This window comes from Devosia sp. T2-14 (assembly GCF_055397495.1).
Genome location: NZ_AP027921.1, coordinates 965,549 through 1,020,795, shown reverse-complemented (window position 1 = coordinate 1,020,795; position 55,247 = coordinate 965,549). Strand labels below are relative to the sequence as shown.

The following is a 55,247-nucleotide window of genomic DNA, read 5'->3' as shown; positions in this document are numbered from 1 at the left end:
GCCGCATCGAGGCGCTGCGACAGGGCATCATCTATCCCGGCAAAGGCGCACGAATGGGTGACCATGGCCTCAAGCGCGCGGCCCTGGATCCAGCCATAGATGTAGCCGGGACCGCGCAGGCCATCCTGCGGCCCATAGTCGGCCATGGTAATGCTGTTGACCTTGGTGTTGATCCAGCGCCCATCCAACAGCGGCCGATCGAGCATCCAGCGCAGGCCCAGCGCATTGGCCGCGATGTAGCGTTCGCGGGCCCCTTTGATCCATTCCATGCTCATGCGGTTTTCCGCTTCATCTGGTCAAGCAGTCCGATGGCGGCTTGCGCCAGCTGCTCCGCGCTGCCGGGGGCAAAGCTGGCTGGCATGCCGTAGTAGCGATGGGCCTCTTCGACCTCGTAGCCGCCAAAGCCGTATTCTTCGCCGGGGGGCAGATAGCCCGGATTGTCATCGGCAAAGCCAAGCACGAATGCCTGCCCGCCCGGCCAATGGCCGCGCAGCGTCACGCCGGTGGAGGCAAAGATCTCGCCGGGCAGGCCAATGATGGGCAGACCGCCCCAGTTAAGCGCGCTGACGCGGGCGGAGAGCGGCGCCAAGGGTTCCCCCTGCGCCTTGTCGGCCCAATCGGCCCAGCAGGTCAGCAGCGACTGCCGCACCGGGTCGGAGTCGATGGCCTGTTGCCGCCACTGTGTCGCCAACTCGGGCAGCAGATCGCTCTCGCGCCGCTGTAGGGAGAGGCTCACCTGCTGATTGAGGGCGGCAATGGTGCCGGTCAGTGGGTGTTCTGGTGCGGCAAGGGCCGCCTGTGCGATGGCGTGTCCAATCCGCTCGGCGGTAGCAAAACTGCGATCGGGATTGGCCGCTAGTGTCACCGAAGCCTGCGCGGAGTGACCGGTATTAGCGTCGCCGGCGCAGCCCATGGCAAAAACGGCAATGGCGCCGGGGTGGGCTCCCTCAAGGGCGCTGCGGGTGAAATGGGGGTAGTCGGCCGTCCAGAGCCGATTGTCGGCAGCCAGCACCACCGGGTGGCAGGCATAGGCCATGAGCATGGCGATCATGCTGCCGTCTTCACTGCGAATACGCAGCACTGGCAGCGCCTTGTCGGTAATCCCCTGCGGATGGCGCCGGTTGCGGGCGACATCGGGATCAGACCCCATGCCGATGCTGAGGCGGGCGGGTGCGGCGCTTGCGACGGCGCGGTCGATAGCGGCGACGCAGCCATCTTCGAGCTGGCGCAGATAGCCGGGATCGGCGTGGCCAGACAGGCGGTTGTTCATCGATACCGGTCCGCCATGGGTGTGCGAGGCCGCGATCATGACGTGGCCATCCGGCAGGCAACAGCGCGCGCGAATGCGGGCGCTCATCGCGGCATCAATGCCGATGACATCGGCCACCAGCAGGGCCGTGTCGTTGATGGCAATCGCCCGCGCGGTCAAGGGGTCATGGGCGCCGGTGGCCGGCTCGGTGCGGGCGACAAAGCCCGACATGGCCAGCCCGGCGGGCGGGGTGATGTCGACCACGGCAGCTCCGGCACGAATCATCGGGCAAACACCCTCTCACCGCCGACATAGGTTTCCCGGATCGCCAGCTTGTCGTCGCCTGGCTGCCAGTCAAAGCAGATGAGATCGGCAGCGGCTCCAACCTCGAGCTGTCCCCTTCCGCCGCAGAAGCGGCCGGGATTGCGCGACGCCAGCATCAGTGCATCGGCCAGCGACAGGCCTGCGAGGCGGGTGGCAATGGCGACATTGGCGATGAGCGGCAATCCGGCACCCGCCAGATAGGGCGTATCGGCGACGCCGATGCGGCCATCGGCGCGCACGTCAACGAGGCCCCCGATCGGGTTGGCATAGCGTCCCGCCGGCATGCCGCCCAGTGCCACGACGTCCGAGACCAGCACGCTTCGCTCCAGCCCCTTGGCCCGCAGCATGGTGGTGAGGGCATCGGCGGGCAGGTGAAAACCGTCGGCAATGAAGGTCGCAGTCAGATCGTCGGCCGCCAGTTGCGCCCAGAGGAAATTGGGATGGCGCGGAATCTGCGCCGCCGAGCCATTGCCCAGATGGGTGGACAGCACAGCCCCTGCCGCGACGGCGGCGCGGACCTGGTCGGCGGTGGCGCCGGTATGGCCCAGGGCGACATGCACCCCCTGCTCGGTGAGCGCCGTGATGTAATCCGTCACGTTCGGATAGTCCGGCGACAGGGTCACCATGCCAACCAGCCCGCCGCAGGCGGCCTGCCAGCGGGCAAATTCTACGAGGCTGGGCGCCCGGACATGCTCGAGCGGATGGGCGCCGCGCGGCCCGTCCTCGCGGCCGATGGAGGGCCCTTCCACATGCGCATAGGGGATCATCGCCGCTGCAACCGGATTGCTGCGGCGTGCCTCTGCGATGGCGGCCAGAGCCGCAATGATGGCAGCTTCCGACGCGGTGATTACCGTGGGCAGATATGTGGTGACGCCGAGGGCCAGCAGCGTCTCGCACAGAGCGGCGACGGTTTCGGGGGTCACCTTGCCATCGTTGAGGTCATGGCCGGCATAGCCGTTGACCTGCAGGTCGATCAGGCCCGGCGCGATGTAATGCTGCACCGGCGCTTCCGCCGGCGCAATGTCTACGATCACCCCGCCCGAGACGGTTATGGCGACGGTTTCGCCTGATTCCGGCAGGCGGCCGGTGATCGTTGTCGTCATAGCCAGCGGACCCGGTTCCGGAACTTGGCGATGAACCGCCCGTTGAGCGCGTCGCCATCGGGGGCGTTGCCGCTGCGCCAGACCGGCGGTTCGATGCCCTGATCGACCAACTTGGCCACGGTGCGGATGACCAGCGAGTTGAGCGCATAGGCATTGGCGAAAGTCGAGATGGCGGCAATGTCCTGGCTCATGCCGTCGAGGCGCAGCACGGCATCGCCGATAGGCACCTTGCAGTCGATGGCGATATCGACGAGGTCGTGCAGGTTGGCGCGCGTGGGGTGGCGTGCCGGATGCTCTGCCCGTGTCGATTCCGCATGCTCGCGCGAGCTGACACCGATCAGGAATACGCCGTTGCGCCGGGCTTCGATGGCAGCGTCGATCAGCGCGGCATTGATGCCGTAGGCGTTGACGAGGATCAGCAGGTCCCCTTCGCCCAGCGTCTGGTCGGCAATCACCGCCTTGGCATAGCCGGGCGTGCGCTCGATGGCCATGGAGCGCAGCGCCCCATTGGACAGCAGCGTGCCCTCGTCGAGAATGGCGCTCACATGCATCAGGCCACCGGCACGGAAGAATATCTCCTGCGCGGCCAGGTTCGAGTGTCCCCCCGGACCATAGACATGTACCAGCCGGTCGGCGGTGATCTGCTCTGCCACGCGCTGAGCGGCGCGATCGAGGCTGTCGCGCTCCTCCGCGAGAATGCGGCGCATCAGGGCCATGGTCGTGTCCAGATACTGGGCGCAGAGGGCATCGGCGTCGAGGGCTTGGGTCATGGTGCGGACTCGTTGTCGAGATAAAGGGTACAGTCGGAATGGGTGCGCAGGATACTGGCCGGGCAGGCGGTTTCGATCGGGCCCGTCAGGGTGCGGATCACCGCGTCGCGTTTTTGCGCGCCGGGCACCACGCAGAAGAGACCCTTCGCGCGCATCAGGCGGGGAACGGTGAGAGTGAGTGCCTGGCGCGGCACGGCATCAAGATCGGGGAAACACCCATCGCTCACCTGCTGCTGGCGGCACACCTGATCGAGCGTCACGATCTTGACGTCGAGGGGGTCGGCGAAATCGGCCACCGGCGGGTCATTGAAGGCGATATGGCCGTTGATCCCGATGCCGAGGCAAACCATGTCGATGGGGGCCTCAGCCAGCAGGGCCGCGTAGCGCGCAGCGGCGGCTGCCGGCTCGGGTTCAGGTGTGAGGGCATGGACCGCCCGGAAGGGCAGGCGGCCGAAAATATGGGCCTCCAGCCAGCTGGCAAAGCGCTGCTGATGGCCAGTCGGCAGGCCGATATACTCGTCCATGTGAAAGGCTGTGACGCGCGACCAGTCGATCCCCGAGGCGGCAATGAGCCGCTCGAGCATGTCGGCCTGGCTGGGTGCGGCGGCAAAAATCATCCGCACCTGCTCCTGCGCGCCGAGCAAAGCGCGAAGGCGCGCCGCGATATCCTGTGCCGCAGCCGATCCCATTGCCGCGCGGGTGGCGGCGCGGTGCACCGCGATGCCGCCGGCAGGAGCTGTGATGTCGGCCCGATCTTGGTTGGTAGTCATAGTGCGTCGGAATTCCCCAGTGGTCGCGAGAGTGGTGCCAGCATTTAACGCAACCGGTTGCGCGTCAAGTCAGATTGGCCGATTGTAGTGGGATAATAGTGTTCCCTCTGCCGGCCTCGCTTGGCAAAACCTGCAGCCGAAGGCACAAAGTTCGTCATGGTTCAAAAACCGCCCTCGCGCTCCGCGCCAACGATCAGCCAGGTGGCCGCCGCAGCAGGCGTTTCCCGGTCCACGGTGTCGCGTGCTTTTTCCCGGCCGGAAGCCATTGGGCAGGCCACTGCCGACCGCATTCGCGAGCTGGCCCGGGAGATGGGCTATGCGCCAAACCACACCGCGCGCGCCCTCAGCACCGGCCGTCACGGCAATATCGGGCTCATCGTACCCGATGTGTCCAACCCCTTCTTTCCTCCGCTGATCCGCGGCGCGCAGGTCGAGGCCGATCGCGCCGATTTCTGCGTGTTCCTGGGCAATTCGGACGAGAATCCCAACCAGGAGGCCAAGCTTCTGGAGCGGTTTTCCGGGCAGGTGGAAGGGGTCGTCCTGGTGTCGAGCCGTCTTTCCGACGAGCAGATCATCGAAGCGGGGCAGTTGCGCCCGATCGTGTTGGTCAACCGCGACGTCGAGGGCATTCCCCGCGTGCTGATCGACAGCAGCATTGGTGTGTCCGAGGCGGTGGCGCATCTGGTGGCGCTGGGCCATCGCAACATCGTCTATGTCAGCGGCCCCAGCAAATCCTGGTCGAACCGGCAGCGGCGCAATGCCTTCAAGCGGGCGGTGAAGCTGGCCGGTATCGAGGCCAGCATCGTTTATGCCGATATGGCCAACTACGAATCGGGCCGCGCCCAGGTGCCGAAAATTCTCGCGGCTGGCGCAAGCGCGGCCATCTGCTTCGACGATCTGATGGCGCAGGGCGTCATGGGCGGGCTTGCCGAGCGCGATGTGCCGGTGCCCGCGCGCTTCAGCGTCATCGGCTGCGACGATGTTATCGGCGCCACCACCTATCCCGCCCTGACCAGCGTGTCGAGCCCGACCCTGCAGGCCGGCCGCACGGCCGTTTCAATCCTGCTCGACCGGCTGGAAGACAATACGTCCCAGGACATTCGCTACACGCTCGACACCCGCCTCGTCACCCGCCAGACCACCGGCCCGGTCTGACCAGCGGGTCTATTCGGCCACGGCGTTTTCGATGAGGCGCAGGCGGTGAGCGAGGCGCGCGGTGGGAGAGACGATCTTGCGGGGCCCAAGGCCTGGCCCGAATAGTGCTTCGCGCTCTTCCTCGGTCGACATGAAGAAGGGGAAGCGGTCGGCAACGCGGTTGCGGATCACGGGCACTTCGGCGGCATAGAGGCAGACCGGAAAGCGCAATTCTCCCCAATAGCGCTCATCGCCCAGCCGTTCCGAGCCGAACACGCGGCGATAGAAGGCGGCATGTTCCGGGCGCACCGAAGAGATGCAGTAGCGGACGGAAAAGTGCTCGCTCGCCATGGCGACGATGCGCAGTGTCAGATAGGGCAAAGCCGGCAGGGCCAGCGAGGCATCGTGGTCGGCGGTGAAGCGGCTGGGGTCGATATAGCCGTCGCCCCGATCCAGCATAGGCTCGAGAATCTCAGGCCAGATGGTGCGGCTGGGGGAGATGCGATTCTGTTTGGTCACATGATGGAAGCGCAGCGAGCTGACCAGCGTGCCGTCGATATAGACCCCGAAGCAGTAGCAATTATCCGCGTTGTCATAGTCGTCGCGGGTGATTTCCTGAGAGTTCACCGGGATGAAGTCTTCGCGGCGATACGCTTCATAGCGCAGGCGGTAGACGGGATCGAATTGCTCGTCGATCGAGACCCGGCGATACTCGACCCGGTCGAGCAGATCTATCAATGTGACAGCAAAACGAGACGCGCTCGATTGTGGCTGGGACGCCGCACTCATTACCAATTGCCCCCAATGAACGCGCGGACCTTAACTGTTTATTCACCATACTGACACGGGGAAAAACGCGGGCTGTGGACCGGTCCGGCTGTTTACCGGGGCAAATATTTGGCTTAACGCAAAGGGTTAACGGGCATTAACCATCGTAGCGATTTGCTTGGGCGCGGCATTCAACCGGCCGATCAGTTCGCCGATATCGCGCTCGGGCAGGGGGCGGCTGAAGAAATAGCCCTGCACCTGCTGTATCTGGGTATGCTCCAGCATGGCGTTCAGCTGCTCTTCGGTTTCCACGCCCTCGGCGATCACCGTCAGGTCGAGGTCGCGGCCAAGGCGCGCGACATTGGCCAGCAGGCGCAGCGAGCGGGAGTTGGTAGCGATGTCATCGACAAAGGAGCGGTCGATCTTGAGCTTGGTGAAGGGCAGCGCGTTGAGATAGCTCAGCGAGGAATAGCCCGTGCCGAAGTCATCGAGCGCAATGGCAATGCCCTTGCCTGCCAGCTCGGTCAGCACGCGGTGGGCAATCTCGCGCTCCTCGATGACGGCGGTTTCGGTCACTTCGATTTCCAGTCGTGACGGAGCGAGCCCGGAACGGCTCAGCACGCCATTGACCAAAGCGCCGAGGTCGCTGCCGCGGAAGTCGCGGGCCGAAATGTTGACCGCCACGCCCACGTCGCCCGGCCACTGCGCGCATTGCGCCGCGGCGCGCTCGATCACCCAGTTGGTGATGTCGGAAATGAGGCCCATTTCCTCGGCTAGCGGAATGAAGGTCGACGGCGGAATGGACCCCAGCTCGGGGTGGTCCCAGCGGGCCAGCGCTTCGCAGGTCACCACCTTGCGGGTAGTGATATCGAGCAGGGGCTGGAAGGCCAGCGAAAGCGCGCCAATGTGAACGGCCTCACGCAGGTCGGTCTTGAGGCGCTGGCGGTAGTGATAGTCGATATCCATCTGGGCGTGGAACACCTGGCTGCGCGCCTTGCCGTCGCCCTTGGCCGAATAGAGGGCCAGGTCAGCCTTGGTCATCAACCCTTCCAGCGGGTCGAGTGGATTTGCGCTGGTGGCCAGGCCCACGCTGACCGTCACGGTCAGGGTCAGGCCTTCGAGAACGAAGGGCGGAACAAAGGCGGCCAGAATGGCGTCGGCATCTGCCTGCGCCAGACCCTCCTCGGGCGTTCCGATCTCGGCGCGGTACATGACAAATTCGTCGCCGCCCAGACGAGCCAGCATGGCTTCGCGCGGCAGTGCATTGCGCAGGCGGCGGGCCACCTGCATCAGCAGCTCGTCGCCCACGATGTGGCCGAACGTGTCGTTGACATGCTTGAAGTCGTCGATGTCGATGAGCATCAGCGAAACGGTACGCGGACGGGCGCCGTTGAAGCGCCGTGCTTCCATGTCCTCGGTGGCGAGTTCGCCGAAATAGGTGCGGTTGGGCAGGGCGGTCAACGTATCGTGGCGCGCCATGAAGTTGATGCGCTCTTCGGAGGCCACGCGGTCGCTGATGTCCTCGAACAGCAGCACGCAGCGCTCGTTGCGCGAGCTGACGGTGACTTCGAAATAGCGATTGGCCGGAAGGCTGAGCAGCACTTTACCCGACGTGCGGGCGCGGATCAGGTCGGCCAGGCGGTCAATGGTAGTGTGTGGCAGAGTCTTGTTTTCGTTGAGGTCATCGAGCATGACGCCAAAATGGCGTCCAACAGGATTGGGCAGGCCGACCAAGGCGAACAGCCGGATGGCGCGTTCATTGGCCACCGAGATGACGCCGCGCTCGTCCAGCATGCACAGGCCGTGTTCGAGCGTGGTCATGGCCATGTCCAGTTCCGCGGCCAGGCGCGAGGCTTCGACGCGCCCATGCACGGCGCTGAGCAGGATGGACCGGATGTCGCCCGCCAGCTTGCGGAAGCTGGTGAGCATGACGAAGAGCAGGATGGCCAGGACGGGGTGGTAGCCATCGCCGCGCAGCAACAGGCCTACCGAAAGCGGCACGATGACCAGCAGCATCTGCAGGAAGACCAGCCGGTCGAGGCCGAAATTGCGGGCGCAGATGCCCACCATGGCGGCGATGGTCAGCGTGGCGCTGACCAGTTCGGCATAGGGATCCTGGACGACAAGCATGGCGACGAGGCACCACAGCCCATAGACGGCCCCTAGCGCCGAGCCGAGCCAGACGGCGCGGTCTTCCCACTGCTCGGCGGCGTCGGCATCGTCATTGTCGATGGCAGCGCGCCAGAAGGCGGTCATGTTGAGGTAGCGGGCAATGCCGATGACCACGAACAGCAGGGCAACGAGATAGAGGGCGATCGACTGCGTGCGATAGGCCGAGAGGCCAGCCGCAAACGCGCTGGCAAAAGCGCCAGCCAGCATCGCCCGACGGTCCCCATAGACCGAGCGGATGATCGACACATAGTCGATGGCCGGCATTGTCTTGCGCGAGGACGTAAACACCCTGTTCCCCTTTCAAGCCATTACAACGCCGCAGGGATTAAGATCGCCTTGCCGCGCCGCAACGGCGAGGCCCTCAAGACAATTTCCCTCTGGCAGGGTGAACAGCAATTTAATGATATAACTGAAGTTTTTCCACAATGGGGCGGAAGCTCATGCCCGTTCATTGCCACGGAAGCGTCGTTTTGCGCTCCTATCCATAAGGACCATACACCCGGCAGAGGAGATGACAGCATGGTCGAGAAGTTGACCGTCAAAGAACGCGAAGAAGGCCTGCGTGGCCTCAATGGCTGGGTCTATGATGCGGCGGACGATGCGATCGAGCACGTCTTCAAGTTCAAGGATTTCTCCGAGGCCTTCGCCTTCATGAGCCGGGTGGCGCTGGCGGCCGAAAAGGCGGGCCACCATCCCGATTGGACAAACCGCTACAACAGCGTCACCATTCGCCTGTCGACCCATGATGCGGGCGGGCTCAGCGCCAAGGATATCGCACTGGGTCGGGCCATCGACCGGATCATCGACTGACCCATCAGTGGAAGTTGCGCCCGCCGGGCAGCGCCGCATAGGCCGCGCGGCGGGCCCGCTCGATTTCGAGCATGGCGTGGCGGTCGCGGCTGGGATGCGGGCCGCTCCGGCCCTCGTCGCCGTGAGCCAGAATGCGCTCACCGATATCGAGGCCATTGGCCAGGTCGAGCAGGTGCCCGGTCATGTCGGTCAGCTGTTCGGCAATGATGTGGACCACGAGGCCCTCGCATTGCAGCTGGCCACGCACCGCCAGCATGCGCGATCCCAGCACCGTCTTGCGATTGGCCTCGAACACCTTCGGCCAGATGACGATATTGGCAATGCCGGTTTCGTCTTCGAGCGTGGCGAAGATCACCCCGCTCGCCGTGCCGGGGCGCTGACGCACCAGCACCAGCCCGGCCACTTCGATGCGATGCCCCGCAGTGACCTTGAGCAGATTGTCCGACCGCGTCGTCCCCCGCGCCTCCAGCATGGGCCGCAGGAACTGCACCGGATGCCCCTTGAGCGAAAATGAGAGGGTGGAATAGTCGTGGATCACCTCCTCGCCGGGCAGCATTTTGGGCAGGCCTGTTTCCGTATCGGCTGCGGTTTGGACCCGGCCAGAGGCCTCGAATAGCGGCAGGGTATCGGCGCCATGGGTGCCGACCAGGCCCTTGACCGCCCAGAGCGCTTCGCGGCGGCTGAGGCCGAGCGAGGTAAAGCCATCGGCGCGGGCCAGCTTTTCGAGGCTGGCAATGGACACGCCGGTGCGCAGCCACAGGTCGCGCACAGAATCGTAGCCGGTGCCGCGGCGCGCCACGATGATATTGGCATCCGCCTCAGGCATACCAATGGCCTGGGAAAAGCCGAGCCGGATGGCCTTGTTGGAATGAATGTCCTGAGCCATCGAGGCATGTTGCGGCCAGAGGTGCCGGCTGGCCCAGCGAATCTCCCCATCCGGCTCATGGCTGTCCTCAAGCACGCATTCCAGATCGGACAGGTTGACATCGACGGGCCGGACGTCGACGCCATGCTCAATGGCATCACGGATGATTTGTGATGGCGCGTAAAAGCCCATGGGCTGGCTGTTGAGCAGGGCACAGGCGAACACGTCGGGGTAATGGCATTTGAGCCAGCATGAGGCATAGACCAGCAGTGCGAAGCTCGCCGCATGGCTTTCGGGGAAGCCATATTCGGCAAAGCCCTGAATCTGGGCAAAGCTCTGTTTGGCGAATTCGGGCGTGTAGCCATTGTTGATCATGCCGCCGATGAATTCCTCGCCAAATTCGGCGATCCTGCCGGTGCGGCGCCACGCGGCCATGGCGCGGCGCAATTGATCGGCCTTGCCGGCCGAAAAGCCCGCGCCGACAATGGCGATCTGCATGGCCTGTTCCTGAAACAGCGGCACGCCCAGGGTCCGCTTCAGCACCGCGTGCAAGGCGGGGCTAGGATAATTGACTGGCTCGATACCCTGCCGGCGTCGGAGATAGGGATGGACCATGCCGCCCTGGATCGGGCCGGGACGGACGATGGCGACCTCGATGACCAGATCATAGAATTCCACGGGCTTGAGGCGCGGCAGCATCGACATCTGCGCGCGGCTCTCGATCTGGAACACCCCGATCGTATCGGCGCGGTGGGTCATGGCGTAGACCCGCTCTCTGGCGAAGGGGCCTTTGCCGTTTTCTTCGGCCAGCAACTCGGTCAGCGCCGGCTTTTTCCCGTAATGCACCTGCATCAGTTCGAAGCCGCGCCGCAGGCAGCTCAGCATGCCCAGCGCCAGAATATCGACCTTGAGGATGGCCAGCGCGTCGATGTCATCCTTGTTCCACTCGATGATCATGCGGCTATCCATGGCCGTCTTGCCGATCGGCACCAGGCTCTCCAGCGAATCGCGGGTGATGACGAAGCCGCCCACATGCTGGCTGAGATGGCGGGGGAAACCGCGCAGTACTTTGACGACCTCGAACATCTGCGCCAGCAGCGGATCATCCGGATTGAGACCGATGGCGGTCACGCCGGCCAGATCGAGCCTTGAGCCCCAGCCCCAGTGCAACTGGTTGAAAGCATTGATGGTGTCGTCTGAAACGCCAAACACCTTGGCCGTCTCGCGGATGGCGCTCTTGGAGCGGTAGGAGATGACATTGGCGGTCAGGCCAGTGCGCTTGCCGCCATATTTCTTGTAGACATACTGCATCACCTCCTCGCGCCGCTCGTGCTCGAAATCGACATCGATATCGGGTGGCTCGTCGCGTTCGGTCGAGATGAAGCGGCCAAATACCAGATTGGCATTTTCCGGATCCACCTCGGTGATTTCGAGACAGAAGCAGACCGTGGAATTGGCCGCCGATCCCCGGCCCTGGCACATGATCTTGCGATCATTGCGCGCAAACATGACGATGTCATGCACGGTCAGGAAATAGGCCGCGTAGCCCTTGTAGGCGATGAGGCAGAGCTCGGACCACAGGCTCCGCTTGAGCTTGTCGGAAAGACCATTGGGGTAACGCTTTGCCGCGCCCGCCCAGGTCAGGCGTTCCAGGGTTTGCTGTGCGGTCTCGCCATTACCCACGGTCTCTTCGGGATAATTGTATTTGAGCTGGTCGAGCGAGAAGGCGATGCGGGCAATCAGCCGCCCGGTTTCGGCGATGGCATCGGGATGTTCACGGAACAGGCGCGCCATTTCATCGGCGGGCTTGAGATGGCGCTCCGCATTGGCGGCGAGCCGCCAGCCGGCCGTCTCCAGCGTCAGATGTTCGCGGATACAGGTCACCACGTCCTGCACCATGCGGCGACGGGGCTCATGATAGAGCACGTCATTGTTGGCGATCATCCTGGCGCGGTGGACCCTGGCCAGCTCGTTTATCCGGTTGAGACGGGTCCGGTCCTGTCCGTCAAAACGGGGCGTGCCGGCGACCCAGACGCAGCCGGGCGCCAGTCGCGACAGCGTATCGAGGGTCTGCGCCGTCAGCGGCCAGTTCGTCTCCTCGGGCATGAGAATGAACAGCTGGCCCTGTGCGTAATTCTCCGGCGGTCCCTGCTCGCTGGTCGAAGCGGGGTGGCCCGAACCGAAGAGATCGGTGAAGTAGAGGACGGGATTACCCTTTTCGCCACGCTGGTTGCCGACGGTCAGCAGCTTGCACAGCCGCCCATAGGCCACCCGGCTGGTGGGATAGGCGATGATATCGGGCGTACCGTCGGCAAAGCAGAGGCGCACACCGACCAGATAGCGGAAATCGGGAAAAAGCTGCTTGTCCCGGTCGCGTGCGCTCACATAGCCGCGCACCACCCCGGCAAAGCTGTTGCGGTCGGTGACGCCAAAGGCGCTGAGCCCCATATGCATGGCGGCCACCACCATTTCCTCCGGGGATGAACCACTGCGCAGGAACGAGAAATTGGTGGTGGAGACCAGCTCGGCATAAGCTGTCGTGGCCTGCGGCGCCTGGGCCCGCTTCCCAATGGGCTGGTTGAGGGTGACGACCTGGTTCATGCGAAAAATCCGTGCAGGTACCAGACCGCTGGCTCGTCTTCCTGGTGAAAGCCCTGCCGGTAAATCCAGAAGCGGCGGCCCGAGGCGTCCTCAACGACATAATAGTCGCGGGTCCCGGCGTCCGGATCGAAAACCGCCAGCTTGGGGACATAAGGCGGTGCCTCGCCTTTCTCCGGCGGTCTTGGTGGCACCAGTTGCAGCCTTTGGCCGGTGCGCCACCATTCGGCGCCCAGTCGTTCCGGGCCCGAGGCCTTTTCGATCTTGTAGCTGTCGCGCCGCCAGATCATCGAGGCGGGCAGGCCATCGGGCACTTCGGCATTGATCGCCACCCGTTCGGGCACCGGCAGCAGGCGCAGGGGGCGGGACGGGGCGGGCCAGGCAGCATCGCGCGGCGGTTCGCTGCTGGCGACCAAGGCCGGCCTGAGGCGGGCAGCCCGCTCGGGAATGTGACTGGCGACCAGCTGCGTTTTCAGCACCGCCATGGTGCCGAGCCGGCTGCTCATGCGGTCATTGAGCTGGTCGAGATCCTCGGCCATGCCCTGGTGCGAAAAGGCGCCAAGTTGGGCCGCATCAAGTCCGTCCACCGAACTGACCGCCAGCCGGATCATGTCGATGCCGAAGCCGGCATCATATTCGCCGGCCAGGCGCTCGGCGCGGTTGGAAAAGAGCGCGGTGATGTGCTTGGGGTCGCGGGTCAGCCGGACTGAATTGACCGACAGCGTCATGACCTTGTGGTCGACCCTATAGAGCATGAGGTGGAAGCTCTGGGCGCCCAGGCCCTCGGCCTCGAGGCGGATGCCGAGCTGGATGGCCAGGTCGTGGCAGGTCATCAGGGCATCGTCCAAAAGCCCGATCGGGTCGGCAAACCGCCGCTCGGCATAGCGCTCGGCCACCGGCAGACGAGGGGTCATGCGCTCCTGCACGCGGCCATAGGCCTGGTCGAGCCGGGCCAGCAGTGAGGCGCCGAACCGCGCCTGCAGCGGCTTGCGTTCGCGCGAGCGGAGCTGTCCGATCGACTTGAGACCCATCTGGTTCAATCCGGCAATCTGCGCCTCGGTCAGTCGCAGGGCATTGATAGGCAGGCTCTCAAGCACGGTTTCCAGATCGCCGGTTTCCACCACCTGGCTGCGGGCGAAATGGCTGACGGCCCAGGCCGCGCCGATGGTGGGGGCGACGGCGCCTGAAACGGTGTAACCTAGCTCGCGCAGCCGACTCAGCAGCAGGCGCAGCATGGCGCGCTCACCGCCGAACAGATGCACCACCCCGGTAATGTCGAGCACCAGATCGCCAAAGGCCGCGGCATCGGTCATCACCGCCACCAGCGGGCTGGCATTGGAATGCCAGTCGGCAAAGTCGGCAAAGGCGGCTTCGAGCAGCGGCCGGTCGATCTCGCGGACGGTGATGCTAGGGGCGATGGCGCGGGCATCGGCCAGGTTCTGGCCCACGCTCAGGCCAAGCTGCAATGCCTGAGCGTCCAGCGCCGCCAGACGCAAACCGCCCTTGATGTGCTCATAGAGCACCAGAGGCGCCTCAAGGGTGCGGTCACGCCGTTTGAGGTAGTCCGTCGGCCAGGTGGGCAGGAACAGCACGAGGAAGCGACGTTCCTTGGCGGAGCCCGTCCCGGTTGCGGCGGTGAGGAGTGAATGTTGCGAATCCATTTTCTGTCCAGCCCAGCAGCCATTCGGCCTGATTGTTGATGAGCGTTCCCTTTTCGAGTTCGGCCTGCCAGCGCAGGGGGCCAGGCGCGGCGGCATCAAAGCGCTGCGCCGCGCTGCGGACCGGGCTGAGACGCCAGCGCAGGTGGGCAGCGCTGGCTTCCCGCCTCGGTCCGTAGCGCAGCAGAAACATCGAGGTGCCCGTATCCGCCGAACGCAGGCTCAGCCGGCGGCTGGCGGTGAAGTCGAGCAGCTTGGAATGGCTGCCGATATCGGCGACCACGGCGGCAACGGCCCGGCAGGCGATGGCTTCCTCGGCGGCCCACAGCAGCTCGGCCATATTGGCCGGCCGCACCAGGATCAGCGCCTGCGGATCAAGGCCGAAACTCGACAGGCCCGGGCCATAGGGCATGCCCAGCTTCTGGGCCTCATCGGCCAGCTGCAGGTAGATGACGGCGATCCGCTGCGCGGTCAGCAGGCTCCGTGCCTGGGCCAGGGTGAAGCCGAGCAGGGCGCCGGCATTGCGGCGCTCATCGGTGAAAACCTCCTGCAGGAGCCCGCCAGCCAGCACCGGAAATTGCCCCTGCCGATGCTCGGCCTGCACCCGTGCTTCCGCCAGCGCCGGCTTGCGCTCGATATCGGCAATAGTGTCCCGCAGCGCGGCGATGCGCTGTTGGCGGGTGGAGGTCTCCATGGAGCACCTGTGTGAACAAAGAGAGAACATTTAGACTCGGAATCTCTTCGGAGTCGAGTCATTTCATTGAGCGGTCTGCCGTCCGGCACTGTGGCGCATCGGCATCAGCCGGCCCCAGAGCGTCACTCAAGCCGCGCAGGCCATTTGAGGAAACGGGTGGGGCTGCTAGGTCTGGGCCTGCCCCTCCGCGGCACGCCACATTGTCAGACCTCTGCCAACCCCGAAGGACGCTTGCGCCATGTTCGAGGCCATTACCCGACTGTTCTCCAAGCCGGAAGCGGCGCTTGACCTGCATGACCCCAAGCTCGCCACCGCAGCGTTGCTGGTGCACCTAGCGGCGGTGGACGGGCAGATGAAGGACGCCGAACGCAAGGCCATCAAGGAGGCCCTGCAGGATCACTATGACATGGACGAAGCGTCCGTGGATAAGCTGGTGCAGCAGGCTGCCTTGCGCGACGCCGAGGCGGTGGACTTCTACAAGTTCACCTCGACCCTGACCCAGCTGTCGATGGACGACCGCATCGAGATCGTGCGGATGATGTGGACGGTGGTGTTTGCCGACAGCAAGAACCACGAACTTGAAGACAACATGGTCTGGCGCATTGCCGAACTGCTGGGCGTTTCCAGCCGCGACCGCACCATTCTGCGCAGCCAGGTCAGCAAGGCCCGCAAATCCGCCGAATAGCAGCCGCCTACCAGGCCGTGAACTCGCCGATGATTTCGACCTCGTCGGTGGCGCAGTTGAACTGCCCGGAGGCATCGGCGGCGGCGCGCGCCAGGTCATTGGCATTCGCATTGGCCCGCGCATCGATATAGGCAATGTGGCAGCTATTGCCCTCGACCAGCTGGGTCACCACTAGCACCTGGCCGGTCTCCTCGACGGTTTCAGGGTCTGCGGTAAAATAGCGCACGATGGTGGCCACCGGCAGCCAGCGCGCCAGCTTGTTGGAGAGCCGCCACTCCATTTTGGGGCCGAGATGGTTGAAGGGCGGCAGGCTCTGCCAGCGCGGTTCCCTGTCGACATTGAAGCCATAGGCCAGCGAAAAGCGCAGATCGCCTTCCATGACCTTGAGCGGATAGCCCTTGTAGCCCGGACAGGCCCAGCTGGCGCCGAAATCGTCGGCATCGAGCACCAGGCACTCATCGAGATTGATATCGGTATAGGCGCTGTTGAAGGCGGCCTGGGCGGGGCTGGCCAGCCCGGCGAGCCCCAGAATGCCGATGAGGATGAGGGAAAGGCGCTGCTTCAAGACAATTCCTCCGCGATCATGGTCTTGCCACGCCGGCCCGGCATAAGCTCGTCACCCAAACTGGCTTGCGTTTGCGGCCTGTTGTGGGCACAACGCAGCCACTTTATCGCCTCCCCCGATGAACGAGAGCTGAAGCCATGAACATCGACGCCATCCCAACCGGCAAGAACCCGCCCGACGACCTCAACGTTATCATTGAAGTGCCGATGGGCGGCGAGCCGATCAAGTACGAAATCGACAAGGACTCCGGCGCGCTGTTCGTCGACCGGTTCCTCTATACGCCGATGCGTTACCCGGGCAATTACGGCTTCGTGCCCCACACCCTGTGCGGCGACGGCGACCCGCTCGACGTCATCGTGATGAACTCGCGCCCGCTGGTGCCCGGCGCCGTGGTGCGCTGCCGCCCAATCGGCGTGCTGTTCATGGAAGACGATGGCGGCCAGGATGAAAAGATCCTCGCGCTGCCCGTGCCCAAGCTCACCCGCATGTATGACGAGATCAAGGATATCGGCGACATGCAGCCGATCCAGATCGAGCGCGTGAAGCACTTCTTCACCCACTACAAGGACCTCGAGCCCGGCAAGTGGGCCAAGATCAGCCATGTCGGTGGTTATGAGGACGCCAAGAAGGTGATCCTGGATTCCATCGAAATGGCCAACAAGGCGAAATAAACCGCGCCTCATCCTTGCCCTGCCGGGCGTGCAAACCCTAAATCGGTTTGCACCCCGGAGGCTCCGACGATGAAATTCGCCATCGCTGCCCTGGCCAGCATCGCCCTGGCCGCCACCCCTGCGGTGGCCGAAATGCCCGGCGACGCGGCCATTCGACAAATTCTCGCCGATCGTATCGATCGCGACGCGGCCAATGTCGGGATCGCGGTGGCGGTGATCGAAGATGGCGTCGCCCGCTTCGTCTCGCATGGCACGCTGGCCGGTGCAGGCAGCGCCGCCGTCGACGCCCATACGGTTTTTGAAGCCGGTTCGATCACCAAGGTGATGACCAACCTGCTGCTGGCCCAGATGGTGGCCGACGGCCAGATTGACCTCGATGCGCCGCTGACCGATTACCTGCCTGCGGGCACCGTGCTGCCCGAGCGGGCTGGCAAGGCCATCACCGCCTTTGATCTTGCCACCCACAGCGCCGGATTTTCCGGCCTGCCCGAAGCCCTGCTGGCGCGGGGCGGGGACAATCCCTATTCCGGCTTTGATGCAGCGGCGCTGTTCGACTGGATCGGCAGCTATCAGCTGACGCGGGGCATTGGCGAGCAGTTCGAATATTCCAATGTGGGCACGGCGCTCCTGGCGCAGGCCATCACGCATGTGAGCGGGCAGGATTTCGCGACGCTGCTGCAAAGCCGGATTCTCGATCCGCTCGACATGGACGAAACGAGCCTTGCTTTGGCGTCCGGCCCCGTGCCGCAACTGGCGACCGGCCATGATGCCGGGGGCACGGCGGTGCCGCATTGGGACTTCGATGCCTTTGCGCCGGCGGGAGCTCTGCGGACGACGGCGAGCGACCTCGCCAAGTTCATCGCCGCCGCCAGTGGCACTGCCGATGGCGACTTTGGCCGTGCCGCGTTCGATCTGATGCTGGCGCGCACGCGGCCGGCCGGGGGCGGCGACGAGAAAATCGGCCTTGGCTGGTTCATCCTGCCGACCGCTGACAGCGACATCGTCTGGCACAATCGCATTACGGGGGGCTTCCGCAGCTTTGCCGGCTTCGAGCGCGGCAGCGGCGATGGCGTGGTGGTGCTGTCCAACATGGTCACCACGGCCGGGATCGAGGATATCGGCCTGCATCTGCTCGACGAAGCCATTCCGCTCCGCGCGCAGCCGGAACGGCGCGCTGTCGCCGCCATCGATCCGGCCATCCTGCCGGCCTATGCGGGGGATTACCTGCTGGCGCCGGGGGTGACCATTTCCGTCACCACGGAAGGCGCGCGCACCTATGTGCAATTGACCGGCCAGCAGAAGTTCGAGATCTTCCCGGAAAGCGAGCGGCGGTTCTTCTTCAGGGTGGTGGATGCCCAGATCACCTTCAGTGACCCGCTGGAAGGGGCAGCGCCGGCGCTGATCCTGCATCAGAATGGACAGAACATGACGGCGATCCGCCTGCCATGACGGGACGTATCATCATTCTCAATGGCGCACCCCGTTCGGGAAAGTCCTCCATTGCGACCGCCATACAGAGCCACCTCCCCGGACACTGGATCAACCTGGGTGTGGATGCCCAGAACCGCATGCTGCCACAGGATCTGCTGCCGGGGATAGGTTTGCGGCCCGGTGGGGAACGGCCCGATCTAGAGCCCATGGTGACAAGGCTTTATGCGTCGCTTTACGGCGCCATCGCCGCCCATGCCGAGCAGGGGCTGGATGTGGTGGCGGACCTCGGGCATCACGATTTCTATTCGCGGCCGCTCGGCATCCTGGCGGCCAGCGCCCGGCGCATGGCGGGCTTCGATGTGCTGTTCGTCGGGGTGCGCTGCCCGATCGAGGTGATCATGGCGCGCCGCAATGCCGACCCGCAGGGCGGGTTCTATGCCAGTGGCCCCGGCATTCCCGAACCGGTGCAGCGCTGGCAGGATGCGGTGCATGATCCCGGCATCTATGACCTTGAGGTCGATACCGGCAGCATGACGCCCGAGCAATGTGCTGATGCCATCGGCGCCGCGCTGGCCGTGCCATCGCGCCCCTCGGCTTTCGAACGGCTGGCCGCCGCTTCGTGATTTGCCGCCGGTCGCTTCCGGGCGCATCGTGTGGCGATGGAGGCCGCCATGACCTGGATCGGGACCATTGTCGCAGTCGTGCTGATGCTTATCGGGCTCGTCTGGATTTTGCAGGGTGCCAATATCCTGGGCGGCAGCGTCATGTCAGGCCAGAGCCAGTGGCTCTATATCGGGCTGGTCCTCGTGGCCGCGGGCGCGGGGCTGTTATATCTGATGCGGCGGCGCCGGCCGCGATAAGCCCTCCCCAACCACCATCACCACTGCTTCCCGGCACGAGGCCATAATAGAAGAGCGGTGGAGCCCGGGGATAAGCTGGCTAGCCGGCCAGGGCCATGCATTCGTCGTAGGAAAAGCCGATATTGCCGTCGCCATCGGGGGAGAGGGCCTGGCTGATGGTCATCGTATAGCCCTGCGAAATGGCAAAGCTGCTCAGCTCATCGACGCCCTGCTCGGCCAGATGGCCATAGGCGGCCTCGATCAGTTCGACGCCGGTATTCAGCAGGTCGGCCGGATCCATCTCGTCTTCGGTGCCCAGCATTTCGGAGCCGAGAATGAAGGCGGTGCCGCAGCTGAACTGCTGGTGCAGCAGGGGCTCGGCGGCAAAGGCCGCGCCAATGGCCGGACGCTGCGCGCTGAAAATGCCGGGGCAGCGATCAAGCGGCACATCGGGATCGACGCCTCCGGCCAGCGCATCGGCAATCGGGGCGGCGTAAAAGGCGCCGATATCGGAGCGCTGCGCCGCCGAGCGGCCCTCGGCGGCAAGCGCCTTGTCGACGGAATCGAGGAAGCTGTCGGCAAAGGCCTTCATCAGCTGGCTGATGGAAGGATCGGCCATGTCCGAGAGCAGGGAGTAGAAGATGCCGCATTGCAGCTGCAGCGCCTGGTCCGGCGCGATCTCGTTCTGCGCATGAGCCGAGGGAGCCAGGAGGGCAGTGAGCAGCAGCGGCAGCGCGCGCCTGACAGCAACAGAACTGGCGATACCCTTCATGGCGCTGCACCCCCGGCGGTCCCACGGAGCAGTCATGAGCGTATTTGCCGGGCCTGTCAAAGCGCGCGCGGCCGCAGCCGGTCTATTCGGCGCGCTTGCGATAGGTCTGCACGATATTGCCCTTGGCGGTCTGCTGGCTGCCGATCAGCTCGAGGCGGGTCGTCGGATCACCCGGCTCGAACAGGTGGCGGCCTTCGCCGGCGATCACCGGGTGGGTGATCAGCATCAATTCGTCCATCAGGCCGGCAAACAGCAGCTGGCGCACCAGCGAAATGCCGCCCATGGCGGCGATGTCGCGGCCGGGCTGCTGCTTGAGGTCGCGCACGAAATCGAGCAGATCGCCCTCGATCAGGGTGGAATTCTGCCAGCTCAGCGGCCCGCTCAGCGTGTCAGAGGCGACGTGCTTGGGCGTGGTATTGATGAAGGTGGCGAAATCGCCATCCTGGGTGGCGGTGGGCCAGTAGCCCGCCCATTCCTCATAGCCGATGCGGCCCATCAGGACGGTATCGACGCGCTCCTGGATGGCGGTGAGCGAGGCGGCAAGGTCTTCGTCAAAGCTGTCGAACTGGAACTTGTAGGGTGCTTCGACCACGCCATCGATGGAGTGGAACAGGCCGGCGATCAGTTTACGCATGTGGTTCTCCCGGAAGTGACTGGCGATCCCCTCGGCCGCCATCTGACATGACGACGGTTGGCGGGGGAAGACTTCGACAGGCCCCGCCAGGAAGATTTCGGCCGAAAGCGCCGGCCGGCCGATTTGGCTCCCGGTTTGCGCAGCGGAGATGGTGCCCCGAGGCGGGTTTCGCCCCTGGTTTGGTAGTTTAGTGAGGCGCAACTCGCCCCGGGGCGCCGGGATTTCTGGTGGGCGGACTCTCTGGTGGCATTGCCACCTTCCGCGGACCCAGGCCGGGTAACGATCCCCAGCCCTCCCGACAGTCGCCGTGCAGTTGATCGTTGCAACCCCATCGCCAGCACGGCTGATGGGAGGAGTATGGCGCGAGGGCGGTGGACGGGGATAAGTTTTTTGGGGCGTGTTGCCGCGAACGCGATGTCATCCCGGCCTTGAGCCGGGATCCATCCTGAGGTGTGCGTGCCAACCACCTTGCGGCTGTGGGGCGATCTCGGGATGGGCCCCGGCTCAAGGCCGGGGTGACCCGGTGGGTTGGGCGGGTTTATGGCAGTTCAAACACGCGGTGTCATTCCGGCGGAGGCCGGAATCCATGCGCCGAGGTATCCCGACGCTGGACGGTACGGCGCGCCACGGACGTGGATCCCGGCCTTCGCCGGGATGAAATCATTGTAAACCAGTTTTTGGGTGGCTAACTACCTCCCATGACAATACTTGTATTTGATGCTACTGCCACAAAAGCATCGTTCATTTCGGCCGATATTTCTGGGAAGCTGCGACCCCTCTTCAAAGACGAGTTGAATGTCTCGAACAGCAATTCCTGCATTCTGCCGTAAGTCGATCATATCGAGGAGGTACACGCGATCCGCTTCCTCGAAGCCCGAGTACAATGCTGATGGGATTGATACAGGCGCATCTTGTGCCGGAGCTTGAAGTATCGCCCTCATGACGTTCTTGCCCACGGTGTTCCCGGTGTGTGGGTGGTCCGCCAGAGTTCGGATCAACTGGACTGCTTTCTGGCCGGTACCTTGAGCTGGCGCGTTTGTCAGCACCAACCTATTCAGTTCAGCCAGTTCAGCGAGATATTCACCTTGATTGTACCCATTCACCATTACACCACTTAACGATCCCGGCTTCTCCGCAGGTGAGATCATGATGCGAGTAACAAAATCCCTTGATGGACGCTCTAGGAATGAGCCATCGGCATTTTCTAGGTTGCTTACCGCCCCCATGAACTGACCGACGTGAGATGAGAAGCCGGCTACGGCTAAGGTCAATCCATGCCCTCGGTAAGTCAGGTTCCCAAACTTTCGCCCAGCGACCTCAGCGAACTTGTGTAGGGTTTCATTCAGCGTTGATGAGGCAGAATCGATCAGAGCCGACTGAATCCACTCACGAGCGTCGAAGCGTCCTAGCCGGGCCAAGCCGGTATAAGCGTAAAGCGCCGTGCCATCTGCTGCTTGGATAAATCCGGCCTTACCCGCATCTTCGCTTATGACGTCCTTGTCTCTGGAAAGCCGTCGATCGCTCGCCATCATGACGTAACTTGGCGTAACGGCAGTGATAATCAGCGTCAAAACGAGCTCCAGAAAATGGGCCCGGAGCTTGCCCCGGGCCTGCTTCAGTTTCGGTTGAGGCGGATGCCTCAGCCCAGATGCGCCAGCACGGCCAACAGCAAGAGCGCCACGATGTTGGTGATCTTGATCATCGGGTTCACGGCCGGACCGGCCGTGTCCTTGTAGGGGTCGCCGACGGTGTCGCCGGTGACGGAGGCCTTGTGGGCGTCCGAACCCTTGAGGTGCTTGATGCCGTGGCTGTCGGTGAAGCCATCTTCAAAGCTCTTCTTGGCATTGTCCCAGGCGCCGCCACCGGCGGTCATGGAAATGGCGACGAAGAGCCCGGTGACGATGACACCCATCAGCATGGCGCCGAGGGCCGAGAAGCCGGCGGCGGGGCCGGCGATCCAGTAGATGACGAAGAAGACGACGATTGGGCTGAGCACCGGCAGCAGCGAGGGCACGATCATTTCGCGGATCGCGGCCTTGGTCAGCATGTCGACGGCGCGGCCATAGTCGGGCTTTTCGGTGCCGGCCATGATGCCCGGGCGTTCCTTGAACTGGCGGCGTACTTCCACCACGACCGACTGGGCGGCGCGGCCAACGGCGGTCATGCTCATGCCGCCGAAGAGGAAAGGCAGCAGGCCACCGAACAGCAGGCCCACCACGACATAGGGATCGGCCAGCGAGAAGGTGAGGGTGCCCATGCCGGCAAAGATGGCCGGGGCATCGGGCAGGTTGGCGAAGTAGATCAGGTCCTGGGTATAGGCGGCGAACAGCACCAGGGCACCGAGACCCGCCGAGCCGATGGCATAGCCCTTGGTGACGGCCTTGGTGGTGTTGCCCACGGCGTCGAGCGCGTCGGTATTGTGGCGCACTTCCTTGTCGAGACCGGCCATTTCGGCAATGCCGCCAGCATTGTCGGTAACGGGGCCGAAGGCGTCGAGCGCCACGACGATACCGGCGAGGGCCAGCATGGTGGCGACTGCAAAGGCAATGCCGAACAGGCCCGCCAGATTATAGGTGACGATGATGCCGGCGATGATCACCAGGGCGGGCAGGGCGGTGGATTCCAGCGAAACGGCCAGGCCCTGGATGACGTTGGTGCCATGGCCGGTGACCGAGGCCTCGGCGATGGAATTGACCGGGCGGCGGTTGGTGCCGGTGTAATATTCGGTGATGACGATGATCAGGCCGGTGATGAGCAGGCCTGCCACGCCGCACCAGAACAGGCTCCACGGGGTGAAGGTCTTGTCCGTGGCTTCAATGGCGACGTTGAGATCGCCGAAGATGAACCACAGCACCGGGAGCAGGGCGACCAGCGACAGCACGCCGGTGGCGATGATGCCCTTGTAGAGCGCGCCCATGATGTTGTTGTCGGCGCCCAGCTTGACGAAATAGGTGCCGATGATCGAGGTGACGACGCAGGCGCCGCCAATGGCCAGCGGCAGCACCATGCCGATCAGCTTGAACTGTTCGGGCAGGATGATGGCGGCCAGCACCATGGTGGCGACGATGGTCACCACATAGGTTTCGAACAGGTCGGCGGCCATGCCGGCGCAGTCGCCGACATTGTCGCCCACGTTGTCGGCAATGGTGGCGGGGTTGCGCGGATCGTCTTCGGGAATGCCGGCTTCGACCTTGCCCACCATGTCGCCGCCCACGTCGGCACCCTTGGTGAAGATGCCGCCGCCGAGACGGGCGAAGATGGAGATCAGCGAGGCGCCGAAGCCGAGCGCGACCAGCGCGTCGATGACGGTGCGGCTGGTGGGGGCAAAGCCGAACACCTGGGTCAGGATCATGAAATAGAGCGTGACGCCGAGCAGGCCCAGGCCCGCGACCAGCATGCCGGTGACGGCACCGGACTTGAAGGCCAGGTCAAGCCCGCGGGCGAGCGAACTGGTGGCCGCCTGGGCGACGCGCACGTTGGCGCGCACCGACACGTTCATGCCGATGAAGCCGGCGGCGCCGCTCAGTACGGCGCCGATCAGGAAGCCGATGGCGGCATAGATGCCGAGCAGGAAGAAGGCGGCGATGAGGATGACCACGCCGACAATGGCGATCGTGGTGTATTGACGCTTGAGATAGGCCGAGGCGCCTTCGCGAACCGCCGCAGAAATTTCCTGCATGCGGGCGGAGCCATTGTCGGCGGCGAGAAGTTGCTGGGTGGTGACCACCCCATAGACGATGGACAGAGCGCCACACACGACGATCAGCCAGAGTGCCAAAGTCATAGAAAGTCCCTCTAGTTTCCTCCGGGGACTCAACCGCAATGCCTTGGCCGGTCCTCCAACCGGTCATCGGCCTCGCACTCCTCCGAGCCCCTTCCGGGGTCGAGATTAGCGGGATTGAATGGTTAAGCAATGGAAATTGCGATGATTTGTCGCATGGCTGCTTCAGCGCGAGACGTTGAGGCCACCGGGCCTGGGAGCGGGCAATGGCGCGCCGCCGCCGCGCGTGCGGCCGGGATCGAGGACAACGCTATCGACATTGACATGGGGCAGGCGCGTGCCGCCCACCTTGGTCCACACCGAGCACTCGCTTTGCGGGGTGGGGCAGACGATCGTGGTGCCATCGACGACGATGACGATCACCTCGCCACCGCTATTGTCGTAGATCACCTTGCAACCGGCTCGTGCTTCGCAGCTTCGCGCAGCATCGATCCCTTTCATGGCAAAGGCGGGCAGGGGAGAAAACACGGTCATAGTCATGGCCGCGACTGCGGCACACAGTAAACGACGTTCCATTTGACACTTCTCCGGACCGGGACCTGCATGTCCCATTCCGAGCATTGGCTTCGTCGCCTGAATGGCGACTGAATGCCTTCAGCCCAGCGCTGAACGCTTTCAGCCCAGCGCCGTGACCGCGGCGGCCAAGGCGGCCCCATCTCCAGTGATCGCCAGGGTCTTGAGCCGGCTGGTCTCGCCCGCCGTCGCGGCGATGGCCGATTTTGGGACGCCCAGGGCCTTGGCGAGGAGCGCGATGACGGCGGCATTGGCCTTGCCCTTGTCGGGAACCGCCTTGACGCGCAGGCGCAGGACGGCAGTGCCGTCGTCGCGGATCTCGGTGCCCTCGATGGCGTCGCGGCCGGCATTGGGGGTGACACGAACGAAAAGGCTCAGCCCCTGGGGGCTGAGCCGGTAGCATAGGGGCGGCGTCACGGGCCTAGAGGCCGGCGCGGCTGACCATCGGAACCAGGTAGATGTGGATGACCTGTTCGATGAAGAAGATCAGGATGAACGCCACGATGGGGCTGATATCGAGACCCGAGAAATTGGGCATGAAGCGGCGGATGGGCCGCAGGACCGGTTCGGTCAACTGGTTCAGCACACGCCACAGGCCCTCAACGAACTGGTTGCGGGTGTTGATGATGTTGAACGAGATCAGCCAGCTCATGATGATCATGGCGATCATCACCCAGCGGAAGATCTCAAGGATGTAGAGAATAACGGCCAGTACAGCGAGCATTGGTGGTCTCCAGCGATGCTTCCATCTAATGGCTTGGGCCAGCCGCGACAAGAGCAGGCGTAAAAAGCATCAGACCCCGTTCCGGTCGCACGAAACGGGGTCCAAATGACTGACATCCGGTACGCACAACTAAACTCCGGATGCACGCTTCATTGCACGAAGCATGCCAAGTCGACGGGGCCCGGATTTCGGGGCGCAAACATTAAGCCGTGGTGAATATTCGCGTTCTGCACGGCGGGCCGCTTTGCAGGATGCGAGGGGATTTGCATTTTGCGAGGCGCGCTACTCGGTAGCCCGGCTCGGTTTCCAGGTGACGACGCGGTAGAGGTAGATGAGCACGATGGCGGCGAGCACAATGTAGCTGAGCGGGTCGAGGATGATTTCGACCATGTCGTAATGCTCGTGCAGCACATAGCCGGCCAGCGTGAGAATGGTGTTCCAGATTAGCGCGCCGGTGGTGGAGGCGAGCAGGAAGACCGGCAGGCTCATGCGGGCGAGGCCGGCCGGAATGGAAATCAGCGTGCGGATGATCGGCATCAGGCGGCCGAACAGCACGATGATCGGGCCAAAGCGGCGGAAGAAGCCGATGGCCACGTCGATCTCCTCGGAATTGACGGTCAGCAGGCGCCCGAAACGGTCGGCCAGCCAGCGCACGCGATCAAGCCCGAACAGGCGCCCGGCAAAGTACCAGGGCAGCATGCCGACGACGGCGCCGAAGGTCGCGGTGGCCAGCACGCCGAAGAAGTCGAGTTCGCCATTGGCGGCGGCAAAGCCGGCAAAGGGAATGATCAGTTCGCTTGGAATGGGCGGGAACAGGCTTTCGGCCAGCATCACCATGAAGATGCCGAGATAGCCCCAATCGGAAATGGTCTGAATAATCCAGTCTGTCATGGGGCGTACTCCTAGTGATCCGGATGGCAAGATGGTGGCCAAACACCAAGAAAAAGTAAGGGCCCCGACGTTTCCGTGGGGCCCCTTGATTTCTTAGACGGCCTTGGCGGCGCGGCTCATGCGCTTGCGATCGTTTGGATCGAGCCAGATCTTGCGCAGGCGGATCGACTTGGGGGTCACTTCCACATACTCGTCGTCGGCGATGTAGCCGAGCGACTGTTCCAGCGTGAGCTTTTTGGGCGTGGTCAGGCGAACCGCTTCGTCCTTGGACGTGGTGCGGATATTGGTCAGCTGCTTGCCCTTGAGCGCGTTCACTTCAAGGTCGTTCTCGCGGCTGTGCTCGCCGATGATCATGCCTTCATAGATGTCGACGCCGGCGTCGATCATGATCGGGCCACGATCTTCGAGGTTCCACAGCGCGAAGGCCACGGACTGGCCGGTGCTGTTGGAAATCAGCACGCCGGTGCGGCGGCCCTGCAGTTCGCCCTTATAGGGGACGAAGGAGTGGAACAGGCGGTTGAAGATGGCGGTGCCGCGGGTGTCGCTGAGCAGTTCGGCCTGGTAGCCGATCAGCGAGCGGGTGGGCACCAGCAGGCGAATACGAGTACGGCCAACGCCGGACGGGCGCATGTCGGTGAGTTCACCCTTGCGCTCGGTCAGCTTCTGCACGACGGCACCGGTGTGCTCGTCATCGACGTCGATGATGACTTCTTCGACCGGCTCAAGCTTGACGCCGTCTTCTTCCTTGAACAGCACCTTGGGGCGGCCGATGGTGAGCTCGAACCCTTCGCGGCGCATGTTTTCGATCAGCACGGCCAGCTGCAATTCGCCACGGCCTGCCACGTCAAAGCTGTCATTGTCTTCGCCGGGGGTGACGCGGATGGCCACGTTGCCTTCGGCTTCGCGCATCAGGCGCTCACGGATGACGCGCGACTGCACCTTGTCGCCTTCACGGCCGGCCAGCGGGCCGTCATTGATGCGGAAGGTCACCGACAGGGTCGGGGGATCGATCGGCTTGGCGGCCAGGGGCGTCAGCACCGAAGGAATGGCAATGGTGTCGGCCACGGTGGCGGTTTCGAGACCGGCGATCGAGACGATGTCGCCGGCGACGCCTTCGTCGATTGGGTTGCGATCGAGGCCACGGAAGGCCAGAACCTTGGAAACGCGGCCCTTTTCGACGATCTTGCCTTCGCGGTTCAGCGCGTGGATGGCTTCACCCGGCTTGACCGAACCGGAGGTGATGCGGCCGGTCAGGATGCGGCCGAGGAACGGGTTGCGCTCGATGGTGGTGACCAGCATGCGGAACGGGCCTTCTTCGACCTTGGGCTCGGGCACGTGCTCGAGAACCTTGTCGAGCAGCGGGGCCAGGCTTTCGCGCGGGCCGTTCGGCTCGTTCATCATCCAGCCCTGCTTGGCCGCGCCGTAAAGCACGGGGAAGTCGAGCTGCTCGGAGGTCGCGTCGAGTGCGACGAACAGATCGAACACTTCTTCGAGCACTTCCATGTGGCGCTCGTCGGACTTGTCGATCTTGTTGATGGCAACGATCGGGCGCAGGCCCTGTGCCAGGGCCTTGCCCAGCACGAACTTGGTCTGGGGCATCGGGCCTTCGGCCGCGTCGACCAGCAGCACGACGCCATCGACCATGGACAGGATACGCTCGACTTCACCGCCGAAGTCGGCGTGGCCGGGGGTGTCGACGATATTGATGCGGTTGTCTTTCCAGAGCAGGCTGGTGGCCTTGGCCAGAATGGTGATGCCGCGCTCTCGCTCGATATCGTTGCTGTCCATGGCGCGTTCTTCAACGCGTTCGTTTTCGCGGAAAGAGCCAGACTGCTTCAGCAGCACGTCGATCAGGGTCGTCTTGCCGTGGTCAACGTGGGCAATGATGGCAATGTTGCGCATGCTCATGGGGTTTGTCAGCCTCGTTGGCATGATCTAAAACGGGGTCCCCAAAATACGTTCACAGGAATACTCTTGTGAACCGGGACCGGCCAAACCATGCTGGATGTCAGGGCGCCGACCCAATACGGGCGTTGTGGCGCAGTCGGGCGTGGCAATACAGCACAGCGGCCCCCGACACAAGAAGCGTTTGCGCAGAGCTGGCCTGCGGGCGACCGGGAGGGCCGCCCGCAGCGGGCCTATTTCAGCGTTCGCGGCAGCGTGCCCGACTGGTAGAGTCCAAGGCCAAAGCCATCTGGATCCAGAAAGTCGGCGCTCCAGCCGCCGGGGGCCTCCGAGACCGGGGTAACGATGGTGACGCCCTTGGCCACGAGGTCGGCGACCACGTCGTCAATGCCGCCTTCCCCGATGTCGAAGACCAAAGCGGGCGTGTTTCCGCGCTGGCCCTCCATTTCGAAAAAGACCAGGTCGAGCCCGCCATCGAGCCTGCCCGAGAGCCAGAAGGGCTCGGCGCCCTCCTGCCTGGTGAGGCCGAGATTGAGGGTTTCGTTATAGAAGGCTTCGGTGCGCACAATGTCGGAGACGTAGAAGACGATGCTGGCGCTGGTGGGTTTGAAGGTCATGGGGTCCTCGGATTGGAACTGGTTACACCCTGATGTTGCCGCCGGGCGCGGGTTTGTGAGCCCGCACGATAAATAAATGTCCGTCGGGATCGTGGCTGGCCAGGATGCCGCCCTGGCGCAGCAGGGCTGGCAGCAGCGCGTCGCGGATGCGGCCATAGGCCAGATCGAGACTGAGCCCGGGCATGCCCTCGGGCATGGCGACGCCCCGGGCCGCCAGATGGCGCTTCAAGGCGGTGATGCGCTGGCGCAGTGTCACGTCGGGAAGGCCAAGCAGCCAGGCGATCTCGCGGCGGGTGTGCCCGGAAAGGGTCAGCGCGGCCACCGCTTTCAGCGCTGGGGGCAGGGCCGACAGCAAAGCGGGGAGGTCGAGCGGCTCGGCCGGGGCGGGATCAACCCGGACATCGCCGCGCATGGACTGCCAATGGCTGTCGCGGCGCAGACGGCGGCCGGCGCTGCGCGCCGCCAGGCGGGCGCGGTTGCGGATCGTGCCGGCGAGCCATTTCAGATCGGCCGGATTATCGAGGTCGGCGCGCCCGCCGCGGACCGCTTCCAGCAGCGCCTCCTGCACGAGGTCCTCGGCCTCATCGGCGCGGCGCGAGTTGCGGCGGGCAATGGCCAGCAATTGGGCGTAGTGCTTGGGGCGCATGGCGTCTCCTCGCGGCAAGGGTCGCAAGGCCCGCGGCAAAAGGCAATCGGGGGCGGGCTAGGAGGCCTTGCGGCGCGGGGGCTGGGCCTTGGCCGCTTCGGAGCGGAGCAGGCTCGATAGGGCGGCCGGCGTCAGGGGCGGCGAGAACAGGAAGCCCTGGACCTCGGTGACGCCATGGGCGCGCACCATTTCGAACTGTTCCTCGGTTTCGACGCCTTCGGCGGTGGTCGACATGCCCAGCGACTGGCCGAGCCCGATCACCGCCTTGATGATGGCCTGACTGTCATTGCGGCTGGTCAGGTCGCGCATGAAGGAGCGGTCGATCTTGATCTTGTCGAAGGGGAAGCTGCGCAGATAGCTCAGTGAGGAATAGCCGGTGCCGAAATCGTCCATCGAGATGCGCACGCCCATGCTGCGCAGGTCGTGCAGCGCCTGCAGATTGGTGTCGTTCTCGGCCAGCAGCAGGCTTTCGGTGATTTCCAGTTCGAGGCGGCTGGCAGGCAGGCGCGCCTCCATCAGCGCCGAGGTGACCAGGGCGACGAGGTCGCGACTCTTGAACTGCACCGGCGACAGGTTGACCGCGACGCGGACATCGCCCGGCCAGGTGGCGGCGGTGCGGATGGCTTCGCGCAACACCCATTCCCCGATGGCCACGATCAGCGCTGTTTCCTCGGCGATCGGAATGAACTCCACCGGCGAAATGGTGCGCCCTTCATGGTCCCAGCGCAGCAGCGCCTCAACGCAGATGATGCGGTTTTCGGCGAGGCCCAGCAAAGGCTGGAACACCAGGCGCAGCTCGTCGCGCTGCAGGGCCAGCCGCAGGCCGGCCTCGATGGAGCGGCGCTGCTGCAGCTCGGCATCCATGCCGGTTTCGAAGAAATGGTAGGTGGAGCGGCCTTCGCTCTTGGCGCGGTAAAGCGCCAGGTCGGCATTCTTGATCAGGGTCTCGGTCTTGACGCCGTCGCCGGGGCCGACGGCGATGCCGACGCTGGCGCCGATCTCGATCTGCTTGCCACCGATCAGCATGGGCGTGCAGATGGACTTGATGATGCGATCGGCAACGCGCGCGGCATCGGCCGGACCATCGATGGGGCGCATCAGCAGAGCAAATTCGTCGCCGCCCAGCCGGGCCAGCACATCGGTTTCGCGCGTGGTGCCCCATAGGCGCGCGGAAGCCTGCTTGATCACCTCGTCGCCCACCGCATGGCCCAGCGTGTCGTTGACGGCCTTGAAGTGATCGAGGTCGATATAAAGCACGGCCGCCATTTCGCCGCGGCTGAGGCCGGCCTCGGTGGTCGCCATCTGTTCGAGAAACTCGATGCGATTAGGCAAGTCGGTCAGCGAGTCATGGCGCGCCAGATGGCGGATGCGGGCTTCGTTCTGGCGCTGCTCGGTGATGTCCTCATGGGTCGAGACCCAGCCGCCATCCTTCATCGGATGGTGCTGCATCATGATGGTGCGCCCGTTGAGCTCGTGGACATTCTTGCCGTATTCGCGGCGGGCGATCACATCGCGGCGCCAGGCAATGTACTCCTCGCGCGTGCCGACGGCGCTCATGCCGACATCGAACAGGTGCCCCAGAATGGTTTCAAGCTGGGTACCCGGCTTGAGCATGCTGGCGGGCAGATTATAGATGCGCGCATAGGGCTCGTTGCAGATTACCAGACGCCCCTTGGCGTCCATCATGCACAGGCCCTGGCTGATATTGTTGACCGCCGCGTCGAGCCGGATGTTCTGGCGTTCGAGCTCCAGCTTGCGCTTGGCCATCACCTCGGTGCGGGCGATTTCTTCGGTAATATCCTCGTGGGTCACCACCCAGCCCAAGGCCGGGGTATAGACGTGTGCGGTTTCGACCGTCCGGCCGCCACGCACGACTTCGAGCGACTTGGCGCGCGCCCCGCCCCGATTGGAGAGCAGGTCGCCGGTATAGTCCTCGTAGAAGGCCTGGGGATTCATCTGGGAGTGGTTGCCGAGCCGGGCCGACAATTGCACCACTTCCTCGAGGGTCATGCCCTTGTAGATGGCGTCGGCATCAAAGCCGTAGAGGTCGCGGTAATGCTTGTTCCACATTACCAGCCGGAACTGGGGGGACCAGACACAGAAGCCATAGGGGATGTTTTCGAGCGCAGCATCAAGCAGCAGCGCTTCGGCCATCTTCCCCATGCTGCCCGCGTCTTCCGCCTGCACCAGTAGACCTCCACTCGCCAAATGTCGTCGACGCTGGGGAAAGCTAGATCGTTCCCGTTAACGAGCGATTAACTGCGCGCGGCAGGGGCCGGCAAAATGCCCGGTTTTCCGGGACTTTTCCGGCAGACGGAGCGGCTTGCGCCGTCCGTCTGCCAGAGCTGTCAGTGGTTTAGCTGCGTGCCTTGTTATTGCGCGCGGCCCAGGTCTTGAGACGCAGGCCATTGAGGCGGATGAAGCCTTCGGCGTCGTGGTGGTCGTAGGTGCCCGAGCCTTCCTCGAAGGTGACGAGGTCTTCGGAGTAGAGCGAATAGGGCGAGGTACGCGCAACCAGCGTTGCCGAACCCTTGTAAAGCTTGATGGTGACTTCGCCGGTGACGAATTCCTGGCTCTTGTCGATCATGGCCTGCAGCATTTCGCGCTCGGGCGAATACCAGAAGCCATTGTAGATCAGCTCGGCATATTTCGGCATCAACTCATCCTTGAGGTGAGATGCGCCGCGATCGAGGGTGATCGATTCAATGCCGCGGTGGGCCACCAGCAGCACGGTGCCGCCGGGGGTTTCGTAGACGCCGCGCGACTTCATGCCGACGAAGCGGTTCTCGACCAGGTCGAGGCGGCCCACGCCGTGCTTGCCGCCCAGCTCGTTGAGCTTGGTGAGCAGGGCTGCCGGGGAGAGCTTTTCGCCATTGACCGAAACGGCATCGCCCTTTTCAAAGCCAATGGTGATGATCTCGGCCTCGTTGGGGGCCAGTTCGGGATCGGTGGTGCGCTGGTAGACATAGTCGGGCGCCGGCACTGCGGGATCCTCGAGCACCTTGCCCTCGGACGAGGTGTGCAGCAGGTTGGCGTCGACCGAGAACGGGGCCTCGCCGCGCTTGTCCTTGGCGATGGCGATCTGGTTCTTTTCGGCATAGTCGAGCAGCTTGGTGCGGCTCTGCAGGTCCCATTCGCGCCAGGGCGCGATGACCTTGATCGAGGGATCGAGGGCATTGGCGGTCAGCTCGAAGCGGACCTGGTCATTGCCCTTGCCGGTGGCGCCATGGGAAACGGCATCGGCGCCGACTTCCTGGGCGATTTCGACGAGGCGCTTGGCGATCAGGGGGCGGGCGATCGAGGTGCCGAGCAGGTAGACGCCTTCATAGACGGCATTGGCGCGGAACATCGGGAACACGAAGTCCCTGACGAACTCTTCGCGCAGGTCTTCGATGCGGATATCCTTGATCCCGGCCATTTCGGCCTTCTTGCGGGCGGGCTCGAGCTCTTCGCCCTGGCCGAGGTCGGCGGTGAAGGTCACCACCTCGCACTGGTAGGTTTCCTGCAGCCACTTGAGGATGATCGAGGTGTCGAGCCCGCCGGAATAGGCCAGCACGACCTTCTTGATGTCTTTTGCCATGATCTACATGCGTCCTGAGAAAGATGTTGGAAGGATAGGCTATCTCTAGCGCAATGATCTTCCAAAAAGTTCACATATGGCCACTGGGTGTGGCATATTCCACCAATAGCTGATTTTGGAGTGGCACGGAATGCCAGTGGCGTTTGATGCGATCGATCGGCGGATCCTGCAGGTGCTGCAGCGCAACGGGCGGATCAGCAATGTCGAGCTGGCCAATGAAGTGGGGCTGTCGCCCTCGCCCTGCCTGCGCCGGGTGCGGCTGCTCGAGGAGTCGGGGATCATCGACCGCTATGTGGCCGTGCTCAATCCGGCCAAGGTGGGCATGGGGCTGACGGTGTTCGTGCGCGTCTGGTTCAAGACGCAGGACGCGGCCATTACCCAGCAGTTTGCCGAGACGGTGCGCAAATTTCCCGAAGTGGTGGAATGCTACCTGACCACTGGCGAATGCGATGCCATCATGCGGGTGGTGACGGCGGACCTGCATGCCTATTGGCGGTTCCAGTCCGACCACCTGACGCGCATTCCCAGCGTGCAGAGCGTCAAGACCGACGTGCCGATGGAAACCATCAAGCGCAGCCACGAACTGCCCTTGCCATAAGGACGTATTTCGGCGGAGTTTGCGCCACCATCACAGCGGATCCACCATGACCGGCTTTATTCCCGAACTGAGCACCATGCTGACTTTTGCCATCGCCGCTTTCGTGCTGGCGATCACTCCGGGGCCGGATATGGCGCTGTTCATCTCGCGCACCATCAATCACGGGCTGGCGCATGGCTTTGCCACGGTGCTGGGGGCGCTGACCGGCATTGGCGTGCACACCATGCTGGTGGCCTTCGGCATTTCCATCCTGATCATCGCCGCGCCGCCGCTGTTCTGGGCGCTCAAGATCGGCGGGGCGCTCTACCTGATCTGGCTGGCCATCCAGGCATTCCGCGATTCCGGCGCGCTCAATGTCGAGCGCGATACCGGCAAGGCGACCAGCTACTGGCGCTCCTACCTGATCGGGCTGGGCATCAACCTGACCAATCCCAAGGTGCTGCTGTTCTTCATCACCTTCCTGCCCCAGTTCGTCTCGCCCGGCGATCCCAATGCCTCGGCCAAGCTGGTGTTCCTGGGCGTCGAGTTCGTGGTCATCTCGCTGCCGGTGGTGGCTGGTATCGTGCTGTGCGCCGAATGGCTAACGCGGGTGCTCAAGGAGCAGCCCTGGGTGTCCAAGGCGCTGAACTGGAGCTTTGGCGCGGTGTTCCTGGCCTTTGCTGCGACGATCCTGCTGGCCGAGGGGCGGAAATAGTCCCAACGTTGTCCCTCCCCGGGCGGGGAGGGAGCTGACTGACTAGAGGAAGATCACCGCCAGTATGGCGATGACGGCGGGGACGGTCTGGATGAAGAGGATCCGCCGGTTGGCCGTGGCGGCGCCGAAAATGCCTGCGGCAGCGACGCAGGCGAGGAAGAACAGCTGGATCTGCCAGGCAAAGACCGGGTCGGGCTGTACGAGGCCCCAGATCAGCCCGGCGGCCAGGAACCCGTTATAGAGCCCCTGATTGGCGGCCAGCACCTTGGTCTGCTCAGCAAATTCGGGCGTCAGGGCGAAAGCCTTGCGGCCGCGCGGGCTGGTCCAGAGGAACATTTCCAGCACCAGGATATAGAGGTGCAGCAGCGCGACCAGGGCGACGAGGATGGGGGCGATGAGGCTCATGGCGACTTGCTCCGGCGCTTGGCGTCGGCGGCGTCCCAGGCCGCCGTGCGGGCCTGGTCGGCGGCATAGCCGGCGTCCTGGTCGGCCAGCGGCTCACGGCTGCCACCTCTATATACCAGCTCTTCCAGGACCAGTTCGACGGCCGGCCCTTCCTTGGCGCAGGTATCGGGTTTGTCGAGCATGTCGAAAGCCGGGGCGTAGAAATACCGGTCATAGTCGTCGATGGAGAGGCCGAGCTCGCCGCGCGCCAGCAGATCAGCGGAATCGGTCAGTAGCGACCATTCGGCATCGGTGACGGCGTAGTCAGGGCAGTTGGACGATACGACATTGGCCAGCACCACCTGTTCGAGCAATGTCTCGGCTTCGTTGCCCGCAAAGGCGCCGAATTCGGGCAGTTGCACATAGATCTTGCCATCGGCGAGCGCCGGGGCGGTCAGCAGCAGCAGGGCGGCGAGTGCGGTGAGCGGTCTGGTCATGGCTGGGCTCCTCGGGCACAGAGACGACACGGGGCAGGCGGGGCCCGGCAACACTGCCGCCGGGCCGAAATGCATGGTCAGCGGTCGGGCTGCGGCTGTCCGCCGATGGCCTGAACGGCGCGGGCGCCGGCCGCAATGGCCTTGCCGAGAGCGGTGGTTTCGTCTTCGCCGGCCAGATGGGCGGCAATGAAGCCACCGGCAAAGGCGTCGCCAGCCCCGGTTGAATCCACCACCACCTCGACCTCGGTCGCCGGCAGGGAGACGCGGATGCCCTGGCGGCCGCCAAGCGCTGCCCCACGGGCGCCGCGCTTGATCAGCACGGTGGTGAAATGCTCGCCAAGGGCGCGCATCTGCGCGTCAGCATCGCTGTGCCCGGTCAGGGCTTCGGCTTCGCTCTCATTGGCAAAGATCCAGTCGGCGCCGCTGGTCCAGTCAAGGAACTGGTCGATCCCCACTTCGAGCAGGAAGCCGACCGAGGCCGGGTCGACGGCGACGGCAATGCCGCGGGCGCGGGCTTCGGCGAACAACTGCTGCACGGCGGCGCGGGGGCCGGGGGCAAAGAAGCTGTAGCCCGAGACCACGACCATGCCGATCTCCTCTAGCAGGCTGTCGGGCAGGTCATCGACGCAGAGATTGAGATTGGCGCCCCGGTCGGTGAGGAAGCTGCGCTCCCCATCGGGGTCGACGATGGTCACCAGGACTCCCGAGGGCTGTTCCTTGTCGGCGGCCAGCACCGGCACGACATCGAGTCCGCGGAAGTAGTTTTCGAGGAAGGAACGGTCGGTGGCGCCGACACGGGCGGCGAACACCACCTCGGCGCCCATGGCGCTGAGCCACACGGCCTGGTTGGCACCCGACCCGCCGGGCCGGCTGCGCACCGTGGCCCGCCGGTCCGACCCCTTCACCAGGGGACCCTCGGGCATGACGATGACATCGGTCATCACATCCCCGATGACGAGGACCTTGCCGCTCATGCGCGCAGCACGCCGGGCTTGGGGGCGGTGCGGGCGGCCAGCGCCACGGCGATCTGGGCGGCGACCTTGGCGTTGTTCTCGACCAGCGCGATATTGGCGACCAGCGACTTGCCGTCGGTCAGTTCAAAGATGCGCTTGAGCAGGAACGGGGTGAGGTCCTTGCGCGAAACGCCTTCCTGTTCGGCGCCGCGGATGGCCTCGGCAATGCGGGCCTCGATGGCGGCGGGGTCGAGCGCGTCGCTTTCGGGAATCGGATTGGCAACCAGCACGCCGCCCAGGCCCAGATCGGCCTGCATGGCCACGACGCGGGCAATGTCGGCGGCATCATCGAAGCGGTGGTCGACCTTGTGGCCGCTCTGGCGGGCCCAGAAGGCGGGGAAGTCGTCGGTGCCAAAGCCGAGCACCGGCACGCCATTGGTTTCGAGCACTTCGAGGGTCTTGGCGATATCGAGGATCGACTTGGCGCCGGCGCAGACGACGCAGACCGGGGTGCGGCCGAGTTCCTGCAGATCTGCAGAAATGTCGAAGGTTTCTTCAGCACCGCGATGCACGCCGCCAATGCCGCCGGTGGCAAAGACATGGATGCCGGCCAGCGCAGCGATCTGCATGGTGGTGGCAACGGTGGTACCGGCAATCTCGCCCTTGACCAGCAGCGAAGAGACGTCTCGGCGGCTGGCCTTGGCGGCGGTGCCGCCGGTCTGGGCCAGGCGCTCGAGATCTTCGCCCGATACGCCGACGCAGAAGCGCCCGTCCATGATGGCGATGGTGGCTGGCACGGCGCCATTTTTGCGGATCACGGTTTCCACATTGGTCGCCATTTCCAGGTTCTGCGGATAGGGCATGCCGTGGGTGATGATGGTGGATTCCAGCGCCACAATGGGCTTGCCGGCCGCCAGTGCCTGCTTCACTTCGGGGCTGATGGACAGATAGGCCTTGGCGCTCATCGGATCGCTCTCATGCAAAGGTGGGGTGAGGACCCTGCCGGGCCTCGGGTTAACGCGGGTTTTGCGCCTTGTTGCCGCAGGGCGTCAACCCCTGCACAAACTTGCGTCCGCAGTGCTTGTCGGACCCAAGATTTGATTCTAGGTTGCCCTCGGAAACTCCAGCGTGGAAAGGGCACTTCGCTGCAGACGAACATTGTTGATCGCGCTTTTCCGGCCGATCGATGCGCGCCCGGCTCCGGGCCCTATCCTGCAGACCTGCCCAGCGCTTCCGAGCGCCATTTTTCCGTATCGGCACGCCACCCTGTTCAGAGTTCGGGCACTCAAAGATGAGCGCCACGGGCTGACCTGCCCATGCCCGGATCGGGAGAGCCGGGACTGAAATCCGCAAAAAACCAAGAAACTACCGCATACTAGGAGCTCAAACCCACAATGAACAAGTCGCTCGCACTTGCCTTCGGCGCCCTGCTGGCCGCCAGCCCCGCGCTGGCCCAGGAAGAGCCGGTGCTCAACGTCTACAACTGGTCGGACTATATCGCCGAAGACACGATCGCCAATTTTGAAGCCCAGACCGGCATCAAGGTGAACTACGACGTCTACGACAATAACGAGATCGTCGACGCCAAGCTGCTTGCCGGCAATTCGGGCTATGACATCGTTGTGCCCTCTGGCAACTTCCTCGAGCGCCAGATCAAGGCCGGCCTGATCCTGCCGCTGGACAAGTCCAAGCTGCCGAACCTGAGCAATCTCGACCCGGCCGTGATGGCGACCGCCGCCAATCAGGACCCGGACAATGCCCATGCCGTGCCCTACATGATCAACACCATCGGCTATGGCTACAATGTCGCCAAGGTCGCCGAAGTGCTGGGCGCCGACGCCCCCACCGATAGCTGGGACCTGCTGTTCAAGCCGGAATATGCGGAAAAGCTGTCCTCGTGCGGCATCAGCCTGCTCGATAGCCCCTCCGAAGTCGTCGGCATCGCGCTGAACTATCTCGGGCTCGACGCCAATTCGGAAAGCCAGGAAGACCTGGCCAAGGCCGAGGAGCTGCTCAACTCGATCAAGCCGTTCGTGCGCTACTTCCACTCGTCGCAGTATATCGACGACCTGGGCAATGGCGAAATCTGCGTCGCGCTGGGCTATTCGGGCGATATCTTCATCGCCGCCGATGCCGCAGCCGCGGCCGGTCAGGGCGTGGAAGTGCAGTATGTCATCCCCAAGGAAGGCGCTGCGACCCTGTTCGACTTCCTGGCCATTCCGGTGGACGCGCCCCATCCGGACAACGCGCACAAGTTCATCAACTACATCCTCGAGCCGCAGGTCGTGGCCGCGATCACCAACTACGTGTTCTACGCCAACCCCAACCTGGCAGCGACCGAGTTCGTGGCCGACGAGGTCAAGAACAATCCGGGCATCTATGCCCCGGCCGAGACCATCGCCAAGGCCTTCGTGATGGGCGCGCACAGCCCTGACTTCGAAGAGGTCTTGACCCGCACCTGGACCCGCATCAAAACCGGTCAGTAGTTCTATCCGGCAGGGGGCGGCGGCAGCCGCCCCCTTGCCCATTTTTCTAGGGTCCGCCATGGCCAAGAAACCTCAGCTTGCAATCGACACTCGCCCGTGGCGCGACCCGAGCGGCAATCAGCCGTTCGTGCGCATCAAGAACGTGTCCAAGAAGTTCGGCGACACCTCTGCCGTGCATGAAGTGTCGCTCGACATCTACAAGTCGGAACTGTTTTGCCTGCTGGGCGGGTCGGGGTCGGGCAAATCGACCCTGCTGCGCATGCTGGCCGGGTTCGAGACCCCCACCTCGGGGACGATCGAAATCGATGGTCAGGACATGACCAACGTGCCGCCCTACCATCGGCCGGTCAACATGATGTTCCAGTCCTATGCGCTGTTCCCCCATATGAGCGTGGAGCAGAACATCGCCTATGGTCTCAAGCGCGATAACATGCCCAAGGCCGAGATCGCCGAGCGGGTGGCGGAGCTGCTGAGCCTGGTCAAGCTGGAGGGCTATGGTCACCGCAAGCCGCACCAGCTCTCGGGCGGCCAACGCCAGCGCGTGGCGCTGGCCCGTGCGCTCGCCAAGCGCCCCAAGCTGCTGTTGCTCGACGAGCCGCTGGGCGCGCTCGACAAGAAGCTGCGCGAGGAAACCCAGTTCGAACTGGTCAAGATCCAGGAAACGCTGGGGGTGACTTTCATCGTGGTGACGCACGACCAGGAAGAGGCCATGACCCTGGCCACCCGCATCGGCGTGATGAATCAGGGCGAAATCGCCATGATCGGCGAACCCGCCGACATTTATGAATTCCCCAATTCGCGCTTCGTCGCCGGCTTCATCGGCTCGGCCAACATGGTGGAAGGCATCGTCACCGAGGACGAGCCCGACCATGTGCGCATCCGCTCCAACGAGCTGGGCTGCGATATCTATGTCGGCCATGGCGTCGATTGTGCGCCCGACCAGTTGCTGTGGTGGGCGATCCGCCCGGAAAAGATGGAACTCAGCCGCGAGAAGCCTGACAGCCCCTTCAACGCCAACGTTACCAAGGGCGTGGTCGAGGAAATCGCCTATCTGGGCGACATCTCGCTGTATCAGGTGCTGCTCGAGAGCGGCAAGCGCGTGCGCGTCAGCCAGACCAATTCGGTGCGCGGCAAGCCGGACGCCATCACCTGGGAAGAAGAAGTCTATGTCACTTGGGGTGACAATGCTGGCTCGGTGCTGACGGTATGACCACGACCCACGAACCCACCATCCCGCCGCCGCGCCGCCTGCGTCCCTGGAATGCGGTGGAACTGCGTCTGGCCAAGGTCGGCATTTCGGGCCGCGTGCTGGTGCTGCTGGCGCCGGTGCTGTGGCTGCTGGTATTCTTCCTCATTCCGCTCGCCGTGGTGTTCGGCATTTCGCTGACCACCAAGCAGTTTGGGCGGCCGCCCTATTCGCCGCTGCTGACCACCCAGGAAGGCACCGTGCAGCTGACGCTGCACCTGAACAACTATATCCGGCTGTTCACCGATAACCTCTATGTCGCGGCCTATCTGTCCTCGATCCGCATCGCCTTCATCGCGACGGTCATCACCCTGATCATCGGCTATCCGATGGCCTATGCCATTGCGCGCGCCGACGACCGCTGGCGCAATATCCTCCTGATGCTGGTGATCCTGCCCTTCTTCACCTCGTTCCTGCTGCGCGTCTATGCCCTGACCGGGTTCATGCGCGGCAATGGCGTCATCAACCAGTTCCTGGGCCTGTTCGGCATTCAGCCGCTGGTGATGATGCAGACCGATTTCGCTGTTTATGTGGGCATCGTCTACACCTATCTGCCCTTCATGATCCTGCCGCTCTATACGACGCTGGTGAAGCTGGATGTGTCCCTGTTCGAGGCTGCCGCCGATCTGGGGGCGCGTCCGTTGCGCACCTTCCTTTCGGTGACGCTGCCGCTCTCCATGCCCGGCGTGGTCGCCGGCTCGATGCTGGTGTTCATTCCGGCCATCGGGGAATTCGTCATTCCCTCGCTGCTGGGTGGACCGGGCACGCTGATGATCGGTCGCGTGCTGTGGGACGAGTTCTTCACCAATACCAACTGGCCGCGCGCCGCAGCGGTGGCCATGGCCATGCTGGTCGTGGTGGTGGTGCCCATCATGCTGTTGCAGCGCGCCCAGGGCGCCGTGGTGGAGAAGTAGCATGTGGCGTCGAGGCTGGTTTCTTCCCATCGCGGCAACGCTGGGCTTCTCGTTTCTCTATGCGCCGATCGTGTCGCTGGTCATCTTCTCGTTCAACGAGAGCAAGCTGGTCACCGTCTGGTCGGGCTTTTCCACCAAGTGGTATGCAGAGCTGTTCCGCGATCCGCAGCTGCTGGGCGCGGCCTGGCTGAGCCTGCAGATCGCCGCCATGGCGGCCACAATTGCGCTGGTGCTGGGCACGCTGGCAGCGGTGGCGCTGGTGCGCTTCCGCCGCTTCAAGGGCCGGACGCTGTTTTCCGGCATGGTTTCGGCCCCGCTGGTGATGCCCGACGTCATCACCGGGCTGTCTTTGCTGCTGCTGTTCGTGGCCATGGAAAGCCTGCTCGGCTGGCCGCAGGGTCGCGGCATGCTGACCATCGTGCTGGCCCATGCAACCTTCTGCACGGCCTATGTCTGTGTGGTGGTGCAATCGCGCCTGTCCGACTTCGACCGGAGCCTGGAAGAAGCGGCGATGGATCTGGGCGCATCCCCGGTGCGCACCTTCTTTGACGTCACCCTGCCGATCATCGCTCCTGCGCTGGTCTCGGGCTGGCTGCTGGGTTTCACCCTGTCGCTCGACGACCTGGTGATCGCCAGCTTCGTGTCCGGCCCCGGCTCGTCGACCCTGCCCATGGTGATCTTCTCCAAGGTCAAGCTGGGCGTGTCGCCGGACGTCAACGCATTGGCCACCATCATCATCGGCATCGTGGCGCTGGGCGTGCTGGCCGCCACCATCCTGCAGCTGCGCTCGCGCCCCAAGAAAGCGCGCGCGTAGCCTCAAAAAAGTGAGGTGCTGGACAAGTCGGAAAAAGGGGCGCACCATTCCTCTCATGTTCAACCAACTAAGAGGAGGTGATCCAGTGACTTTTGAGATTTTGGTACTCGAAGAGGGTCTTGGATTTTTGGTGCTGACTGGGAGTGATCTCGGATAGCAGCCTCCTCCAGGACTTTAGAGACCGATTAGCTCAGGAAGGGCCGTCCGCAAGGGCGGCCCTTTTTGGTTGGGCCGCTTTGTGCCCTTGACGGACGGGCTCAAGCCATTGATACCGCTGCACAGAACAAAGCGTTTCCAGCAAATGGCGTCCGGTTTGTGGCGTCGGGTTTTCCGGGTTCGGAAACGCGCCAACAACAGACCTGGAGCGCCTGATGTCCCTGGCCAACTTCGTCCTTACGCTCAGCTGTGCTGACCGGCCCGGCATCGTGGCTGCGATCACCACCGAGCTGGCAGCCCTTGATGCCAATATCGCCGAGTCCAACCAGTTCTGGGATCGCGAGACCGGCCAGTTCTTCATGCGCCTGGCCTTCACCGCGCCGGACGGGGTGAGCCGCGACACCATTGAGCGCGCCATCAAGTCGCCTATCGAGCGCTTCTCGATGAAGACTATGCTGAGCGATCAGGGCCGCAAGAAGCGCATCGTCATCATGGTCTCCAAATTCGACCACACGCTGCTGCACCTGCTCTACCAGATCCGCGTCGGCTGGCTGGATGCCGAAGTGGCCGCGATCGTGTCCAATCACTCCGATGCGCAGAAGATCGCCGAAGATGCCGGCATTCCGTTCCACCTGCTGCCGGTGACCAAGGACACCAAGGCAGCGCAGGAAGAGCAGGTGCTGGCCATCGTCAAGCAGTCGGGTGCGGACCTGGTGGTGCTGGCGCGCTATATGCAGGTGCTGTCGGATAACCTGTCGACGCGCCTCTTCGGCCAGGTGATCAATATCCACCACTCGTTCCTGCCCAGCTTCAAGGGCGCCAAGCCCTATCACCAGGCCCATGAGCGTGGCGTCAAGATCATCGGTGCGACAGCGCATTATGTGACGCCCGACCTCGACGAAGGCCCGATCATCGAGCAGGAAACCGCGCGCGTGACCCATGCCATGAGCCCCGACGACCTGGTGGCGGCCGGTCGCGATATCGAAAGCCGCGTGCTGGCCCGTGCGGTCAAGCTGCACCTGGAAAACCGGGTCATGCTCAATGGCCGCAAGACGGTGGTGTTTGGCTAACTCGCCTCGTGACGCTGCCGGGCTTGCCCGGCAGCCGAGACTAGACCGGCAGGTCTTCCAGACGCAGTGAGTCGGCCAGCGTGGTGTTGTCGAGCACTTCCCGGGTCGCCAGCGTCACGCGTTCGAAGACGTGGCGGATTTCGCAGCTGGCCTCGTCGCGGCAGTCTTCGCATTTGCGATAGGCGATCTTGGACAGGCACGGGAGCGGCGCAATCGGCCCGTCGATCAGGCGCAGCACTTCGCCGAACATGATCTGCTCAGGTGGCTTGAGCAGCTCATAGCCCCCGGCGCGACCGCGGCGGCTGGCGACGAAACCGGCCCGCTTGAGCTCAAGCAGGATCTGTTCGAGAAATTTTTTGGGAATGGATTGTTCCCGCGAAATCTCCCCGATCATGATGGTTTCACCGCGCCCGACCCGGGCGAGGGACACCAGCGCGCGCAAGGCATACTTGGCTTTTTGCGAGATCATCGGCCGAACGTACTCCGGGCGCACCCGTGGGCGCGCCGCCTCCACCGGGGCCAGGCTACAGCCCCGCAGTTCTCTTCGCTTACACCTGCGCCTTTGACAAGTGGTTTAGCCCTTGGGTTCGGGTGTCACCGGCGGCACGACGCCCTCGGGCTTGTCCTCGGCGGCCGGCGCGGTGTCGTCCGGTTCGGGCGGGGCAATGCCACCCTCGCTGATTTCGTCGGCCTCCTGCGCGGCGGTTTCCGCATCTTCGGAGACAGGAGCGATTTCGGGCGTGGACTCCGGTGCCGGTTCGGCTTCTGCAGCCGGCTCCGGCTCCGGCTCCGGTTCCGGTGCTGGTTCTGGCTCCGGTTCGGGTGCTGCCTCTGGCGGGGGCATCGGGATGGGCGTGTCGTCGCTCTCCGCTGGAGCTGGCAGGGGGATAACCTCGTCGATAGCGGGCGGGGCTTCGCCGACAATGGCGGTGCCGGTTTCGGGTGCGATCACCGGTTCCGGTGCCTCCGGCTCGGCGCTGTCAGCAGTGGTAGCGACTTCGGTGGGGGGCCGGACGATCACGGACTCGGTTGGCGTCACGACGATTGCAGGCGGCTCGGCGCTGGCCGGGACCACCGCTTCGGCTGTGGCGCTGGCAACGGCAGCGGCGGCGATCAGGTTATCGACGGGCGGCAGCTTGGGTTCGGGTGGCGGGGGCGGCGCGACAATGTCGGCCGGGGGCGCGGCGACGACGCTTTCGAGCATGCCGCGTGCCACTTCGCGCACGGCCAAAATCACCACATCAGCGCCCTGGCTGCGCAGGTAGGCGTCCTCCTCTGGCGACCCCGCGCGGGCAATGATGCGGATCGAGGGATTGAGCTTGCGCGCGGCCCGGGCAATGGCGCCGGAAGCAAAGCCGTCCGACAGGGCGATCAGCAGCGTGGTGGCGCCACCGACATTGGCCAGGCGCAGCACTTTGGGCAGGGCGGCGTTGCCGGTGACCACTTCGATTCCGTCCTCGCGGGCGTCGGCGACGCTGTCCTCGGCATCCTCGATCAGCAGCAGCGGCTGGGCCTGGGCCGTCAGCCCCTCGGCGACGCGGCGCCCAACATGGCCGTAGCCCACCACGATCTTGTGCCCGCCAAGCGTCGTCGGCTGGTTATGCCGGTCCACCGGCTCCGCGGTGGCCGAAAGGGCGGCGCGTTCCTCGGCCGAGGTGGCGGATGGCTCGATGCGCTGGTTGGCGGCGACATGGGGCATCACGCGCTTTTCGACATGGGGCAAAGCCAGGCCCGCCAGCCAGAAGACCAGCGGATTGACCAGGATGGATATGAAGGCGCCGGCGACGATGAAATCCTGCGCGTCGGGCGGCAACAGGGCCAGCGACACCCCGAGCGCGACAAGCACGAAGGCGAACTCGCCCACCTGCGCCAGTGCTGCACCAACTGTCGCTGCGGCCGGTGTGGAACGGCCGGTGAGGCTGAGCACGAAGAACGCAGCAGCCGATTTTCCGATCAGAATGATCGCCAGCATGCTGAGGACCGGCAGCGGCGCGCGCAGCAGGATCGAGGGATCGAACAGCATGCCCAGGGCGAGGAAGAACAGCACGCCAAAGGCCTCGCGCAGGGGCAGGGTCTGGCGGACGATGCGGCCGGTGAGCGGGCTTTCGCAGAGGATCATGCCGGCGAGGAAGGCGCCCAGTGCCAGCGGCACGCCGAACAGCAGAGCCGAGCCCAGCGCCACGCCCAGCGCGACGGCGATGACGGCGAGGCGCCCCAGCTCGCGCGAGCCGGCGCGGGCGGTCAGCTGCAGCAGCCACGGCACGACGCTGCGGCCGACGATCAGCATGAAGCCGAGGAAGGCGAGGATCTTGACCAGCGTCACGGCGAGTACGCCGACCAGCCCGATGGGGCCGCCGACGAGGCGCTCGACAAAGGACACGAAGGGGTCGTGGACGGTGGCGGTGGTAATATCGCTGGCCGAGGCAATGGCCGGCAGCAGCACCAGCGCCAGCACCATGACCAGGTTCTGCACGATCAGCCAGTCCATGGCGATCTGTCCGCGCTCGGTCTGCAGCAGGCGGCGATCCTGCAGCGCCCGGAACAGCACGATGCTCGAGGCGCTGGAGAGGGCAAGGCCAAACAGCACTGCGCCGGGCAGCGTCCAGCCGACCAGCAGGCCCAGCCCCATGCCGAGCAGGGTGGTGACGACCATTTGCGCAATGGCGCCGGGAATGGCGAGCAGGCGCAGCCGGGTCAGGTCGCGCAGCGAGAAGCGCAGGCCGATGCCGAACATCAGCAGCGCAATGCCAAAGGCGATCAGCGGGCCACCGATGGCCGTGGCATTGGCGGAAAAGCCGGGGGCCAGCGGCCCGACCAGCAGGCCGGCCAGCAGGTAGCCGACCAGCGGGGGAAGCCGCAATCGATTGGCCAGCAGCCCCAGAATATAGGCCAGCACCAGACCTGCCGCGACCGTTGCGATCAGTTGGGCATCGTAATGCATATTGCCTCCAAGAGTGGCTGTGCCCGATGCGCCGGGCTGGGCTGGATAGTTTGAACCATAACTGGCGAAACCGCCAGAAAGTCTCAAATATCAAAGCCATGGCCCAAGTTTGTCTTTGTTATGGCCGCTGGCCCGCGATGGGGCGCGCGCCCATCAGGACACGACGGTGATCCTCTCGGCGGCGCGGGTAATGCCGGTATAGAGCCAGCGGGCGCGCTCTTCGCGGAACACGAAGCTCTCGTCGAACAGGTAGACATTGTCCCACTGGCTGCCCTGCGCCTTGTGCACGGTGAGGCAGTAGCCAAAGGTGAATTCGTCGAACTGGCGGCGTTCGGGCCAGCTCATGGCGTCTTCTTCGCCAGAGAAGAAGGCCTTGTGGGTCAGCACCTTGGCTTCGCCCTTGCCCTCGTCGGCGCCGAGCAGCAGGCTCCATTTGCCATTGCTGCGGCGGGTGGCTTCGGTGACGATCCAGATCTGCCCGTTGAGCAGCTTCTTGCGCGGGTTGTTGCGGAGGCAAACCATGCGGTCGCCCACCACCGGCTCGTGGAAGGGCAGGCCCTTCAGCTCGCGCAGCCGGTCATTGTATTGCAGCCGCGTCTTGTTGCGGCCCACCAGCACCTGGTCAGCCTCGAGCACCGCATTGCGGTCAACGCTGTCGCGGCCCACGACGATGGAATCGCCATAGGTCCCGCGTTCCAGAAAGCCGCCTTCACGAACCTGCATGGAGAGGTGGATGATCGGGTTGTCGGCGGCCTGGCGATGGATTTCGGTCAGCATCACATCGGGCTCGTCGGCGGTGAAGAAGCCCGCGCCCTGTACCGGCGGCAACTGGAACGGATCGCCCAGCACCAGCACCTTGACGCCAAAGCTCAGCAGGTCGCGGCCCAGCTGTTCATCGACCATTGAGACCTCGTCGATGACGATCAGGTCGGCATCGGCCGCCGGGCTTTCATCATCGAGCACGAAACGCGGCTCGCCGTCCTTCTCGCTGACCAGCGTATAGATCAGGCTATGGATGGTCTGGGCGCCCTTGCAGCCGCGCTTGCGCATGACCAGGGCTGCCTTGCCGGTGAAGGCAGCATATTTGACGCTGCGCACGTCCTGCGCCAGATGCACGGCGAGAGTCGACTTGCCGGTGCCCGCCCAGCCGAACAGGCGGAAGACCTGTGGACCATTGCGATCCTTGAGCCAGTCGGAAACGGCCTTGAGTGCAGCATCCTGCTGTGGCGACCAGACCGGCATCAGACCAGCGCCGTCCGCACGGTGCCGACGCCGGCAATGGCGCCTTCGAGCGTGTCGCCACGCGTGACCGCGCCCACCCCGGCGGGGGTGCCGGTCATGATGATGTCGCCAGCCCTAAGGGTGACGAAACGGGAGAGGAAGGCGATGGTGTCGCTGACATTCCAGATCTGGTCGGCGAGATCGCCGCGTTGCCGCTCGACGCCATTGACCGACAGCGTGATGGCCCCGCTGGACGGGTGGCCGATGGCACTGGCCGGCTCGATGGTGCCGATGGGGGCGGAATGATCAAAGCCCTTGGCCATGTCCCAGGGGCGGCCGGCCTTTTTGGCCGCGGCCTGCAGGTCGCGGCGCGTCATGTCGATGCCGGCGGCATAGCCATAGACCTGGTCGAGCGCATCGGCAGGGTCGATGTCGGCGCCGTCCTTGCCGATGGCCACGACCAGCTCGATCTCGTGATGGAGATCCCCGGTCTGCGGCGGATAGGGCATGGCTGCGCCGCCGACCACGATGGCGTCGGCCGGCTTGGAAAAGAAGAAGGGCGGGTCGCGCAGGTCATTGCCCAGCTCGACGACATGTTCGGCATAGTTGCGCCCCACGCAATAGACGCGGCGCACGGCAAACAGGCCGCCCCGGGCGATCGGGATGGTCACGGGTGCATAGGGTTCGAACAGATAATCAGCCACGCCTCAACTCCTCGGCATAGGGACCTATCAGGTCGCGGTCGATCTTGCCCAGCCGGTCTTCGGCGGTGAATGTCTGGTGCCAATAGGGGTAGAGCAGGGGCGGACGGCTGACCGTATCGAGCCGCGCGCGCTCGTCGTCGGTCAGCACCAGATCGGCGGCGCCGAGATTGTCGATGAACTGCTCGTTATTGCGCCCGCCGATGATCACCGAGGTGACGCCGGGGCGGCCGAGCAGCCAGGCCAGGGCCACCTGCGCCCCGGATACGCCGCGCGCGTCGGCAATGGCGACCAGCACATCGACGATGTCATAGAGCTTTTCCCAGTCGTAGACCGGGGGCTCGCGGAAACCGCCGACATGGCGGCCCGATTTGGGGCCGCCATCGCGACGGTATTTGCCCGAAAGCAGGCCACCGGCCAGCGGCGACCAGATCAGCATGCCCAGGCCCTGATCCTGGCTGATCGGCACCAGCTCATATTCGGCTTCGCGCGAATGGAGCGTGTAGTGGATCTGCTGGGAGATGAAGCGTTCGCCATGGCGGGCACCGGCCGCGGCGAGGGCCTTGCTGATGTGCCAGCCGGAATAGTTGGAACAGCCGATATAGCGGACCTTGCCCTGCTTGATCAGCGTGTCGAGGGCTTCCATCGTCTCCTCGATGGGGGTCATGCCGTCCCATTCGTGGACTTGGTAGAGGTCGATGACATCGGTCTTAAGGCGCTTCAGGCTGGCTTCGGTCTGGGCGATGATGTGGTGGCGGCTGAGGCCGATTTCATTGGGCCCCGCGCCCATCTTGAAGCGCACCTTGGTGGCGACGAGGGTGCGCGCGCGCCGGCCATTCTCGCTGAGAGCGACGCCGATCATCTCCTCGGAGACGCCGCCATTATAGACATTGGCGGTGTCGAGCAGGTTGATGCCGGCATCGAGGCACAGGTCGATCTGGCGGGTCGCGTCGTCCTGTTCGGTGGCGCCGACCTTCTCGGAACCGCCAAAGGTCATGGTTCCCATGGTCAGGGTGGAGATCTTGAGGCCTGAGCGGCCCAGATAGCGATATTGCATCGACATTCCTCCTTCGTTCCCGGTGCCGCTAGGGCTAGAGGGCATTGAGAGTCGGGTCAAGGAATCGTGCAGATGCGGCTGGTGCGTGACGGCGCAATCGAAGCCTGCTAGGGCTCAGCCGACCCACTCGAAAGCCACTCCCTTGCGGCCCAATTCCGTTTTCCTGCCTGTTGCCCTGATCGTTCTGGGCATGATCTTCACCCAGACCGGGGCCAGCTTTGCCAAGGGACTGTTCCCGCTGGTCGGCGCGGCCGGGGCCACGACGCTGCGCCTGACGCTGGCCGCCCTGGTGCTGGTCGCCGTGTTCCGGCCCTGGCGTTACAAGCTCGACGCCAGGCAGTGGCGGTCGGTGGTGATGTATGGCGTCGTCATGGGCGCGATGAACATGTTCTTCTACGCCGCGATCGCCACCATTCCGCTTGGCGTGGCGGTGGCGCTGGAATTTACCGGGCCGCTGGCGGTGGCGCTGGCCGGTTCGCGCAAGCCGCTCGATTTCCTCTGGATCGCGCTGGCCGTGGCGGGGCTGGCCATGCTGCTGCCACTGGGGCAGGCCAGCGGCGGGCTTGATCCGGTCGGCGTGATGCTGGCGCTCTGCGCTGGCGCCTGCTGGGCGGGCTATATCGTTTTTGGTCAACGGGCGGGCACCGGCGGCGGCCCGCACATCACGGCGCTGGGTGTCAGCATTGCTGCCATCATCGCGCTGCCCTTCGGCGTGGCGACGGCCGGTACGGCGCTGCTCAACCCGGCCATCCTGCCGGTGGCGCTGGGCGTTGCGCTGTTGTCGAGCGCCATTCCCTATGCGCTCGACATGGTGGCGCTGCCGCATGTGCCGGCGCGCCTGTTCGGCATCCTGATGAGCGCTTCGCCGGCCCTGGCGGCCCTGTCGGGCCTCATCGTGCTGCATGAAGTGCTGAGCCTCTGGCAGATCGCGGGGATCGTCTCGATCATTGTGGCGTCGCTGGGGGCGACGCTGACCATTGCGCGCGATACGCCGCCGCCGGTCAGCTAGCATTTTTATCGCGCGGCGGCCGTCGAAAATGCACATATTCGCTCGTCATGTTTTCGACGAGGGAAGTTCAAATGCTCTACGCCGTCCTCTGCTACAATGATGAGAACGCCGTCGCCACCTGGACCAAGGAGGAGGACGACGCCTGCATGGCCCGGCTCGCCCAGGTCGAGAATGGCATGAAGGCCAAGGGCAAGCTGGGGCCGGTGGCCCGCCTGCTGCCCACCACATCGGCCACCACCTTGCGCAAGACCTCGGGCGAACCCCTGATCATCGATGGGCCATTTGCCGAAACCAAGGAGCAGTTCCTCGGCTTCTTCGTGGCCGATTGCGAGACGCTGGACGAGGCCATCGCCTTTGCCAAGGACCTGGCCAAGGCCAATCCGGGCGGAGGCGCCTACGAAATCCGCCCCCTTGCGCTCTATCACCCCAGCGAGATGGACTGATGGTGGACAATGCCTGGATCGCAGCGGCACTGACAGCGGCCCGGCCCCAGGCATTGAGCGCCCTGTTGCGCTATTTCCGCGATCTCGACCGCGCCGAGGAGGCGTTTCAGGAAGCGAGCCTGCGCGCCATTCGCAGCTGGCCCGACAAGGGGCCGCCGCGCGACACGATTGCCTGGCTGATCTTTGTCGGCCGCAATTGCGGGGTGGATGCGGTGCGCAAGACGCGGCGCAACGTGGCGCTGCCCGACGAAGACCGGTTGTCTGACCTCGACGATGCCGAGGTCGATATCGCCGAGCGGCTCGATGGCGCCCATTACCGCGACGACATCCTGCGGCTGCTGTTCATGTGCTGCCATCCGCAATTGCAGCTCAACCAGCAGATCGCGCTGGCGCTGCGCATTGTCGCCGGCATCCCACTGAGCCGGATCGCGCGGGTGTTTCTGGTGAGCGACGCGGCAATGGAGCAGCGCATCACCCGGGCCAAGGCCGCCATCGCCCAGCACCGCATGCCGTTCGATCCTCCCGATGCGAACGAGCGCCTTGGGCGGTTGGGGGCGGTAGCGCTGATGCTCTACCTGGTGTTCAACGAGGGCTATTCGCGCGGCCATAGCGAACCGGCCGCCGCCGAACTCTGCGAAGAGGCGATCCGGTTGGCGCGGCTTTTGCTGCGGCTATTCCCGGCCGAGCCCGAGATCATGGGTCTGCTCGCCCTGATGCTGCTGCAGCATGGGCGGCACGCGACCCGCACTGATGCCAATGGTGAACTGGTGCTGCTTGAGGACCAGCAGCGCTCGCGCTGGGACGGTGTGATGCTGGCCGAGGGGCGCGCGCTGGTCGACAAGGCCCTGCGCCACGGCGCACCGGGCACCTATCAGGTGCAAGCGGCCATTGCTGCCCAGCATGCGCGCGCGCCCAGTGCCGCCGAAACCGACTGGGCCGCGATCGATCGGCTCTACCAGTCCCTCGAAGCCATCCATCCCTCGCCCGTGGTTACGCTCAACCGGGCGGTGGCCGTGGCCAAGTCGCAGGGTCCGGCGGCCGCTCTGGCGCTGATTGCGCCGCTGGCGGACAAGCTCGACGGCTATTTCTACTTTCACGGCGTATGCGGCGGCCTGTTGCTGCAACTGGGCGATATTGCGGGGGCGCGGCTGGCGTTCAACCGGGCCATTGCGCTGGCCGGTTCACCCGCCGAAGCGGCCCATATCCGGCTGCATCTCGACCGCCTTGCCATGCCCGATGGAACGCCGGGCCTGCTGGCGCGCAATTGAGCGTGTCAAACTGGAATTTGCGCCTTCGTCGTGCTTGCATGGAGCAGCCAAAGGAGAGGTGCCATGACAGACTTCCGTCCGAAAACCGGTGTTACGCCCTATCTCAATATCGATGGCGCACGCAAAGCGATTGATTTCTACAAGCAGGCCTTCGGCGCTATCGAACATGAAGCGCTGAAGGGCGAAAACAGTGACAAGATCATGCACTCGCAGATCGAGATCAATGGATCGCCGATTTTCATCTGCGACTTCTTCCCCGAATACGGTCATGTGCCGGTGATGGCGCAGGGCTTCAACCTGCACCTGCATGTCGATGACGCGCAGAAGTGGTGGGACCGGGCAGTGGGGGCGGGCTGCAGCATTACCCTGCCGCTCAAGGCCGAGTTCTGGGGCGACATCTACGGCCAGATCAAGGACCCGTTCGGTGTCACCTGGGCGATCGGGCAAAGCCAGACCAGCGGCCAGACCGGCTAGTATATGGCCCCCGCTGACCAGACGGCAGCGAGGGCGCTTTCGTGAAGACTTATTCGGCCAGCGAGGCCAGCACGCGCACCCAGGAGCGGATGCCGCGGTGGTAGCTGTCGAGGTCGTATTTCTCGTTGGGCGAGTGGATCTGGTCGTCGACATGGGCGAAACCGATCAGCAGGGTATCAAGCCCGAGGATGCGCTTGAAATCGCCGACCACCGGGATGGAGCCGCCCGAGCCGGTGATGACGGCGGGCTTTTCCCACTCGCCTGACAGCGCGGTCAGCGCCTGGCGCAGATGCACGCCATCGCTCGGCACGGTCATGGCGCGCGAGCCGCCATGCTCGATGAAGGTCACCGAGCAGTCGGCAGGGATGCGATCCTGCACATGCTTGCGGAAGGCGGCGCGGATCTTGTTGGGATCCATGCCTGAAACCAGGCGGAACGAAATCTTGGCGCTGGCCTTGGCGGGGATCACTGTCTTGAATCCGTCGCCGAGATAGCCGCCGCTCATGCCGTTGATTTCGCAGGTGGGACGCGCCCACAGCATTTCGAGCACGGTGCGGCCCTGTTCGCCGGCCGGCAGCGAAAGGCCCGCTTCGCCGAGGAAGGCGGCTTCATCAAAGCCGAGCCCGGCCCACTGCGCTTTGATCTCGGGGCTGACTTCGGCGACGTCGTCATAGAAACCTGGCAGGGTGACGCTGCCATCGGGCGCGCGCAGGCTGGCGATGATTTCGGCCAGCACCTGGTTGGGATTGCGGGCCGCATTGCCAAACATGCCCGAATGCAGGTCCTTGTTGGCGCAGGTGATCTCGATTTCCTCGCCGACCAGGCCACGCAGCATGGTGGTGATCGAGGGAGTCTGGCGGTCCCACATGTCGGTGTCGCAGACCAGCGCGATATCGGCGGCGCCGAGCTCGGCCTTGTTGGCCTCCATGAAAGGAGGCAGGTTCTTGCCGCCGCTTTCTTCCTCGCCTTCGAGCATCAGCGTCACCTTGACCGGGAGGCTCCCGGTGGTCGCCTTCCAGGCGCGGCAGGCTTCGATGAAGGTCAGCATCTGGCCCTTGTCGTCCGAGGCGCCGCGCGCCACGATGATCTTGCGGCCATTGTCATCGGTCTTGAGCACCGGCTCGAAGGGATCGGTGTGCCAGAGGTCGAGCGGGTCGACCGGCTGCACGTCGTAATGGGCGTAGAACAGCACATGGGGGCCGGGCTGGTTGGGGCCATGGGCGACGACGACCGGATGGCCCGGCGTCGGGCGGGCAGCGGCGTCAAAGCCGAGCCCGTTGAGTTCGGCGGCGATCCAGTCTGCGGCGCGCTGGCATTCGGCCGCATAGGCCGGGTCGGTGGAGATGGACTTGATGCGCAGGAGCGCATAGAGGCGCTCGAGGCTCTGCTCGAGGCCGGCGTCTACGCTGGCGAGCACGTCATCGAGTTGGGAAGATGTGGTCATGGGGCGATTCCTTTTGGGGTCTACCCTTGTCCAAAGCCGGTCATGCTGTCCAGCGCAGCAAATTGGTTTTACTAATGCAGCCCTTGCACGGGGTTTTGTGATGAAGACGGGAGCCACAATGACGGCAGGCGGGCAGCAGGAACGCAGCAAGGGCGAATTGATCGCCTCCATAGCCGGGCGCGTGCCGGGCAGGAACCTGCATGCGCAAGTGCTCTGGCAGATGGGCGTCGCCATTGTCGGCGGGCACTATCCCGAAGGCAGCATCCTGCCCACTGACAGCGAATTGCTGGCCCAGTTCTCGGTGTCGCGCACGGTGCTGCGCGAAGTGCTGAAGACCCTGGCTGCCAAAGGCATGATCGAGGCACGGGCGCGCATCGGCACGCGGGTGCTGCCGCGCCAACGCTGGAACCTGTTCGACACCGATGTGCTGGCCTGGCATTTCGAGACCGGGCCCGATGTCGACCTGCTGCGGAGCCTCTCGGAAGTCCGCATCGGGGTGGAGGTGGAGTCTGCGGGCCTTGCCGCGCTGCGCCGCAGCGACGAACAGGCCGAGGCGCTGATTGCTTGCGCCATCCGCATGGGCGAAGCCACGACCGCCGAACAGTTCGCCCGCACGGACCTGCAATTCCATCGCACGGTGGCCGAGGCGTCGTGCAATCCGTTCATGGCGTCGGTCAGCGCGCTGGTGGAATTTGCCCTGACGGCGGCTTTCACCATCAGCTCGCCGGTGGAAGACGATGCGGCGATGGCCGCGACCGTAAAGGCGCATGGGCGCATTGCCGAGGCCATCAGGGCGGGCGAGCCCGAAGAGGCCCGCGCCGCCATGAAGGCGGTGATCAGTGAGGGTTTTGCGCGCGCGGCCAGCCGTCTCTAGGCACCCGCCTCGATGACCTTGCCGGCAATCATGCGGGCGATGGGAATGGCCGAGGTGGCGGCGGGCGAGGGGGCATTGCCGACATGCAGGCTCCGCGCGCTTTCGGTGAACAGGAAATCCTGCGCCAGCGAGCCATCGCGCATTACCGCCTGGGCGCGGATGCCCGCGGGGCGCTCGACCAGGTCATCGAGTGTCAAGGTTGGACAGTATTTCTGGCAGGCCTTGAGATAGTTGGCCTTGAACAGCGAATTGGAAAACTCGCTCATGGCCGAATGCCAATTGTTGCGGGCGACGCGCCAGAAACCGGGAAATCCCGCAAAATCGAGCATGTCGCGCAAGTCGAACGAGAATTTGGGATAGCCTTCGCGGGCAAAGCCGATCACGGCATTGGGGCCCACGGTCAACCCGCCATCGATCATCGGGGTCAGGTGAATGCCCAGGAACGGCAGGTCGGGATCGGGCACCGGGTAGATCAGGTGATGCACGATATTCCGCCGCTCGGGGCGAATGTCGTAATATTCGCCGCGGAACGGCACGATCTGGTGGTCGATATCGAGGCCCGCCAGCCGCGCCAGGCGGTCGGACTGCAGGCCTGCGCAGGCGATCAGGTGCCGCGCCACATAGCGCAGGCCGCCTGCGGTGATGGCGACATCGGTGTCGGTTTCGCTGATGGCCGTGACATTGGCCCCCATGACGATGCGCCCGCCCGCGCTGCGGATATCGGCGCCCATGGCGTCGCAGATCTGCCGATAATCGACGATGCCGGTTTCGGGGATGAACAGCGCCCCCACGCCCGTGATGTGGGGTTCGCGGGCCGCGAGTTCGGCGGTATCG

54 protein-coding genes (2 of these 54 running past the window's edge) are annotated in these 55,247 nt (G+C 64.3%); 19 read left to right on the top strand and 35 right to left on the bottom strand.

The features are described 5' to 3' along the window. The 5 genes in view from ACZ5WT_RS04985 to ACZ5WT_RS04965 are tightly spaced (each overlapping or abutting the next) and all read right to left on the bottom strand, a layout consistent with a single transcriptional unit that may run on beyond the window. Positions 1-275, bottom strand: partial view of an AGE family epimerase/isomerase gene (locus ACZ5WT_RS04985; protein WP_464286286.1) — the 5' portion only. The gene continues 925 nt to the left of window position 1, outside the view; 275 of the gene's 1,200 nt are visible here — the first part of the coding sequence; the start codon lies at positions 273-275; the stop codon falls past the left edge of the window. Then, on the bottom strand, positions 272-1,534 hold the full coding sequence (locus tag ACZ5WT_RS04980; RefSeq protein WP_464286285.1) for a neutral/alkaline non-lysosomal ceramidase N-terminal domain-containing protein: 1,263 nt from the start codon (positions 1,532-1,534) through the stop codon (positions 272-274). Before ACZ5WT_RS04980 ends, ACZ5WT_RS04985 begins: the two co-directional genes overlap by 4 nt. Continuing rightward, positions 1,531-2,676, bottom strand: a complete 1,146-nt coding sequence (locus tag ACZ5WT_RS04975) for an N-acetylglucosamine-6-phosphate deacetylase (RefSeq protein WP_464286284.1) — start codon at positions 2,674-2,676, stop codon at positions 1,531-1,533. The genes ACZ5WT_RS04980 and ACZ5WT_RS04975 overlap by 4 nt, the downstream gene beginning before the upstream one ends. Further along, positions 2,673-3,446: a sugar isomerase domain-containing protein gene (locus ACZ5WT_RS04970; RefSeq protein WP_464286283.1), complete on the bottom strand. Its 774-nt coding sequence runs from the start codon at positions 3,444-3,446 to the stop codon at positions 2,673-2,675. Before ACZ5WT_RS04970 ends, ACZ5WT_RS04975 begins: the two co-directional genes overlap by 4 nt. Beyond that, positions 3,443-4,216 carry a 6-phosphogluconolactonase gene (locus ACZ5WT_RS04965; RefSeq protein ID WP_464286282.1) on the bottom strand — a complete coding sequence of 258 codons (774 nt, stop codon included), beginning with the start codon at positions 4,214-4,216 and terminating at the stop codon, positions 3,443-3,445. The genes ACZ5WT_RS04970 and ACZ5WT_RS04965 overlap by 4 nt, the downstream gene beginning before the upstream one ends. Before the next feature lie 156 nt (positions 4,217-4,372). On the opposite strand from ACZ5WT_RS04965, the gene ACZ5WT_RS04960 reads away from it, so the two are divergent. After that, entirely contained in the window at positions 4,373-5,371 is a 999-nt protein-coding gene (locus ACZ5WT_RS04960; RefSeq protein WP_464286281.1) for a LacI family DNA-binding transcriptional regulator, read from the top strand. Positions 5,372-5,380: 9 nt separating this feature from the next. On the opposite strand, the gene ACZ5WT_RS04955 is transcribed toward ACZ5WT_RS04960, so the two are convergent. Further along, positions 5,381-6,139: an N-acyl amino acid synthase FeeM domain-containing protein gene (locus ACZ5WT_RS04955; RefSeq protein WP_464286280.1), complete on the bottom strand. Its 759-nt coding sequence runs from the start codon at positions 6,137-6,139 to the stop codon at positions 5,381-5,383. A gap of 126 nt (positions 6,140-6,265) precedes the next feature. Next, the gene (locus ACZ5WT_RS04950) at positions 6,266-8,578 is read right to left on the bottom strand and encodes a putative bifunctional diguanylate cyclase/phosphodiesterase (protein WP_464286279.1); all 2,313 of its coding nucleotides are present in this window, start codon (positions 8,576-8,578) and stop codon (positions 6,266-6,268) included. Positions 8,579-8,809: 231 nt separating this feature from the next. Between ACZ5WT_RS04950 and ACZ5WT_RS04945 the strand changes: the two genes are divergently transcribed. Beyond that, positions 8,810-9,100, top strand: a complete 291-nt coding sequence (locus tag ACZ5WT_RS04945; protein ID WP_464286278.1) for a 4a-hydroxytetrahydrobiopterin dehydratase — start codon at positions 8,810-8,812, stop codon at positions 9,098-9,100. 4 nt (positions 9,101-9,104) lie between these two features. Here ACZ5WT_RS04945 and ACZ5WT_RS04940 read toward each other — a convergent pair whose 3' ends face one another. The 3 genes from ACZ5WT_RS04940 to ACZ5WT_RS04930 are packed head-to-tail and all read right to left on the bottom strand — an operon-like array spanning position 9,105 to position 14,915. Beyond that, on the bottom strand, positions 9,105-12,566 hold the full coding sequence (locus ACZ5WT_RS04940; RefSeq protein WP_464286277.1) for an error-prone DNA polymerase: 3,462 nt from the start codon (positions 12,564-12,566) through the stop codon (positions 9,105-9,107). Then, positions 12,563-14,224 (bottom strand): Y-family DNA polymerase, encoded by a 1,662-nt coding sequence (locus ACZ5WT_RS04935; protein WP_464286276.1) that lies wholly within the window; start codon positions 14,222-14,224, stop codon positions 12,563-12,565. Before ACZ5WT_RS04935 ends, ACZ5WT_RS04940 begins: the two co-directional genes overlap by 4 nt. Further along, a complete protein-coding gene (locus tag ACZ5WT_RS04930) occupies positions 14,109-14,915 on the bottom strand; it encodes a hypothetical protein (protein WP_464286275.1) in 807 nt (268 codons plus the stop codon). The genes ACZ5WT_RS04935 and ACZ5WT_RS04930 overlap by 116 nt, the downstream gene beginning before the upstream one ends. Before the next feature lie 238 nt (positions 14,916-15,153). Here ACZ5WT_RS04930 and ACZ5WT_RS04925 point away from each other — a divergent pair, with 238 nt between their 5' ends. After that, positions 15,154-15,600, top strand: a complete 447-nt coding sequence (locus ACZ5WT_RS04925; RefSeq protein ID WP_464286274.1) for a tellurite resistance TerB family protein — start codon at positions 15,154-15,156, stop codon at positions 15,598-15,600. Between the two features lie 7 nt (positions 15,601-15,607). Here the strand turns inward: ACZ5WT_RS04925 and ACZ5WT_RS04920 are convergent, their stop codons facing one another. Beyond that, the gene (locus tag ACZ5WT_RS04920) at positions 15,608-16,165 is read right to left on the bottom strand and encodes a hypothetical protein (RefSeq protein ID WP_464286273.1); all 558 of its coding nucleotides are present in this window, start codon (positions 16,163-16,165) and stop codon (positions 15,608-15,610) included. A gap of 137 nt (positions 16,166-16,302) precedes the next feature. Here ACZ5WT_RS04920 and ppa point away from each other — a divergent pair, with 137 nt between their 5' ends. The 4 genes from ppa (at position 16,303) to ACZ5WT_RS04900 (ending at position 19,127) form a co-directional block, all read left to right on the top strand. After that, positions 16,303-16,836: an inorganic diphosphatase gene (gene ppa, locus ACZ5WT_RS04915; RefSeq protein ID WP_464286272.1), complete on the top strand. Its 534-nt coding sequence runs from the start codon at positions 16,303-16,305 to the stop codon at positions 16,834-16,836. 69 nt (positions 16,837-16,905) lie between these two features. Further along, a complete protein-coding gene (locus ACZ5WT_RS04910) occupies positions 16,906-18,285 on the top strand; it encodes a serine hydrolase (RefSeq protein ID WP_464286271.1) in 1,380 nt (459 codons plus the stop codon). Then, positions 18,282-18,890, top strand: coding sequence for a chloramphenicol phosphotransferase CPT family protein (locus tag ACZ5WT_RS04905; RefSeq protein WP_464286270.1), 609 nt, complete (start codon positions 18,282-18,284; stop codon positions 18,888-18,890). Before ACZ5WT_RS04910 ends, ACZ5WT_RS04905 begins: the two co-directional genes overlap by 4 nt. Before the next feature lie 48 nt (positions 18,891-18,938). Then, a complete protein-coding gene (locus ACZ5WT_RS04900) occupies positions 18,939-19,127 on the top strand; it encodes an LPXTG cell wall anchor domain-containing protein (RefSeq protein WP_464286269.1) in 189 nt (62 codons plus the stop codon). Between the two features lie 79 nt (positions 19,128-19,206). Here ACZ5WT_RS04900 and ACZ5WT_RS04895 read toward each other — a convergent pair whose 3' ends face one another. The 13 genes from ACZ5WT_RS04895 to ACZ5WT_RS04835 form a co-directional block, all read right to left on the bottom strand. After that, positions 19,207-19,878, bottom strand: a complete 672-nt coding sequence (locus tag ACZ5WT_RS04895) for a hypothetical protein (RefSeq protein WP_464286268.1) — start codon at positions 19,876-19,878, stop codon at positions 19,207-19,209. Between the two features lie 82 nt (positions 19,879-19,960). Then, entirely contained in the window at positions 19,961-20,512 is a 552-nt protein-coding gene (locus ACZ5WT_RS04890) for a dihydrofolate reductase family protein (RefSeq protein ID WP_464286267.1), read from the bottom strand. Positions 20,513-21,201: 689 nt separating this feature from the next. Next, entirely contained in the window at positions 21,202-22,083 is an 882-nt protein-coding gene (locus ACZ5WT_RS04885; protein WP_464286266.1) for an SEC-C domain-containing protein, read from the bottom strand. Positions 22,084-22,151: 68 nt separating this feature from the next. Then, positions 22,152-24,296 (bottom strand): sodium-translocating pyrophosphatase, encoded by a 2,145-nt coding sequence (locus ACZ5WT_RS04880; RefSeq protein ID WP_464286265.1) that lies wholly within the window; start codon positions 24,294-24,296, stop codon positions 22,152-22,154. A gap of 162 nt (positions 24,297-24,458) precedes the next feature. Further along, positions 24,459-24,809: a hypothetical protein gene (locus ACZ5WT_RS04875; protein WP_464286264.1), complete on the bottom strand. Its 351-nt coding sequence runs from the start codon at positions 24,807-24,809 to the stop codon at positions 24,459-24,461. A 99-nt stretch (positions 24,810-24,908) separates the two neighbouring features. Further along, complete coding sequence (locus ACZ5WT_RS04870) at positions 24,909-25,223, bottom strand: DUF167 family protein (protein WP_464286263.1); 315 nt, start codon at positions 25,221-25,223, stop codon at positions 24,909-24,911. Between the two features lie 4 nt (positions 25,224-25,227). Then, entirely contained in the window at positions 25,228-25,530 is a 303-nt protein-coding gene (locus tag ACZ5WT_RS04865) for a YggT family protein (RefSeq protein WP_464286262.1), read from the bottom strand. 282 nt (positions 25,531-25,812) lie between these two features. Beyond that, positions 25,813-26,421 carry a DedA family protein gene (locus ACZ5WT_RS04860; RefSeq protein WP_464286261.1) on the bottom strand — a complete coding sequence of 203 codons (609 nt, stop codon included), beginning with the start codon at positions 26,419-26,421 and terminating at the stop codon, positions 25,813-25,815. Between the two features lie 93 nt (positions 26,422-26,514). Beyond that, a complete protein-coding gene (gene typA / locus ACZ5WT_RS04855; RefSeq protein WP_464286260.1) occupies positions 26,515-28,329 on the bottom strand; it encodes a translational GTPase TypA in 1,815 nt (604 codons plus the stop codon). Positions 28,330-28,559: 230 nt separating this feature from the next. After that, the gene (locus ACZ5WT_RS04850; protein WP_464286259.1) at positions 28,560-28,943 is read right to left on the bottom strand and encodes a VOC family protein; all 384 of its coding nucleotides are present in this window, start codon (positions 28,941-28,943) and stop codon (positions 28,560-28,562) included. Positions 28,944-28,965: 22 nt separating this feature from the next. Continuing rightward, positions 28,966-29,589 (bottom strand): RNA polymerase sigma factor, encoded by a 624-nt coding sequence (locus tag ACZ5WT_RS04845; protein ID WP_464286258.1) that lies wholly within the window; start codon positions 29,587-29,589, stop codon positions 28,966-28,968. Between the two features lie 57 nt (positions 29,590-29,646). Beyond that, positions 29,647-31,776, bottom strand: coding sequence for a putative bifunctional diguanylate cyclase/phosphodiesterase (locus tag ACZ5WT_RS04840; protein WP_464286257.1), 2,130 nt, complete (start codon positions 31,774-31,776; stop codon positions 29,647-29,649). A 169-nt stretch (positions 31,777-31,945) separates the two neighbouring features. Beyond that, positions 31,946-33,169, bottom strand: a complete 1,224-nt coding sequence (locus ACZ5WT_RS04835) for an argininosuccinate synthase (RefSeq protein WP_464286256.1) — start codon at positions 33,167-33,169, stop codon at positions 31,946-31,948. Between the two features lie 130 nt (positions 33,170-33,299). Between ACZ5WT_RS04835 and ACZ5WT_RS04830 the strand changes: the two genes are divergently transcribed. Together ACZ5WT_RS04830 and ACZ5WT_RS04825 are read left to right on the top strand one after the other, a co-directional pair. Then, positions 33,300-33,767, top strand: a complete 468-nt coding sequence (locus ACZ5WT_RS04830; protein WP_464286255.1) for an Lrp/AsnC family transcriptional regulator — start codon at positions 33,300-33,302, stop codon at positions 33,765-33,767. A gap of 46 nt (positions 33,768-33,813) precedes the next feature. Next, positions 33,814-34,461 (top strand): LysE family translocator, encoded by a 648-nt coding sequence (locus ACZ5WT_RS04825; RefSeq protein ID WP_464286254.1) that lies wholly within the window; start codon positions 33,814-33,816, stop codon positions 34,459-34,461. A 42-nt stretch (positions 34,462-34,503) separates the two neighbouring features. Here ACZ5WT_RS04825 and ACZ5WT_RS04820 read toward each other — a convergent pair whose 3' ends face one another. From ACZ5WT_RS04820 to ACZ5WT_RS04805, 4 genes are all read right to left on the bottom strand, one after another. After that, positions 34,504-34,866 (bottom strand): DUF1304 domain-containing protein, encoded by a 363-nt coding sequence (locus tag ACZ5WT_RS04820; RefSeq protein WP_464286253.1) that lies wholly within the window; start codon positions 34,864-34,866, stop codon positions 34,504-34,506. Then, on the bottom strand, positions 34,863-35,342 hold the full coding sequence (locus tag ACZ5WT_RS04815; protein WP_464286252.1) for a hypothetical protein: 480 nt from the start codon (positions 35,340-35,342) through the stop codon (positions 34,863-34,865). Before ACZ5WT_RS04815 ends, ACZ5WT_RS04820 begins: the two co-directional genes overlap by 4 nt. Before the next feature lie 77 nt (positions 35,343-35,419). Next, a complete protein-coding gene (locus ACZ5WT_RS04810; protein WP_464286251.1) occupies positions 35,420-36,316 on the bottom strand; it encodes a carbohydrate kinase family protein in 897 nt (298 codons plus the stop codon). Next, on the bottom strand, positions 36,313-37,260 hold the full coding sequence (locus ACZ5WT_RS04805; protein ID WP_464286250.1) for a pseudouridine-5'-phosphate glycosidase: 948 nt from the start codon (positions 37,258-37,260) through the stop codon (positions 36,313-36,315). Before ACZ5WT_RS04805 ends, ACZ5WT_RS04810 begins: the two co-directional genes overlap by 4 nt. A gap of 429 nt (positions 37,261-37,689) precedes the next feature. On the opposite strand from ACZ5WT_RS04805, the gene ACZ5WT_RS04800 reads away from it, so the two are divergent. From ACZ5WT_RS04800 to purU, 5 genes are all read left to right on the top strand, one after another. Continuing rightward, a complete protein-coding gene (locus ACZ5WT_RS04800; RefSeq protein ID WP_464286249.1) occupies positions 37,690-38,781 on the top strand; it encodes a polyamine ABC transporter substrate-binding protein in 1,092 nt (363 codons plus the stop codon). 58 nt (positions 38,782-38,839) lie between these two features. Continuing rightward, positions 38,840-39,991 carry an ABC transporter ATP-binding protein gene (locus ACZ5WT_RS04795; protein ID WP_464286248.1) on the top strand — a complete coding sequence of 384 codons (1,152 nt, stop codon included), beginning with the start codon at positions 38,840-38,842 and terminating at the stop codon, positions 39,989-39,991. Further along, on the top strand, positions 39,988-40,941 hold the full coding sequence (locus tag ACZ5WT_RS04790; RefSeq protein WP_464286247.1) for an ABC transporter permease subunit: 954 nt from the start codon (positions 39,988-39,990) through the stop codon (positions 40,939-40,941). The genes ACZ5WT_RS04795 and ACZ5WT_RS04790 overlap by 4 nt, the downstream gene beginning before the upstream one ends. 1 nt (position 40,942) lies before the next feature. Continuing rightward, positions 40,943-41,755 carry an ABC transporter permease subunit gene (locus ACZ5WT_RS04785; protein WP_464286246.1) on the top strand — a complete coding sequence of 271 codons (813 nt, stop codon included), beginning with the start codon at positions 40,943-40,945 and terminating at the stop codon, positions 41,753-41,755. Between the two features lie 371 nt (positions 41,756-42,126). Further along, on the top strand, positions 42,127-42,981 hold the full coding sequence (purU, locus tag ACZ5WT_RS04780) for a formyltetrahydrofolate deformylase (protein WP_464286245.1): 855 nt from the start codon (positions 42,127-42,129) through the stop codon (positions 42,979-42,981). 40 nt (positions 42,982-43,021) lie between these two features. Here the strand turns inward: purU and ACZ5WT_RS04775 are convergent, their stop codons facing one another. The 5 genes from ACZ5WT_RS04775 to ACZ5WT_RS04755 all read right to left on the bottom strand — a co-directional run bounded on the left by ACZ5WT_RS04775 (position 43,022) and on the right by ACZ5WT_RS04755 (position 48,901). Continuing rightward, the gene (locus ACZ5WT_RS04775) at positions 43,022-43,450 is read right to left on the bottom strand and encodes an RrF2 family transcriptional regulator (RefSeq protein WP_464286244.1); all 429 of its coding nucleotides are present in this window, start codon (positions 43,448-43,450) and stop codon (positions 43,022-43,024) included. A 105-nt stretch (positions 43,451-43,555) separates the two neighbouring features. Next, entirely contained in the window at positions 43,556-45,922 is a 2,367-nt protein-coding gene (locus ACZ5WT_RS04770; RefSeq protein ID WP_464286243.1) for a cation:proton antiporter domain-containing protein, read from the bottom strand. A 153-nt stretch (positions 45,923-46,075) separates the two neighbouring features. Then, complete coding sequence (locus ACZ5WT_RS04765) at positions 46,076-47,164, bottom strand: ATP-dependent DNA helicase (protein WP_464286242.1); 1,089 nt, start codon at positions 47,162-47,164, stop codon at positions 46,076-46,078. Then, the gene (locus ACZ5WT_RS04760) at positions 47,164-47,847 is read right to left on the bottom strand and encodes a fumarylacetoacetate hydrolase family protein (RefSeq protein WP_464286241.1); all 684 of its coding nucleotides are present in this window, start codon (positions 47,845-47,847) and stop codon (positions 47,164-47,166) included. The genes ACZ5WT_RS04765 and ACZ5WT_RS04760 overlap by 1 nt, the downstream gene beginning before the upstream one ends. Continuing rightward, complete coding sequence (locus ACZ5WT_RS04755; RefSeq protein ID WP_464286240.1) at positions 47,840-48,901, bottom strand: aldo/keto reductase; 1,062 nt, start codon at positions 48,899-48,901, stop codon at positions 47,840-47,842. Before ACZ5WT_RS04755 ends, ACZ5WT_RS04760 begins: the two co-directional genes overlap by 8 nt. Before the next feature lie 142 nt (positions 48,902-49,043). Between ACZ5WT_RS04755 and ACZ5WT_RS04750 the strand changes: the two genes are divergently transcribed. The 4 genes from ACZ5WT_RS04750 to ACZ5WT_RS04735 all read left to right on the top strand — a co-directional run bounded on the left by ACZ5WT_RS04750 (position 49,044) and on the right by ACZ5WT_RS04735 (position 52,095). Beyond that, positions 49,044-49,910 carry an EamA family transporter gene (locus ACZ5WT_RS04750; protein ID WP_464286239.1) on the top strand — a complete coding sequence of 289 codons (867 nt, stop codon included), beginning with the start codon at positions 49,044-49,046 and terminating at the stop codon, positions 49,908-49,910. A 71-nt stretch (positions 49,911-49,981) separates the two neighbouring features. Then, a complete protein-coding gene (locus ACZ5WT_RS04745) occupies positions 49,982-50,353 on the top strand; it encodes a YciI family protein (protein ID WP_464286238.1) in 372 nt (123 codons plus the stop codon). Further along, on the top strand, positions 50,353-51,621 hold the full coding sequence (locus tag ACZ5WT_RS04740; RefSeq protein WP_464286237.1) for an RNA polymerase sigma factor: 1,269 nt from the start codon (positions 50,353-50,355) through the stop codon (positions 51,619-51,621). The genes ACZ5WT_RS04745 and ACZ5WT_RS04740 overlap by 1 nt, the downstream gene beginning before the upstream one ends. Positions 51,622-51,684: 63 nt before the next feature. Beyond that, positions 51,685-52,095 (top strand): VOC family protein, encoded by a 411-nt coding sequence (locus tag ACZ5WT_RS04735; protein ID WP_464286236.1) that lies wholly within the window; start codon positions 51,685-51,687, stop codon positions 52,093-52,095. A 49-nt stretch (positions 52,096-52,144) separates the two neighbouring features. Here ACZ5WT_RS04735 and ACZ5WT_RS04730 read toward each other — a convergent pair whose 3' ends face one another. Further along, on the bottom strand, positions 52,145-53,539 hold the full coding sequence (locus ACZ5WT_RS04730; protein WP_464286235.1) for a M20/M25/M40 family metallo-hydrolase: 1,395 nt from the start codon (positions 53,537-53,539) through the stop codon (positions 52,145-52,147). Between the two features lie 100 nt (positions 53,540-53,639). Here ACZ5WT_RS04730 and ACZ5WT_RS04725 point away from each other — a divergent pair, with 100 nt between their 5' ends. Continuing rightward, positions 53,640-54,413, top strand: coding sequence for a FadR/GntR family transcriptional regulator (locus ACZ5WT_RS04725; protein WP_464286234.1), 774 nt, complete (start codon positions 53,640-53,642; stop codon positions 54,411-54,413). Here ACZ5WT_RS04725 and lhgO read toward each other — a convergent pair. Continuing rightward, positions 54,410-55,247, bottom strand: the 3' portion of a protein-coding gene (lhgO, locus tag ACZ5WT_RS04720) for an L-2-hydroxyglutarate oxidase (RefSeq protein WP_464287149.1). 356 nt of this gene lie beyond the right edge of the window; the window shows 838 of its 1,194 coding nt (coding positions 357-1,194); its start codon lies beyond the right edge, outside the window — the gene reads right to left on this strand; it ends in the stop codon at positions 54,410-54,412. The genes ACZ5WT_RS04725 and lhgO overlap by 4 nt on opposite strands.

What these genes read in the sequence shown, in the direction of transcription:
- ACZ5WT_RS04980 (WP_464286285.1), bottom strand. Translation starts at nt 1,534, where the DNA reads ATGATTCGTGCCGGAGCTGCCGTGGTCGACATCACCCCGCCCGCCGGG.
- ACZ5WT_RS04975 (WP_464286284.1), bottom strand. Translation starts at nt 2,676, where the DNA reads ATGACGACAACGATCACCGGCCGCCTGCCGGAATCAGGCGAAACCGTC.
- ACZ5WT_RS04970 (WP_464286283.1), bottom strand. Translation starts at nt 3,446, where the DNA reads ATGACCCAAGCCCTCGACGCCGATGCCCTCTGCGCCCAGTATCTGGAC.
- ACZ5WT_RS04965 (WP_464286282.1), bottom strand. Translation starts at nt 4,216, where the DNA reads ATGACTACCAACCAAGATCGGGCCGACATCACAGCTCCTGCCGGCGGC.
- ACZ5WT_RS04960 (WP_464286281.1), top strand. Translation starts at nt 4,373, where the DNA reads ATGGTTCAAAAACCGCCCTCGCGCTCCGCGCCAACGATCAGCCAGGTG.
- ACZ5WT_RS04955 (WP_464286280.1), bottom strand. Translation starts at nt 6,139, where the DNA reads ATGAGTGCGGCGTCCCAGCCACAATCGAGCGCGTCTCGTTTTGCTGTC.
- ACZ5WT_RS04945 (WP_464286278.1), top strand. Translation starts at nt 8,810, where the DNA reads ATGGTCGAGAAGTTGACCGTCAAAGAACGCGAAGAAGGCCTGCGTGGC.
- ACZ5WT_RS04940 (WP_464286277.1), bottom strand. Translation starts at nt 12,566, where the DNA reads ATGAACCAGGTCGTCACCCTCAACCAGCCCATTGGGAAGCGGGCCCAG.
- ACZ5WT_RS04935 (WP_464286276.1), bottom strand. Translation starts at nt 14,224, where the DNA reads ATGGATTCGCAACATTCACTCCTCACCGCCGCAACCGGGACGGGCTCC.
- ACZ5WT_RS04930 (WP_464286275.1), bottom strand. Translation starts at nt 14,915, where the DNA reads ATGGAGACCTCCACCCGCCAACAGCGCATCGCCGCGCTGCGGGACACT.
- ACZ5WT_RS04925 (WP_464286274.1), top strand. Translation starts at nt 15,154, where the DNA reads ATGTTCGAGGCCATTACCCGACTGTTCTCCAAGCCGGAAGCGGCGCTT.
- ppa (WP_464286272.1), top strand. Translation starts at nt 16,303, where the DNA reads ATGAACATCGACGCCATCCCAACCGGCAAGAACCCGCCCGACGACCTC.
- ACZ5WT_RS04910 (WP_464286271.1), top strand. Translation starts at nt 16,906, where the DNA reads ATGAAATTCGCCATCGCTGCCCTGGCCAGCATCGCCCTGGCCGCCACC.
- ACZ5WT_RS04905 (WP_464286270.1), top strand. Translation starts at nt 18,282, where the DNA reads ATGACGGGACGTATCATCATTCTCAATGGCGCACCCCGTTCGGGAAAG.
- ACZ5WT_RS04900 (WP_464286269.1), top strand. Translation starts at nt 18,939, where the DNA reads ATGACCTGGATCGGGACCATTGTCGCAGTCGTGCTGATGCTTATCGGG.
- ACZ5WT_RS04895 (WP_464286268.1), bottom strand. Translation starts at nt 19,878, where the DNA reads ATGAAGGGTATCGCCAGTTCTGTTGCTGTCAGGCGCGCGCTGCCGCTG.
- ACZ5WT_RS04890 (WP_464286267.1), bottom strand. Translation starts at nt 20,512, where the DNA reads ATGCGTAAACTGATCGCCGGCCTGTTCCACTCCATCGATGGCGTGGTC.
- ACZ5WT_RS04880 (WP_464286265.1), bottom strand. Translation starts at nt 24,296, where the DNA reads ATGACTTTGGCACTCTGGCTGATCGTCGTGTGTGGCGCTCTGTCCATC.
- ACZ5WT_RS04875 (WP_464286264.1), bottom strand. Translation starts at nt 24,809, where the DNA reads ATGGAACGTCGTTTACTGTGTGCCGCAGTCGCGGCCATGACTATGACC.
- ACZ5WT_RS04865 (WP_464286262.1), bottom strand. Translation starts at nt 25,530, where the DNA reads ATGCTCGCTGTACTGGCCGTTATTCTCTACATCCTTGAGATCTTCCGC.
- ACZ5WT_RS04860 (WP_464286261.1), bottom strand. Translation starts at nt 26,421, where the DNA reads ATGACAGACTGGATTATTCAGACCATTTCCGATTGGGGCTATCTCGGC.
- typA (WP_464286260.1), bottom strand. Translation starts at nt 28,329, where the DNA reads ATGAGCATGCGCAACATTGCCATCATTGCCCACGTTGACCACGGCAAG.
- ACZ5WT_RS04850 (WP_464286259.1), bottom strand. Translation starts at nt 28,943, where the DNA reads ATGACCTTCAAACCCACCAGCGCCAGCATCGTCTTCTACGTCTCCGAC.
- ACZ5WT_RS04845 (WP_464286258.1), bottom strand. Translation starts at nt 29,589, where the DNA reads ATGCGCCCCAAGCACTACGCCCAATTGCTGGCCATTGCCCGCCGCAAC.
- ACZ5WT_RS04835 (WP_464286256.1), bottom strand. Translation starts at nt 33,169, where the DNA reads ATGGCAAAAGACATCAAGAAGGTCGTGCTGGCCTATTCCGGCGGGCTC.
- ACZ5WT_RS04830 (WP_464286255.1), top strand. Translation starts at nt 33,300, where the DNA reads ATGCCAGTGGCGTTTGATGCGATCGATCGGCGGATCCTGCAGGTGCTG.
- ACZ5WT_RS04825 (WP_464286254.1), top strand. Translation starts at nt 33,814, where the DNA reads ATGACCGGCTTTATTCCCGAACTGAGCACCATGCTGACTTTTGCCATC.
- ACZ5WT_RS04820 (WP_464286253.1), bottom strand. Translation starts at nt 34,866, where the DNA reads ATGAGCCTCATCGCCCCCATCCTCGTCGCCCTGGTCGCGCTGCTGCAC.
- ACZ5WT_RS04815 (WP_464286252.1), bottom strand. Translation starts at nt 35,342, where the DNA reads ATGACCAGACCGCTCACCGCACTCGCCGCCCTGCTGCTGCTGACCGCC.
- ACZ5WT_RS04810 (WP_464286251.1), bottom strand. Translation starts at nt 36,316, where the DNA reads ATGAGCGGCAAGGTCCTCGTCATCGGGGATGTGATGACCGATGTCATC.
- ACZ5WT_RS04805 (WP_464286250.1), bottom strand. Translation starts at nt 37,260, where the DNA reads ATGAGCGCCAAGGCCTATCTGTCCATCAGCCCCGAAGTGAAGCAGGCA.
- ACZ5WT_RS04800 (WP_464286249.1), top strand. Translation starts at nt 37,690, where the DNA reads ATGAACAAGTCGCTCGCACTTGCCTTCGGCGCCCTGCTGGCCGCCAGC.
- ACZ5WT_RS04795 (WP_464286248.1), top strand. Translation starts at nt 38,840, where the DNA reads ATGGCCAAGAAACCTCAGCTTGCAATCGACACTCGCCCGTGGCGCGAC.
- ACZ5WT_RS04790 (WP_464286247.1), top strand. Translation starts at nt 39,988, where the DNA reads ATGACCACGACCCACGAACCCACCATCCCGCCGCCGCGCCGCCTGCGT.
- ACZ5WT_RS04785 (WP_464286246.1), top strand. Translation starts at nt 40,943, where the DNA reads ATGTGGCGTCGAGGCTGGTTTCTTCCCATCGCGGCAACGCTGGGCTTC.
- purU (WP_464286245.1), top strand. Translation starts at nt 42,127, where the DNA reads ATGTCCCTGGCCAACTTCGTCCTTACGCTCAGCTGTGCTGACCGGCCC.
- ACZ5WT_RS04775 (WP_464286244.1), bottom strand. Translation starts at nt 43,450, where the DNA reads ATGATCTCGCAAAAAGCCAAGTATGCCTTGCGCGCGCTGGTGTCCCTC.
- ACZ5WT_RS04770 (WP_464286243.1), bottom strand. Translation starts at nt 45,922, where the DNA reads ATGCATTACGATGCCCAACTGATCGCAACGGTCGCGGCAGGTCTGGTG.
- ACZ5WT_RS04765 (WP_464286242.1), bottom strand. Translation starts at nt 47,164, where the DNA reads ATGCCGGTCTGGTCGCCACAGCAGGATGCTGCACTCAAGGCCGTTTCC.
- ACZ5WT_RS04755 (WP_464286240.1), bottom strand. Translation starts at nt 48,901, where the DNA reads ATGCAATATCGCTATCTGGGCCGCTCAGGCCTCAAGATCTCCACCCTG.
- ACZ5WT_RS04745 (WP_464286238.1), top strand. Translation starts at nt 49,982, where the DNA reads ATGCTCTACGCCGTCCTCTGCTACAATGATGAGAACGCCGTCGCCACC.
- ACZ5WT_RS04740 (WP_464286237.1), top strand. Translation starts at nt 50,353, where the DNA reads ATGGTGGACAATGCCTGGATCGCAGCGGCACTGACAGCGGCCCGGCCC.
- ACZ5WT_RS04735 (WP_464286236.1), top strand. Translation starts at nt 51,685, where the DNA reads ATGACAGACTTCCGTCCGAAAACCGGTGTTACGCCCTATCTCAATATC.
- ACZ5WT_RS04730 (WP_464286235.1), bottom strand. Translation starts at nt 53,539, where the DNA reads ATGACCACATCTTCCCAACTCGATGACGTGCTCGCCAGCGTAGACGCC.
- ACZ5WT_RS04725 (WP_464286234.1), top strand. Translation starts at nt 53,640, where the DNA reads ATGAAGACGGGAGCCACAATGACGGCAGGCGGGCAGCAGGAACGCAGC.